Origin of the sequence: Flavobacterium tructae, assembly GCF_002217475.1 — a bacterium.
Taxonomy (GTDB): Bacteria; Bacteroidota; Bacteroidia; order Flavobacteriales; family Flavobacteriaceae; genus Flavobacterium; species Flavobacterium tructae.
In genome coordinates, this window is record NZ_MUHH01000018.1 from 98,024 (window position 1) to 155,694 (window position 57,671).

General features: G+C 35.4%; 35 protein-coding genes and 1 other RNA gene (1 of these 36 cut by a window edge). 18 read left to right on the plus strand and 18 right to left on the minus strand.

Annotation, left to right across the window (positions count from 1 at the left end):
• Positions 1 to 132: 132 nt before the first annotated feature.
• Positions 133 to 426, minus strand: a complete 294-nt coding sequence (locus B0A80_RS08415; RefSeq protein ID WP_026110008.1) for a hypothetical protein — start codon at positions 424 to 426, stop codon at positions 133 to 135.
• A gap of 124 nt (positions 427 to 550) precedes the next feature.
• Between B0A80_RS08415 and rnpB the strand changes: the two genes are divergently transcribed.
• From rnpB to B0A80_RS08435, 4 genes are all read left to right on the plus strand, one after another.
• Positions 551 to 868: RNase P RNA component class A (rnpB, locus tag B0A80_RS08420), an RNA gene on the plus strand.
• A gap of 31 nt (positions 869 to 899) precedes the next feature.
• Complete coding sequence (locus B0A80_RS08425) at positions 900 to 2,150, plus strand: cation:dicarboxylate symporter family transporter (protein WP_089076997.1); 1,251 nt, start codon at positions 900 to 902, stop codon at positions 2,148 to 2,150.
• Between the two features lie 113 nt (positions 2,151 to 2,263).
• Positions 2,264 to 3,181, plus strand: coding sequence for a ketopantoate reductase family protein (locus B0A80_RS08430; RefSeq protein WP_089076998.1), 918 nt, complete (start codon positions 2,264 to 2,266; stop codon positions 3,179 to 3,181).
• Positions 3,182 to 3,317: 136 nt separating this feature from the next.
• The gene (locus B0A80_RS08435; protein ID WP_089077034.1) at positions 3,318 to 3,863 is read left to right on the plus strand and encodes a DUF3575 domain-containing protein; all 546 of its coding nucleotides are present in this window, start codon (positions 3,318 to 3,320) and stop codon (positions 3,861 to 3,863) included.
• 30 nt (positions 3,864 to 3,893) lie between these two features.
• Here the strand turns inward: B0A80_RS08435 and B0A80_RS08440 are convergent, their stop codons facing one another.
• Together B0A80_RS08440 and B0A80_RS08445 are read right to left on the minus strand one after the other, a co-directional pair.
• Entirely contained in the window at positions 3,894 to 4,583 is a 690-nt protein-coding gene (locus B0A80_RS08440) for a response regulator transcription factor (protein ID WP_089076999.1), read from the minus strand.
• Between the two features lie 10 nt (positions 4,584 to 4,593).
• The gene (locus B0A80_RS08445; protein WP_089077000.1) at positions 4,594 to 5,952 is read right to left on the minus strand and encodes a sensor histidine kinase; all 1,359 of its coding nucleotides are present in this window, start codon (positions 5,950 to 5,952) and stop codon (positions 4,594 to 4,596) included.
• A gap of 383 nt (positions 5,953 to 6,335) precedes the next feature.
• Between B0A80_RS08445 and B0A80_RS08450 the strand changes: the two genes are divergently transcribed.
• A complete protein-coding gene (locus B0A80_RS08450) occupies positions 6,336 to 8,450 on the plus strand; it encodes an outer membrane beta-barrel family protein (RefSeq protein WP_089077001.1) in 2,115 nt (704 codons plus the stop codon).
• Positions 8,451 to 8,540: 90 nt separating this feature from the next.
• On the opposite strand, the gene B0A80_RS08455 is transcribed toward B0A80_RS08450, so the two are convergent.
• Positions 8,541 to 9,146 (minus strand): RsmD family RNA methyltransferase, encoded by a 606-nt coding sequence (locus B0A80_RS08455; RefSeq protein WP_017496661.1) that lies wholly within the window; start codon positions 9,144 to 9,146, stop codon positions 8,541 to 8,543.
• Positions 9,143 to 9,964: a DUF3822 family protein gene (locus B0A80_RS08460; RefSeq protein WP_070908846.1), complete on the minus strand. Its 822-nt coding sequence runs from the start codon at positions 9,962 to 9,964 to the stop codon at positions 9,143 to 9,145. Before B0A80_RS08460 ends, B0A80_RS08455 begins: the two co-directional genes overlap by 4 nt.
• Positions 9,965 to 10,208: 244 nt before the next feature.
• Here B0A80_RS08460 and B0A80_RS08465 point away from each other — a divergent pair, with 244 nt between their 5' ends.
• Entirely contained in the window at positions 10,209 to 11,633 is a 1,425-nt protein-coding gene (locus B0A80_RS08465; RefSeq protein ID WP_070908845.1) for an ATP-dependent DNA helicase, read from the plus strand.
• 82 nt (positions 11,634 to 11,715) lie between these two features.
• On the plus strand, positions 11,716 to 12,546 hold the full coding sequence (gene ygiD, locus B0A80_RS08470; RefSeq protein ID WP_089077002.1) for a 4,5-DOPA-extradiol-dioxygenase: 831 nt from the start codon (positions 11,716 to 11,718) through the stop codon (positions 12,544 to 12,546).
• Positions 12,547 to 12,871: 325 nt separating this feature from the next.
• Here ygiD and B0A80_RS08475 read toward each other — a convergent pair whose 3' ends face one another.
• Positions 12,872 to 14,209 carry an outer membrane protein assembly factor BamB family protein gene (locus B0A80_RS08475; RefSeq protein WP_089077035.1) on the minus strand — a complete coding sequence of 446 codons (1,338 nt, stop codon included), beginning with the start codon at positions 14,207 to 14,209 and terminating at the stop codon, positions 12,872 to 12,874.
• Between the two features lie 140 nt (positions 14,210 to 14,349).
• Between B0A80_RS08475 and kdsB the strand changes: the two genes are divergently transcribed.
• Positions 14,350 to 15,084, plus strand: coding sequence for a 3-deoxy-manno-octulosonate cytidylyltransferase (gene kdsB, locus B0A80_RS08480; RefSeq protein WP_089077003.1), 735 nt, complete (start codon positions 14,350 to 14,352; stop codon positions 15,082 to 15,084).
• A gap of 186 nt (positions 15,085 to 15,270) precedes the next feature.
• Here the strand turns inward: kdsB and B0A80_RS08485 are convergent, their stop codons facing one another.
• The 9 genes from B0A80_RS08485 to B0A80_RS08520 all read right to left on the minus strand — a co-directional run bounded on the left by B0A80_RS08485 (position 15,271) and on the right by B0A80_RS08520 (position 30,522).
• Positions 15,271 to 17,682: an alpha-ketoacid dehydrogenase subunit alpha/beta gene (locus B0A80_RS08485; RefSeq protein WP_017496655.1), complete on the minus strand. Its 2,412-nt coding sequence runs from the start codon at positions 17,680 to 17,682 to the stop codon at positions 15,271 to 15,273.
• Between the two features lie 188 nt (positions 17,683 to 17,870).
• Positions 17,871 to 20,621 carry a gluzincin family metallopeptidase gene (locus B0A80_RS08490; protein ID WP_089077004.1) on the minus strand — a complete coding sequence of 917 codons (2,751 nt, stop codon included), beginning with the start codon at positions 20,619 to 20,621 and terminating at the stop codon, positions 17,871 to 17,873.
• Positions 20,622 to 20,921: 300 nt separating this feature from the next.
• Complete coding sequence (locus B0A80_RS08495; protein ID WP_017496653.1) at positions 20,922 to 21,650, minus strand: LOG family protein; 729 nt, start codon at positions 21,648 to 21,650, stop codon at positions 20,922 to 20,924.
• A gap of 455 nt (positions 21,651 to 22,105) precedes the next feature.
• Positions 22,106 to 22,240, minus strand: a complete 135-nt coding sequence (locus B0A80_RS21075; protein ID WP_262487852.1) for a hypothetical protein — start codon at positions 22,238 to 22,240, stop codon at positions 22,106 to 22,108.
• A gap of 146 nt (positions 22,241 to 22,386) precedes the next feature.
• Positions 22,387 to 25,218, minus strand: a complete 2,832-nt coding sequence (gene uvrA / locus B0A80_RS08500) for an excinuclease ABC subunit UvrA (protein ID WP_089077005.1) — start codon at positions 25,216 to 25,218, stop codon at positions 22,387 to 22,389.
• A gap of 100 nt (positions 25,219 to 25,318) precedes the next feature.
• Complete coding sequence (locus B0A80_RS08505) at positions 25,319 to 26,272, minus strand: Fic family protein (RefSeq protein ID WP_070908839.1); 954 nt, start codon at positions 26,270 to 26,272, stop codon at positions 25,319 to 25,321.
• A gap of 63 nt (positions 26,273 to 26,335) precedes the next feature.
• Positions 26,336 to 28,120, minus strand: coding sequence for a chloride channel protein (locus B0A80_RS08510; protein ID WP_089077006.1), 1,785 nt, complete (start codon positions 28,118 to 28,120; stop codon positions 26,336 to 26,338).
• Positions 28,121 to 28,193: 73 nt separating this feature from the next.
• Complete coding sequence (ggt, locus tag B0A80_RS08515; protein ID WP_089077007.1) at positions 28,194 to 29,879, minus strand: gamma-glutamyltransferase; 1,686 nt, start codon at positions 29,877 to 29,879, stop codon at positions 28,194 to 28,196.
• A 55-nt stretch (positions 29,880 to 29,934) separates the two neighbouring features.
• The gene (locus B0A80_RS08520; RefSeq protein ID WP_089077008.1) at positions 29,935 to 30,522 is read right to left on the minus strand and encodes an acyl carrier protein phosphodiesterase; all 588 of its coding nucleotides are present in this window, start codon (positions 30,520 to 30,522) and stop codon (positions 29,935 to 29,937) included.
• 197 nt (positions 30,523 to 30,719) lie between these two features.
• Here B0A80_RS08520 and glmM point away from each other — a divergent pair, with 197 nt between their 5' ends.
• Entirely contained in the window at positions 30,720 to 32,108 is a 1,389-nt protein-coding gene (gene glmM / locus B0A80_RS08525) for a phosphoglucosamine mutase (protein ID WP_070908835.1), read from the plus strand.
• 155 nt (positions 32,109 to 32,263) lie between these two features.
• Here the strand turns inward: glmM and B0A80_RS08530 are convergent, their stop codons facing one another.
• Complete coding sequence (locus B0A80_RS08530; protein ID WP_017496645.1) at positions 32,264 to 33,136, minus strand: lysophospholipid acyltransferase family protein; 873 nt, start codon at positions 33,134 to 33,136, stop codon at positions 32,264 to 32,266.
• Between the two features lie 113 nt (positions 33,137 to 33,249).
• Here B0A80_RS08530 and B0A80_RS08535 point away from each other — a divergent pair, with 113 nt between their 5' ends.
• Positions 33,250 to 33,888: a rhomboid family intramembrane serine protease gene (locus B0A80_RS08535; RefSeq protein WP_017496644.1), complete on the plus strand. Its 639-nt coding sequence runs from the start codon at positions 33,250 to 33,252 to the stop codon at positions 33,886 to 33,888.
• Between the two features lie 53 nt (positions 33,889 to 33,941).
• A complete protein-coding gene (locus B0A80_RS08540) occupies positions 33,942 to 34,634 on the plus strand; it encodes an SIMPL domain-containing protein (RefSeq protein ID WP_017496643.1) in 693 nt (230 codons plus the stop codon).
• A gap of 328 nt (positions 34,635 to 34,962) precedes the next feature.
• Here B0A80_RS08540 and B0A80_RS08545 read toward each other — a convergent pair whose 3' ends face one another.
• On the minus strand, positions 34,963 to 35,379 hold the full coding sequence (locus tag B0A80_RS08545) for an acyl-CoA thioesterase (protein WP_089077009.1): 417 nt from the start codon (positions 35,377 to 35,379) through the stop codon (positions 34,963 to 34,965).
• Positions 35,380 to 35,809: 430 nt separating this feature from the next.
• On the opposite strand from B0A80_RS08545, the gene B0A80_RS20765 reads away from it, so the two are divergent.
• A complete protein-coding gene (locus B0A80_RS20765; RefSeq protein WP_165769235.1) occupies positions 35,810 to 40,318 on the plus strand; it encodes a zinc-dependent metalloprotease in 4,509 nt (1,502 codons plus the stop codon).
• A gap of 97 nt (positions 40,319 to 40,415) precedes the next feature.
• Here B0A80_RS20765 and B0A80_RS08555 read toward each other — a convergent pair whose 3' ends face one another.
• Complete coding sequence (locus B0A80_RS08555; protein ID WP_089077010.1) at positions 40,416 to 41,084, minus strand: response regulator; 669 nt, start codon at positions 41,082 to 41,084, stop codon at positions 40,416 to 40,418.
• Positions 41,085 to 41,302: 218 nt separating this feature from the next.
• Here B0A80_RS08555 and B0A80_RS08560 point away from each other — a divergent pair, with 218 nt between their 5' ends.
• The 6 genes from B0A80_RS08560 to B0A80_RS08585 form a co-directional block, all read left to right on the plus strand.
• On the plus strand, positions 41,303 to 41,536 hold the full coding sequence (locus tag B0A80_RS08560) for a hypothetical protein (RefSeq protein WP_089077011.1): 234 nt from the start codon (positions 41,303 to 41,305) through the stop codon (positions 41,534 to 41,536).
• 104 nt (positions 41,537 to 41,640) lie between these two features.
• Positions 41,641 to 43,665, plus strand: a complete 2,025-nt coding sequence (locus B0A80_RS08565; protein WP_233430730.1) for a tetratricopeptide repeat-containing sensor histidine kinase — start codon at positions 41,641 to 41,643, stop codon at positions 43,663 to 43,665.
• Positions 43,666 to 44,070: 405 nt separating this feature from the next.
• Positions 44,071 to 44,580 carry a UpxY family transcription antiterminator gene (locus tag B0A80_RS08570; protein ID WP_233430731.1) on the plus strand — a complete coding sequence of 170 codons (510 nt, stop codon included), beginning with the start codon at positions 44,071 to 44,073 and terminating at the stop codon, positions 44,578 to 44,580.
• Between the two features lie 247 nt (positions 44,581 to 44,827).
• Positions 44,828 to 51,712 (plus strand): non-ribosomal peptide synthetase, encoded by a 6,885-nt coding sequence (locus B0A80_RS08575; protein ID WP_089077013.1) that lies wholly within the window; start codon positions 44,828 to 44,830, stop codon positions 51,710 to 51,712.
• Between the two features lie 70 nt (positions 51,713 to 51,782).
• Complete coding sequence (locus tag B0A80_RS08580) at positions 51,783 to 57,506, plus strand: non-ribosomal peptide synthetase (protein ID WP_089077014.1); 5,724 nt, start codon at positions 51,783 to 51,785, stop codon at positions 57,504 to 57,506.
• A gap of 54 nt (positions 57,507 to 57,560) precedes the next feature.
• On the plus strand, positions 57,561 to 57,671 hold the 5' portion of the coding sequence (locus B0A80_RS08585) for a non-ribosomal peptide synthetase (protein ID WP_089077015.1). Its footprint extends 6,402 nt past the window's final position; the window shows 111 of its 6,513 coding nt (coding positions 1-111); its start codon is at positions 57,561 to 57,563; its stop codon lies beyond the right edge, outside the window.

Genomic DNA, 57,671 nt, shown 5'->3' on the forward strand with positions numbered 1-57,671 from the left:
TTTTACTCTAAACAAAAAAAGCATAATTGTTGTCTGAGACTAAGTGCCCTAGCCCTGATAGAAGCGGTATCCTTTTTCCTGCTTCTTTAGCAGGGAAAAGATAAAGCGGATAGCAGGATTGGCTCCTTAAAATTACCTTCCCTTAATACTTAAATCAGATAAAAACTTTACCGTTTCCTGATCGGAATCGGCAGAGAAACCTGCGACGTAAACCCCTTTTTTACCTGAGATTGATTTAATTCCGTATACAACTGCCTCATCGCCGGGGTCTGAATTCCCTTCGTATCGATACACATGAACAATTTCAAATTTTTCAGGATTCTTTTTTATCAAGTCTGAGTTTAAGTTAAAATCAAACGTAAATCCTTTTTCATTCAATTGATCTAAAGCTTTTGAAACAGTTGCGTAGTGATACATTCTAGTCATGATAATTGAATTTTAAAATTATGGATTTTAAAGATAACCAATTTAAAATTAAATTGTTATGAAAATGGAGCGAAAATCAAAAATTTAAAATCATTATTCTTAGTAGATAAAGTGTTACTTTTGCCCCGCAGACCGCCTTATCGTCGTTCCGATTCATCGGAAGGGAGGAAAGTCCGGACACCACAGAGAAGCATAGCGGGTAACACCCGTCGGCGTTAGCAATAGCGCAAGGACAAGTGCAACAGAAAGTATGTACAGGTAATGCTGTAGTGAAACCAGGTAAACTCTATGCGGTGAAATACCAAGTATATCAGCATTTAAGGGCTTCTCGTCCGTTGTTGAAGGGTAGGTAGCTTGAGTTCCGCAGTAATGCGGAATCTAGATAAATGATAAGGCCCTGATTTATCGGGGACAGAATCCGGCTTATAGGTCTGCATTTTTTATATATTTGTGAAACTCTCTAATCTACCTTCATGAATATAACTACTCCAAAACCGTCAAATCAACCCAAAAAAAGTACTTTTAGGCTTATAGTTACGAACCTTACTTTTTGGGTCCTTATTGCCATTATTGCCGGAATTTTGCTCGGTCATTTTTCGCCCGCAAATGGTGTGAAAATGGAAATACTGGGGGCTAAGTTTATTGCATTGATCAAACTTTTTATAGGTCCGATTATATTTCTGACAATCGTTCTGGGAATTTCCGGAATGGGAAATCTAAAAAAAGTGGGCCGAATTGGAATTAAAGCCCTAGGTTATTTTGAAGTGGTTTCGACTGTAGCTTTGGCCATTGGTGTGGCTGTGGCCTATTTTTTTAAACCCGGCAAAATCGACAAATCCAGTTTGACTTTAGGTGATGCGAGCCAATATACAACGCATGCTGCGGAGCATTTCTCATGGCTGCAGTTTTTCTTGTCCAATTTTACACTCCAAGTTTTATTGGCCGCTATTGTTTGTGGTATTGCATTGAATTTTTATAAAAAAAGAGAACAGACGATTTTGGTTTTAGAACGTTTTTCTAATGTTGTTTTTCTGGGATTAAAATATGTGATGTATCTCGCTCCTGTTGGTGCTTTTGGCGGTATGGCTTACACAATCGGCAAATTTGGTTTGCAAACACTTATTCCGCTTGGGAAATTGATGTTGTGTGTGTATCTGACGATGGCACTTTTTGTTTTTCTGATTTTGGGAAGTATTCTGAGATATTATAAAATCAGGATTCTCTCTGTTTTGAAATATATTAAGGAAGAGCTTTTACTGGTACTCGGGACCTCCTCTTCTGAGGCAGCTTTACCAAGTATTATGGTGAAACTGGAACAAATGGGATGCAGTAAATCGGTTGTAGGATTGGTGATTCCAACAGGTTATTCTTTTAATTTGGATGGAACTTCAATTTATTTGTCGATGTCGGTGATATTTCTGGCGCAGCTGTATGACGTGCATTTGAGTTTCTTTGAGATTTTAAGTGTTATCGGAATTTTGATGATTACTTCAAAAGGTGCTGCCGGAGTAACCGGAAGCGGATTTATTGTGCTGGCTTCAACTTTAACGGCCTTGCATAAAATTCCGGTTGAAGGTTTAGCTTTTTTACTGGGAGTCGATAAGTTTATGAGTGAAGCGAGAGCGATTACCAATTTGATTGGAAATACGGTGGCAACAATTATTATTTCGAAAACAGAACGCGATTTTACAGAGCTGAACCTGGATCCTGTTGTAGAGGAATAGTATTGTGAGACGTGAAATGTGAAATGTGAGATGTGTAACCTGAAACTTGAAACCTGAAACTTGGAATTTGGGATTTGGAATTTGGAATTTGGGATTTGTTAAATTGAATTTTTATGAAAAGAATTGGAATTTTAGGACTCGGTGGAGTAGGTGGTTATTTCGGCGGACTTTTGGCGAAAGCTTATTATAAATCTGATGAAGTCGAAGTGATTTTTATTGCTCGTGGCGCCACACAAAAAGCTATTGCTGATAGCGGATTGAAAATTGTAACCGATGAATCAGAAATGATTGTGCATCCAAAACTAGTTTCAAATAATCCGGAGGAAATTGGTGAACTGGATTATTTAATTTGTGCTACCAAAACCTATGACATTGAGGAAAGTTTACTTTCGCTTCAAAGCTGTATTGTGGCTAAAACAGTTATTCTTCCATTGTATAATGGAGTCGATGCTCCGGAACGCATTCAGAAAATATTTCCTAAGAACGATATTTTGCAAGGCTGTGTCTATATCATTTCGATGATTACTTTACCCGGAACCATCCGAAAAATGGGTTTTTATGAGAAGCTGTTTTTTGGTTCTAAGACGGTTTCTGCTTCAAAATTAGAAGAATTACAGGGAATTTTTCAGCAGGCCAGAATTGAAAGTTATTGGGTAGAAAATATTGAAGAAACAGTATGGGAGAAGTTTATTTTTATTTCAGCATTGGCCACAACTACTTCCTATTTGAATCAGAATATTGGTGAAATTCGGGACAATCCGGAAGCCATGTCAGTTTATGTAGAACTTGTACAGGAAATTGATGCAGTTGCTAAAGCAAAAGGATTAAAGCTGCCGGATGATATTGTAAATCAGACTGTACTTAAGTTAGAAAAATCACCGCGAGAAGCTACATCATCGATGCACAGAGATTTATTAGCCGGTAAGAGCACAGAAGCACTTTCACTTACTAAGTTTGTGTTGAATGAAGGGGTTAAATATGACGTAAAAACGCCGCTGTACGAAAAAATATCTAACGTATTACTACCATAGACCTTGTTGTTTTATAGTACTGGATTAGTTGTTAATGAGTTAGAAGCTGATTTAATTGTAGGAAAATATGTTCTTTTTATTGTTTTGGTTTTATGGTTTTTATTCTACTTTTGGCAAAATTAATTTAACAGCCAAAATGAAGAAAAATTATTTGCTCTTATTGTTATCCGTTTTTATTGTCAATGTGATTCAGGCACAAGATGAAGTACCGTCAGTAGAAAAAAATCAATTCAAAATAAACATGATCTCTCCCGGATTCGTTTATGAGCACGGTTTTACAGCTAAAAACACCCTTTATTCAGAAATTAGCGTAGGAGTTGGTTACAGTTATAACAGTTTTTATAACGAGTCAAACGTCTATTTTTCCCCGTTAATCAGTGAGCAATTTCGCCATTATTACAATTTAGAAAAGAGAGCTAAAAAAGGAAAAAGAACAGCTCATAACTCGGCTAATTTTTTTGCTCTAAATGCCCAGTATAATTTTCGAAGTATTTCTACCAACGAGCGATATCGAGAATATGTACCATCAACAACCATTGCAGTACTTTGGGGATTGCAACGTACTTACAAACGAAAATTCAATATGGAATTTAATCTGGGGCCTGGAATAAATATTGATAAATACAATACAGAGTTTGTTCCGGTAGCTAATTTTACATTAGGTTGGGTTATTGGAAAATAAGAACAAAAAAATAGAAAAACCTTGGCTTGGTCAAGGTTTTTCTATTTTAAATTCCAATCCAATATTTCGGGTGCTTTCAATGCTGATTTTCGGATCGGAATTAAAGTATTTTCTAAGTCTGCTAATGAAAACATCCATGCTTCGGCCTGAGAAATAATCATCCTTTTTCCAGACCGACATTAAAATTTGGTCCCTCTTTAATAACTGGTTGTGATTCAGATATAAATACTCAATAAGAGAAGCTTCCATTTCTGTAAGCTGCTGGACATGATTTTTGTTATTTAGGGTTAGTCTTTCGTTATCAAAAATATAAGAACCAATTTCGATTATATTGTTTCCATCCAGACTCCTTTTTTGTTCGATTCTTTTTAGAATATTCTGCAAACGCAGAATAAGTTCGTCTACTTCAAAAGGTTTTATAATATAATCGTCTGCACCTAATTTTAATCCGATGATTTTATCTTCTTTTAACTTTCGTGCAGTTAGAAAAATAAATGGAATCTCAGGGTTGATTGTAATTATTTTTTCGGCCAGTGAAAATCCGTCTAATTTTGGCATCATGACATCCAAAATACAAATATCAAAAGTCTGATTTGAAAAATAGTCTAAAGCTATTTCTCCATTTTCTGCCCAGATGACTTCGAATTGATGCAATTCTAAGTATTGTTTTAAAATTGCAGCAAAATCAAAATCGTCCTCGGCTAAAAGTAATTTTTTCAAAATAAGGGAATTAAACTTTTAATAAAATAGTAAACTGAGTTCCTTTTCCAAGATCACTCACCACGCTAACAGTGCCCTGATGCGCTTTTATAATTTGATCAACATAATACAATCCTAAACCTAAGCCTTTTGTATTGTGAAGATTTCCTTGTTCTACGCGATAGAATTTTTCAAAAAGAAGAGATTGTTTGCTCTTTTCAATTCCAATTCCGTCATCTTCAACACTAATCGAAAATTGATTTTGATTCAGTTTTGTTTTTAATGTAATGGAGTTCGAACCATATTTTACCGCATTTTCCAGAACATTCAGAAGAGCAGTAGTCAAATAGAATTTATCCAGAAGCAAGTTTGTTTTCTGTGTCTGAAAATTGGTTTTAATGTCGATTTTAGGATAGGTAATTTTAAAATCATTAACGATGGTCAATAGAAAATTTTCGGTTTCGATATTTTCTTTTTGCAATTCGATGCCGTTTTCTGCCAGCGAATTGGCCATAACCTGATCAATCAAATTCTGTAAACGATTGTTCTGACGTGAAATTGTATTGACGATCGCATTAAAGTTCTCGTCATTATCCCGAATGTCTTTTCGCTCTAATATTTTGGTCGAAATACCTAAAGTCGTCAAAGGAGTTTTAAGTTCGTGAGTAATATTATTGATGAAATCGGTTTTAACATCGTTGGCCTTCTTTTGTTTGATTAATGCTTTTATGGCAATAAAAAAAAGAGTTATTAGAGTTGCTATAGAAAGTAAAGATAAAATGAGAACGAAAGTCATTCGTTTTAAAATGATCATTTCCCAGTCAATTACAGAAACATACATCGAATCCTCAGTCAATAATTTGTAATTCTTATTTTCAAAAGTTCCGTTGGTAGTCCCAACATAATTCCGAACTAAAAAGGCATGATTTAATGAGATCAGATTTCCGTATAGTTTGTTTTGGATAAAAGGTTTTTCAGAGAAAATGGTGTCTGCTTTTGCGTGGTTTTGGTACAGAACAAATTTATTAAGGACAATCGCAAAGTCAATTTTTAAGTCGGGTAAATCTCTTTTAAACTTGCTCTGAATTTTTTGTGTCAAAGCGTCGCTATATTCATTTTCCAAAATATACTTTTTGATCTCAAACTTGTTGTTTTTTCCCTCAATGTAATTTTCGGATAATTGCTGGAAAAGTGCTTCTTTTTTGGCGACTATTACCGAGTCTATGTCGCTATAATCATTAGAGATACCAGCAATTTTATTTTTAATTTCAGTGTGAAACTGCGCCACTTTATAATCGTAGGTTGTTTTTACCAAATAACATTGCACTGTTGATAAAACAATCAGAGCGATAACAGAAAAAGCTATTAGTAAATTGATTCTTTGTTTCATGAGTTGTTTTTATTGCCACACTGATACGACAGATTAAACTGGTTTACACGGGTTTGTTTTGTTAATACATAGAAACATAGTTTTGTTTGCTTAAAAAAATACGTTTCGCTTATTTAAAATACGCATCGTTTATGTGAAAGAAAGATATTTCTTTTTTACCTCCTTTAGGACAACTAAAGGCTATGTATTTATGTGTTTTATAATTTTTTAATGACTGCAATGTGATTTATTAAACGGGTATAAATCTCCGGGCTATTCTTCATTCAAAAATAATCCTTTTGTCAGACAATAATCACATTAACGCCGCATTAACCTTCAATTAACTTTCGCAATTCTTTTTTAGAAGCATTTTTGCAGGACTATAAACTAAAATCAAACTTAAAATGAACATTAACTTGCTGGTTAAACTTTTTTTAATTCTCTTTTTGTTCTTATTTTCTTTAGCGGGATATGCACAAAGCGAGACCCCAAAAGACAGTCTTTCGAATACGCTAAATGAAGTTGTGATTGCTCAGAATAAAAAGACTTTTATCAATACAAACGGAAATGTAAAAGTTGATGTTGCCAATTCTATTTATAACGTTATTTCCAATACAGTCGATTTGCTGGCAAAGTTACCAACTGTTCAAATCAGTTCAGATAGAGAAAGTATCTCTATTGTGGGCAGAGGAAATCCTTTAATTTATATCGACAATCAAAAAGTAGGAATGAGTGATTTGAATGCTTTGGCTGTAGCCGATATTAAAACTATCGAAATTATTCAGAACCCATCTTCTAAATATGAGGCCGAAGGACGTGCTGTAATTTTGATTACAAGGAAATTTAGTAAAAAAGACCGTTTTAAAACGGAGATTTCTGAGGTTGCTTCTTTTAAAAAAAAGTACAATAATTATCTCGGATTTAATACCAGTTTTAAAAAGAACAAGCTGGAATGGAAGGCTAATTTTAATTACAATAAATTACAGCCCTGGGAAAATCACAGTATTAATTACCAAATTCCCAATGCCGAAATTGCTTCTAAATATGATGTGGAGGCCTATTCTAAAAAAAGGCAGTTTATTTTTGGAGTAAGTCTGTTTTATAAGATAAATGAAGAGGATTATTTTTCGTTTAGTGTTAACAGTAAGCTTCAGAAAGATATTTTCCCTATTCATACCATAACTTATAATAAGAATAAAGAGATAGAAAATAACGTGTTAACCTACAGTGATAATGATACCCGAAAGAATTTTGTAAACTCTTTTTTGAATTATAATAAAAAAATAAAAGCTATTGATGCACAGGTTTTTACTGGCTTGCAGTGGTCTAATTTTGATCAGGCATTGTGGAGTAATGTTAAGAATAAGTACAACGAAACTCAATTTGAATGGGCACAGCTTCGCGATCAAAAATTTAAGGTGAATGTCTTTTCGGGTAGAATTGATGCTGAAAAGAAGTTTAAAAATGAGATGAAATTTGAAATTGGAGGATTGTATTCTTCTGCTGGTTCCAAATCAGATTTTGATTTGTTACATTATGAAAATGACGAAAGGGAGTTTAGTCATTATGATTTTAAAGAGCAAAATTTAGCAGGTTACAGTCAATTTTCGGGAAAAATTAAGAAAGTAGAATTCTCCGCTGGAGTAAGGGTTGAAAATACAAATGTGGACGGGAAATTTAAAGCAGATTTGACGCCTCTAATCCGTAAAAATTACACTAATTTTTTTCCTAAAGTGCAGCTTTCATTTGCGATAGACAGCTTAAAGAGTATTAGTGTTAATTATGCCAAAAGTATCTCGAGACCTAATTATTCTTCTTTAAGTCAGGGAACAACCTATATCAATCCGTACTTTTTATATGCCAGAAATATTAATTTAGATCCTACGATTGTCAATGAGATTTCGTCTACATTTCAATATCATGATAAATCGGTGAAGCTAACGTATTATCAAAATACAAACCCTGTTTATAATAGTTTTTTCTTTGATAAGGAACTCAATATCATGACTTTTAAAGATGTGAATTTTGAGAAAGAGTCCGCCTTGATTCTTGATTTTGAATTGCCTTTCACTTATAGATTCTGGACTACTACAAACTCTTTGGTTTTGGTTTCAGAGAAAATTGAAGACTCTTCGGCCGTATTCAGGTCTTCCAAACCTTATTTTTATTATTACTCCAATAACGAATTTAGACTTCCAAAAGATTATGTATTAGTGGTTGGTTTCAGGACAATTGCAAAGCAGTACAAAGGAGTTTTTGAAAGAAATGCAAGAACGGTCGTAGATGTGGCTGTTTCTAAAACGTTCTTTAAAAATTGGAGTTGTGTGTTAAGTTTTAATAATGTGTTTAAAAGTATAACGGAAGCAGAAGTTTTTGCAATTAACAATATCAGTTCGAAATCAAGATATTTGATCGATGAACATGAGATTTCAGTTTCTGTAAAGTATTCTTTTGGAAAAGTAAAGGAATCCGAATTCAAAGGAAAAAGGATGGAGGAGAGCTCAGATCGTATAAGATAAAACAGAGTTGTGAAATTGTCTTTCTGAGCGAAGTTTTAAACTTAAAATGTTCTGACTTCGCTCGATATGACAGTATTGGCAGAGCGAGGTTTACCCTTCGTCTTCTTCTGTTATTTTAGTAGATGAATCGTCCGGCAATTCTTCATCGTCATCAGTGGAGTTCAATTCGAAGAAACTAAAGAAAGATCCTCCGTAACTTTTTTGAAAAGAAAAATTACTCAAATGATCCATTTTGGTGTATTTCGAATGTTCGATAATCATCATACCGTCTTCGTGAAGTAATTCTCTTTCGAAAACCGTTACTACAATTTTTTCGAATGCAGCCTGGTCAAATCCATAAGGCGGATCGGCAAAAACAATGTCGTAGGATGTTTTACAGTTTTCCAGAAATTTGTAAACGTCACTTTTAGTTGCGGCGATGTCAAAATCGTATTCTGACGAAACCTGCTTGATGAATTTTACGCATCCAAAATCACCATCTACTGAGGTAATTGGAGCACTTCCGCGGGAGGCGAATTCAAAACTGATGTTACCGGTCCCTGAAAACAAGTCCAAAACCTTTAAACTGTCAAAACTAAAATGATTGTTCAAAACATTAAACAATGCTTCTTTACTCATGTCGGTTGTTGGTCTTACAGGAAGGTTTTTTGGCGGAAAAATGCGGCGTCCTTTGTATTTCCCTGAAATGATTCTCATGATTGGAATAGGATATAATGTTTTTGATTTTCGGTTGTGGTGAAGCTATTTCTTTGCTGTAAGGTGCTTACATCCAAAAAGGATATATGACGAATGTATTTATATGCAATGGCATAAAACGCATCGTTTTGGTCGATTGTACCTAATAATTCAAGCGGAAAACTTTCAGGATTCAAACTTAATTGTTCGGCAGTAAAAAGCAAATAATAAATAAAATCTTCAGGTGTTTGATATTCAAATGAATTGAATAATAATAGTTTTTGATTCTGGACTACAATCACTTCAAAATGACCGGGGTTGAAATTAACGACCATTTTTTTATCGTCATTGTTTCTTGAAGCGTCCAGAATTTTTTCGACTAAAATACTGTTGGCATGTTTGTAATCAAAAGTGCCAAACTGATCGATGAAAAAATTGTTGATGTTAACATACGGTATATAAACCGCATTCATTTGGTATTTTGAAATCTGATCGTAAGCAAAAAAATCAGTTTCGAAAACTTTTGTATTGTATTGCAGGTAACTTCCAAGGTAGTTTTCATCAAACAAAGCCGTTGGAACAAAAGTAGAAAGATTGTTATTGTGAATCACTAAAACTTCGTCGTAAGTTTCCGTTAGTTCCGGGTGATTTCTAAAAGCATCTCCAAACAATTCTTCAACTTTAGTCGTTTTGTGAAACGTATCGAAATGAATTTCTTTTAAAGAAGTAATCGTATTATTTAAAGTGTCAAAACAACAAAATGACAATCCGGTCAGAGAAACCTGAATAGAAAGCTTTTTGTAATTTTTTGAAGTGATGTTAGTGTTTTGTAATGACATATTGATTTACAATTCGTTACCTGTTTTACAAGAAGGAATTTTAGGCGACCACAAACTTACAAATTAAAAAGGAACAATAATAATTGCAATTTCAAAAAACAATTTCACATTCATTTTAAAAGAAAGTTAAGAAAAGTTTTTTTTGAAAAATAAATTTAGGGTTCTTTATGAATTCTGCCGGGGTTATAATTTTAAATTGGCATTGCCATTTAAAAAGACGAACTTTGGATCTTAAATTGACCCTATGAATTCAGCATTGTTTTACGGCGTTTTGCAAAAAAAATTTCCATTTGCACCAACTTATAAGCAGGATATTTTTTTTCAAAAAATCGCTATTTTTTTAACCGAACCGGCTAACGACACCATTTTTGTTTTGAAAGGATATGCAGGAACGGGAAAAACAACTGTGATTTCGACCATAGTGAACAATTTAGGGGATATTAACAAAAAGTTTGTCTTGCTGGCGCCAACGGGACGTGCAGCAAAGGTAATCGCCAGTTATTCAAATACACCCGCATTTACGATTCATAAAAAAATATATTTTCCGAAAAAATCTTCCGGTGGAGGTGTAGCTTTTACCAAACAGCTCAATAAACATAAAAACACCATTTTTATCGTCGATGAGGCCTCGATGATTTCTGATAATAATTCCGATTCAAAATTGTACGATAACGGATCACTGCTGGATGATTTGATTACCTATGTCTATTCGGGAACCAATTGTAAAATGATTCTTTTAGGAGATACTGCTCAGCTTCCTCCTGTAAATATGGATATTAGCCCGGCTTTGGATACGCATACTTTAGGGATTCACTATGGTAAAGAAGTCGAACATATCGAGCTGGACGAGGTAATGCGTCAGGAAGAAAGTTCGGGAATTTTGTTCAATGCAACAGAACTAAGAGAATTGCTGAAGGAAAGTTTTATTACTGAGTTTAGATTTAATGTTAGAGGATTCAAAGATATTGTTCGATTGACGGACGGGTATGACATTCAGGATGCTATCAATATGGCTTACAGTAATTATAGTATTGAAGATACCGCTTTTATTGTTCGCTCGAATAAAAGAGCCAATCAGTATAACGAGCAAATCCGAACCAGAATTTTATTTAAAGAAAGTGAACTGTCGGCAGGAGATTTCTTGATGGTGGTTAAGAATAATTATTTCTGGCTGAAAGAAACAGATGAGGCAGGATTTATTGCCAATGGAGATATTATCGAAGTTCTGGAGCTTTTTGGAATCAAAGAATTGTACGGATTTAATTTTGCAAAGGTAAAAATCAGAATGGTCGATTATCCGGACCAAAAGCCTTTTGAAACGGTATTGATTTTAGATACCATAAAAAGTGAATCTCCATCTTTAACCTACGAAGAATCCAATCGTTTGTATGAGGAAGTAATGAAAGATTATGAAAGTGAAAGTACCAAATACAAGAAGTTTCAGAAAGTAAAAGAAAACGAATATTTTAACGGTTTACAGGTGAAGTTCTCCTATGCGATTACCTGTCATAAATCGCAGGGTGGACAATGGAATACTGTTTTTATCGAGCAGCCGTATTTACCAAACGGAATTGACCGCGATTACATCAGATGGCTGTATACGGCTATGACACGTGCTAAAAATAAGTTATATTTGATAGGGTTTAAAGACGAGAGTTTCGAGGAATAAAACACGAATTTTACTAACTGTCACGAATTTTTTAGATTTAGTATTGGTAAGATCTGTGAAATTCGTGTTATAACCATTTACTATGACAACACTAAACGACTTACATTCGATTTCATCTTCGTTTTCGAATACTGATAAAATGCCGGTTTTGTTTTTAGGACACGGAAGTCCCATGAATGCGATTGAAGAAAATCAGTTTGTGACCGGTTTTCGAAATCTGGCAAAAACATTGCCGCAGCCTAATGCCATTTTGTGTATTTCGGCTCACTGGTTTACCAATGGTACCAAAGTGACTGCGATGCAAATGCCCAGAACGATTCACGATTTCGGAGGATTTCCTCAAGCTCTTTTTGAGGTGCAGTATCCTGCAAAAGGAAGTCCGGAATTGGCTCAGGAGACAAAAAAAATATTAGAACCTGTTCATGTCGATTTAGATGAGCACTGGGGACTGGATCATGGTGCCTGGAGTGTGATCAAACATCTGTATCCGGAAGCGAATGTTCCCGTAATTCAGTTGAGTATTGATTATACGAAGTCAGGACAATATCATTTTGAGTTGGCACAAAAGCTGCAATCGTTACGCCGCAAAGGAGTTTTGATTATTGGAAGCGGAAACATTGTTCATAATTTGCGATTGGTCGATTTCCGGAACTTTGATAAAGACAATTACGGTTACGATTGGGCAATTGAGGCGCGGGAAACCATCAACAGTTACTTATTGGACGATAATTTTCAGCCTTTGATTGACTTCGAAAAAATGAATAAAGCAACTCAATTGGCAATTCCTACTCCTGAGCATTATCTGCCATTACTATATACTTTGGGATTAAAAGAAAAGTCGGAAGAACTTAGTTTGTTTAATGATAAACTATTGGCTGGTTCTTTGAGTATGACATCGGTAAAAATAATATGATGTGATTTTGTGCATCTCTGCGGGTTATTACGCAGAGATGCACAAAGATGCCACGGAGATTCGCTAAGATTATTTTCTCTTCTTCTAGGTTATAGTGATCGAAATAACTGTCGGCGATTCTCAAGTAATTTGTTGCTAAATATTATATAAAAAGGTTTCTCGCAGATTTTGCAGATTTAGGCAGATTAAATTTGGAAAAATCTATTACGCATTCTATGATGAAAAATCTGCTGGATCTGCAAAATCTGCGTGAGAAAAATTACGCAGCACAAAAAAACTCTGTGAATCTCTGTGGCATCTTTGTGAAGCTCTGTGGTATCCTAATTTATGATTCTTTTTCTAAGTTATACGCATACAGATAACCGTCAGCACTTCCGAAGTAAACCGTATTGTTGCTGATAAATGGCGAAGAAACAATCGATCCCAGTTTGTACAATTCATCCATTGCTTTTTTATTGTTTTCATATATAGAAAGGTCTGTATAGTGCGCAGCGTGACCAGAATCTAATAAATCATTTTTTAAGACAGAAGCAGCAAATTGCTTACGGTTCTCAGTACTTATGGTTTTAGATTTTTTCCCGTTAGAAAGAAGGTCCAGACTAAAGAAATTGCCTGTAAAATCACCAAAATAAATTGTACTTCCGGCTATAGCGGGAGAATCATAGATGTAGCCATTCGTTTTAAATCGATATTTTTCGGCGCCATTTCTGGCATCTAGAGCCAGTAGGGCATAGGTGTCTGAAGTTCCTACATAAACCGTATTATTCTGAATAACTGCAGTACTTAAAACCCAGGAATTTTCGGCATCGTATTTCCAAACCAATTTTCCGGTTTCGGCTTCAAGAGCAAAGAAGAATGGTTCTCTGGCTCCAAAAAAGACTTTTCCATCTGCAACAGCTGCCGACGATTGGATTCCTTTAAAACCTGGTTTTGTTCCTGTTGCAAAGCGCCAGATCTCCTTACCGGTTTCTATGTTTAAGGCGTAGAGAACAGCATCCCAGCCGCCAACGTAAATTTTATTCTGATCGATTACCGGAGTTCCGTGTACGGGGCCATTGGTTTTAAACTTCCATTTTAAACTTCCTGTTTTGGCGTCCAGCGAATAAACATTTCCGTCACTGCTGCCAAATAACACAACGGCTTGTTTTTCTTTTTTGTAAACTACAGGAGACGAAAGATAAAAACTCCATAAATCTTCCATGTATTGGGTTTCCGGCTTCAGTCCAAATATGCCTTTTTCTCCAAACCAATGTTCTCCACCGGTTTTAAATTTCCAGATTAATTTCCCGTTTTGAGTGTTTACCGCGTAATAGTTTCCGTCAAAACTTCCAAAGAAAACAGTATTTTCAAAGATGCCGGGAGTGCTGTGGATAGCTCCGTTAGTTTTGAATTTCCACTTTGTTTTGCCTGAGTTTTCTTCAACAGCGTAAAGAAAACCATCTTCGCTGCCAATATAAACAATACCGTTTTTTGCAACCGGTGAGGAGAAAATTTTACCATCGGTTTTAAATTTCCATTTCAGGCTGGAAGCAGGCTGATATCCCTGTCCGTTGAAAATACGATCTGTAAAGGCATTGTTTATAGTAGGTTTTTTTTGGCAGAAGGCCGAGGGAATAAAAGTTAAGTTTAACAAAAGCAAGAGCAAAATCAGGTGTTTTTTCATAGTGGTTTTTTCTGATAAATATAATGCATTTTTTAAGGGGCTGTTCTTCAGATTTGTAAATTGCGACAAAGAATATTTTTTTTAAACTTATTAGTTTTGAATAGTTACATTTGTTTAGAAGTTTATAAAAGAAAAATAAAATGAAGATTATAGCTGTAATTCCGGCACGATATGCATCAACACGTTTTCCTGCTAAACTAATGCAGGATTTAGGAGGGAAAACCGTGATTTTAAGAACGTATGAGGCAACCGTCGCTACAAAATTATTTGACGATGTATTTGTGGTAACTGATTCCGATTTAATTTATAATGAAATTGTAAATCAGGGCGGGAAAGCTATTATGAGTATTAAAGAACATGAATCGGGAAGTGATCGAATTGCAGAAGCGGTTGCGGGTCTTGATGTTGATATTGTGGTAAATGTACAAGGAGATGAACCTTTTACTGAAGCCGGACCTTTAGAACAGGTTTTGTCTGTGTTTAAAGACGATAGAGAACGCAAAATAGATCTGGCTTCTTTAATGCGTGAGATTACCGATGAAACTGAAATTAACAATCCGAATAATGTAAAAGTGGTGGTCGATCAGTCGCAGTTTGCTTTGTATTTTTCGAGATCAGTAATTCCGTATCCAAGAGATAAAGATGTTGGGGTACGTTATTTTCAACACATTGGAATTTATGCTTTTAGAAAACAGGCTTTATTGGATTTTTACAGTCTGCCGATGAAATCTTTGGAAGCTTCTGAGAAATTAGAACAATTACGTTATTTAGAATTCGGGAAACGTATTAAAATGGTAGAAACCACTCATGTCGGAATCGGAATTGATACTGTTGAGGATTTAGAAAAAGCAAGAGCTATTTTAAAGGATATTTGATTGAAGCAGGTTAAGCAGGAAGCTTGTAAAATGTGAGATGTGGAACCTGAAACTTGAAACTTGAAACATGAAACTTCAAACCTGAAACTTGAAACATGAAACTTCAAACCTGAAACTTGAAACTAAAAAAAACTCCCCAAACGAAATATTTTCTTTTGGGGAGTTTTTGTATAATGAGCTAAATTCTTAGTATAAAGCTGGATATTTAGAAGGGTTAACTTCGTGCATCATGCTGTAGACTTTTTCAAAAATATCTTCTGCAGAAGGTTTTGAGAAATAGTCACCATCAGTTCCGTAAGCCGGTCTGTGCTCTTTTGCAGCAAGCGTTTGCGGTTTACTGTCTAAATGATGGTAAGCATCCTGTTCTTCCATAATTTGCTGTAAAATAAACGCTGAAGCTCCACCAGGAACATCTTCGTCAATTACAAGCAAACGGTTGGTTTTGGCAATACTTTTTACAATATCCTTATTGATGTCAAAAGGAAGAAGAGACTGAATGTCGATAACTTCACAGTCAATGCCTAAATCTAACAATTCAACAGCTGCCTGCTCTACCAATCTTAGAGTCGATCCGTAAGAAACAAGTGTAATATCTGAACCTTCTTTTAACGTTTCAACTACACCAATCGGCGTTTTGAATTCACCAAAGTTTAAAGGTGTTTTTTCTTTTAAACGGTAACCGTTCAGACATTCGATTACTAAAGCCGGTTCATCACATTCTAAAAGGGTGTTGTAGAATCCTGCGGCCTGAGTCATGTTTCTTGGAACCAAAACGTGAATACCACGAATGGCATTAATAATCATTCCCATTGGAGAACCTGAATGCCAGATACCTTCTAAACGGTGTCCACGGGTTCTGATGATTAACGGTGCTTTTTGCTTTCCTACTGTTCTGTATTGTAATGTTGCCAAATCATCGCTCATGATTTGGATGGCATATAGTAAATAATCTAAATATTGAATCTCAGCAATCGGACGCAGACCTCTTAAAGCCATACCAATTCCCTGACCAATGATGGTAGCTTCACGGATTCCGATATCGGCAACACGAAGTTCTCCGTATTTTTCCTGCATACCTTCCAATCCTTGATTTACGTCACCAATGTTTCCAACATCTTCACCAAAAATCAAAGTCTCCGGATATTTGGTAAACAAGGCATCAAAGTTATCACGTAAAATCATTCTTCCGTCCAGGTCCGCTTTCGCGTCTTCGGCGTATTTTGGAAGTACTTTTTCAACTGAAAATACATTTAAATCAGAATCAGAGTATAAGTTACTGCTGAATCTTGGTTGTGTAATTTCAATATAATTTGTAATCCAGTTGGATAATAAAACCTTACTGTTTGGTACTTCGATAAAACGCAATATCTTTCTTGCTATGGCAAGCATTTCCTTTTTTAAAGGTGATTTAATAGCGCTTAATTCCGAAATATATTTTTGTATTCTTTCTTTATGATTGATGCTGGCTTCAGCAATTTGCCCTAATAAAGCCAAAAGATTTTTCTGATCTTCAATAATTGGATTGATGAAAGAATTCCAAGCCTCTTTTTTAGCTTCAAGAACCTCTTTTTTCAAGTCAAAATCAATTTCAGCTAATTCTTCCGGAGATGCAATGTTGATGGCAATCATCCACAAACGCATTTGGCGAATACAGTCAAAATCTTTTTCCCAAGCCAGTCTCTCTGCGTTTTTATAACGTTCGTGTGAACCGGAAGTAGAATGTCCTTGCGGTTGTGTTAATTCGTTTACGTGAATTAAAACCGGAATATGTTCTTCACGTGCAATAGCACCGGCTCTTTCGTAGGTCGAAACCAATTCAGCATAATCCCAGCCTTTAACTCTGAAAATTTCATAACCTTTGGAATCCTCATCACGTTGGTATCCTTTTAAGATCTCAGAAATATTTTCTTTTGTGGTCTGATGTCTGGCGTGAACCGAAATTCCGTATTCATCATCCCAAACACTCATTACCATTGGAACTTGTAGAACTCCCGCAGCGTTTATAGTTTCAAAGAACAAGCCTTCAGATGTACTGGCATTTCCAATAGTTCCCCAGGCAACTTCGTTTCCGTCTACTGTAAATTTATCTTTAATAGTAATTCCGTCAACATTTCTGTAGATTTTGGAAGCCTGAGCCAATCCTAATAACCTTGGCATTTGCCCGGCTGTAGGAGATATATCTGCGCTTGAATTTTTTTGTTTTGTTAAATCTTTCCAGGAGCCGTCTTCGTTTAAACTATGTGTTACAAAGTGTCCTCCCATTTGTCTTCCGGCAGACATTGGATCAAAATCTAAATCGGTATGACCATATAAACCTGCGAAAAACTGTTTTGGAGTCAATTCGCCAATAGCCATCATAAAAGTCTGATCGCGGTAGTATCCGGAACGAAAATCTCCATTTTTGAAGGCTTTCGCCATAGCAAGTTGCGGAACTTCTTTACCGTCTCCAAATATTCCAAATTTGGCTTTCCCAGTCAATACCTCTTTACGTCCTAAAAGACTACATTCACGGCTCGTAACCGCAATTTTATAGTCGTTCATTACTTCAGTTTTGAAATCTTCGAAAGTAAGTGTAGTATTATTTTTTTCTTTAATCATAATCTCAAATGGGTAATGTTTCGGAGCAAAAATAATTAAAAAGTATCAATAATCATAATTCATTAAAGTAAATATAATTTAATTATATGTAATTAAATTGCTAAAACAGGGTGTGTTTTTTAAGTGATATTTAGTTTTTTTGTTTTTTTAGTGCGAATAATTTATGTTTTTATAACTAATTCATTCGATTAAAGCCATTTTCTAGTAAAAAGATTAAGTAATGTTTTTGGTGAAAATGTGACAATAAATCGTATTTTTTCACTGTATTTATTTTGCGAAATCTCCCATCCGTTATTAGAATAAACCGGAAAGTACAATTCAAAATAATCCGGAACTAAATTTAACCGGATACCACTATCATATCTGAAATTTTCGCTTTGATGCTTGCTTCTCATTAAACCTACATCTCCGTAAACCTCAATCCAGTTCCAAATAGCATAGCTCGCATTTAGGGTAGCCATCCATTGATTGGCATATCTTGGTGCTATTTTAGATTTAAAACCACCTTCGGCTATTATATATTGCTGACTGAAAATTCCGGTACTTTCTGATCTGCCGAAAAAATTGTAATCAAACATATAATCAGAAGGTCGGTCTAAACCAAAACTAAAATAATCAGAGTTTGTTCGATTGTATAAAAAGCTTCCGGCGTACAATCTTAAATTTAGTTTGCGATTGTTTTCAAAAAGTCTTCTGTATTCAATTTCTGCAGCTACTTTTCCAAATTTTCCTGAGAACTGAACATCCGTCATAAAATTAAAATGATTTACCAGCTCCATTTTTGTATTAACGTAACGGGCATTAAAAACAGAATAATTTGGAGTGGAATTGTCTTTGATGTAAGTACTTGCTTCACGATTTACAATAACCTGTCTGAACATGATCAGTTGTTTTCGGTTATCTCTGAAATTTTCTTCACGTATTCTAAACTGTACCATCGGATTCAGCCTCAAATAGGTGGCATCAGGAGCGTAGTGGTAATAATTTTGGCTTAGGGAATAGCGTACATTATATAAGGTGCTGTTTCGATAGTATTGATTCCAGGAAAATGAGGAAGAACCGGAAAAAGTTTTCGCATTAATGGAATAAGCCGGTTCGATATCAAACGTAAAAGGTTTGTCTAAAATTGTTTTGTTGTGAAGACGCATACCGGGAGTCAGACCGTCGTAATAGTTATAATTAAGAGTCGGTATGTATAAAATTTGATTGTAATAAGGGTCTTCGAGATCTTTGGCAAAATTAAACTTGATAGGACGATTAGTAATAACCAAGCTTTTTATAGACCTCCAATTGTTTCTTTGATTGTATTCCGGAACCTCATTGTCATAGTTGATGACAATTTTGTCGGCATTTTTTCTTTCAAAAATATAGGTTGAATCGGCAGTTTTTGGTTCGACCCATTCTTTAAAAACAACTTCATTTTTATTAATTCCATATATAGGAATAGGAGCATAGATGCCGGTTCTGTTTTTAATTCGAAAAGCGACAGTGTCTTTCGTTCTAGAAACATGGGTGAACTTATAATCGATGATGTCACGTGATCCTATAATGGTGTTAAAAAACCAGTCAATCTTTTTTGGACTTTTTTTGGTTAGTATTTTTTCTAAATCGTATCGGTTTGTTTGTTCCGTTTTATTTAAATCGTAGAATTCCTGCACACTTTCGGGAACAATATTGTGATTTAAATAATCATCTAAATAGCTAAAAATTAAACCTGCACGATATTTACTCGCGATTTGTTCGTTGAATTTGATTAAAGTATTTTTCGGATCACCCAAAGGCTGATCCAGATTTTTACGAGCCATTAACATATAGTAATAGCTGTATTGCTCGTTGAAAGTCAAATTAGTGATGTTAAAACCAGAAAAGAGTTTCATGTCAGAGAGCCTTCCAAGCATTTTTTGATCCAGATGATTTTCTTCGATGTACTTCATCATCGCATAAATCTGAATCCCGTCATAAACCCAGTTGTCTTTTCTGGGGTCCAGACGCAGACTGTTTTTAAGGTAGTTATTCAGATAGGTTTTCAGGAATGTAATTTCAAAAACAAATTCATCTGAAAACGGACTGATAAACGAAGGCAGCTGGTTCAGTCCGTAGAATGGATTTCGATCGTAATCTACCTGAGAAACAGTGATTCTTTGGTGTGGATACTTTCCAATAAAAGAGTTCGCAAAAGTAACTACTTTATTGATGATAATCGCACTTTGAATTTCGGTTAGTCTTTTGTTTTTAAGATTTGTAAGTACCTCAAGTGATCCGTTATCGTAACTTGTGAAACCATTTTGTTTTTCGATGAACAGACTAAAATCAGTTCTGTTTTTTCCTGAGAACTGGTACGTTTTAAAGGAAGAGTTAGTAGTGTCTTTCGAAACCGGATTCAAATCAGTCGTTATAGCATACTGGTTGGGGATTTTTATTTCAAGTTCGTAATCTGTACTTGCATTGGTAATATCGTCCAAATTGAAATTGTCGTATTTCATAAAACGGTGATTCTCAAAACGGGCAGGAGTTATGAACCAGTCTTTTAAATTCATTCCTCCATTTTGATCAAAACCATAACGAGTAAACTTGTCACTTGGTATTTTGGCAATATAAATTAAGTGCAAGTCAATTTTTTCTCCCGGACGTAATTTTTTATTTAGTTTTACTACGATATAATCGGGATTTTTTTCAGTTCTTTCCCATTCAAGTGCGGAATTGTCTGAATCAGTAAGCCCCAAAACAGTTGTGCTCCCTCTTTCAGAAGTTTTTGCTAAGTGGAAACCTCTGTAAAATTCATCAGAAAATCGTCTGGCTAATGGTGTGTTTTTATCAGAAAAAGCATTGTTCCAATCGTTAAGAACTATTGAAATCAAAGAATCATTTGAAGTGTTGTGATAAGTGATATCCTGTTTGATATTCAGGGTTTTGAGTTCTATGTTAACAGCGACTTCCATCTTAGACTGATGTTGCGCATATTGTTTTATCGAGCTTAATAGAACAAAAAGATAGAATATAATTTTATAAAATGATTTCAAGGATAGAGCAAATGATTAGAATTATAAATAAACTCACAAGTAAATAATGATTCTGGTTTTTTGTAAAAATAGTATAAAAAAAGCTGTTTAAAAAACAGCTTTTAATTTTTGTAGTATTTTATTTAACTGAATCATACACAGTACTATATTTGTCTCAGTTTTTAACGGCTAAGTGCGAAATTTAAATTTTCAAATTCGTTTAAAAGACAGATGTCTCTATTAGAAATTTGGACTCAAATCGTACTTTTTGTAGAATTTATCCAATACGTCAACTACTTCGTCTTCAGTGTCTACAATTTTAAATAAGTTCAAATCTTCAGGGCTAACCGTGTGCATTTTTTCTACCAGTACAGTTTTAACCCATTCGATTAATCCTGACCAGAATTCAACTCCAACTAATATAATAGGGAATTTTCCAATTTTTTTAGTTTGAATCAAAGTGATGGCTTCGAACATTTCGTCAAGAGTTCCAAAACCTCCCGGCATTACCACAAAACCTTGTGAATATTTTACGAACATTACTTTTCTCACAAAGAAATAATCGAAATTAAGGTTTTTATCGTGGTCGATATAAGGATTGAAATGTTGCTCAAAAGGCAATTCGATGTTTAATCCAACCGAAGTTCCACCACCTAAGTGAGCTCCTTTGTTTCCGGCTTCCATGATTCCGGGACCACCTCCTGTGATTACTCCATAACCTGCTTTGCTGATTTTATAAGCAATTTTCTCGGCTAATAAATAGTATTTGTCTTCTGGTTTTGTTCTTGCTGAACCGAAAATCGATACGCATGGACCAATACGCCCCATACTTTCGTAACCGTTTACAAATTCAGCCATGATTTTAAAAATCGCCCAGCTGTCATTCGTTCTGATTTCATTCCACGTTTTTTGTTTTAAACGGTCCTGAATTACTTTATCCTCATCATTATCAAAATCTTCTAATCTCATTTTAGGTATTTTATAATTTATATTTTTTTAAAATTGTTCTCTTTTTAGCATGGACAAAAGAGTGGTGCCTGTTTACATATTTTTGATCGAATTGTTGTTTTTCTATCAAAAAAAGCACTGTCAAAATTTGAGATTTTGACAAAAAGGCTAGCTAAATTAAGCCTTTTTTTGTGAATTGGTGCAAAAAATAAAATTTATTAATTTAAATATAGCATCTAAATAAAAGGGGGTATTGAGTTGTTATTCATTATCAGTAAATTAAGACGGTTTTGTGGTAATTCTTTATCTTGTCTTAAAAGGTTTTGATTTACGGATAAATATATATCGTTCTGATGGAACTCTCTTTTGTGATGGTTTCTTTATTTCAACGGATTAAAATCCGTTGTTACAAATATGTTGTTCCTTCGGAACTTATTTTGTTGTGATTTTTTATTTCAACGGATTGAAATCCGTTGCTATAAATAGGTCGTTCCTTTGGAACTTGTTTTGATGTGATTTTTTATTTCAACGAATTTAAATTCGTTGAAATAAAAATATAATTCCTGCGGAATTTCTTTTTCCACGCAAGTAGAGCCATCGGCTCGATCCATTTTGTAGAGATGGATTTTAATCCGTCATATAAATCAAACGAAATAATAGATAGAACCGTAGGTTCGGTCAATAGTATTTTCTGCAATTATATCAATTGACAAAAGAAAAATCATTGCCAAAGTGACAAACCTTGACAATGATTTTATTATTCTAATTCCTTTTTCAAGAATTTAGCGGTATAACTTTTTTTGCTTTTCGCAACTTCTTCCGGAGTTCCTTTGGCGATCAATTGTCCACCGCCTTTTCCGCCTTCAGGACCAATATCGATAATATAATCGGCAAGTTTAATCACGTCCATATTGTGTTCGATTACCAGGATTGTATTTCCTTTGTCTACCAATTTATTAATCACGTCCATCAAAACACGAATGTCTTCAAAATGCAATCCAGTCGTAGGTTCGTCCAGAATATAAAAGGTGTTTCCGGTATCTTTTTTGGATAACTCACCAGCCAGTTTGATGCGTTGTGCTTCTCCGCCGGATAATGTTGTGCTTTGTTGTCCGAGTGTAATATATCCTAATCCAACATCCTGAATAGTTTTTACTTTTCGATAGATTTTCGGAATGTTTTCGAAAAATGGAACTGCCTCATCAACGGTCATGTTTAAAACATCTGAAATTGATTTTCCTTTGTATCGAATTTCGAGTGTTTCTCTGTTAAAACGCTTGCCCTGACAGGTTTCGCATTCTACGTAGACATCTGGTAAAAAGTTCATTTCGATAGTTCTAACCCCAGATCCTTCGCAGGTTTCGCAGCGTCCGCCTTTTACGTTAAAACTAAAACGCCCTGCTTTATAACCACGAATCATACTTTCGGAAGTCATAGTAAACAGGTTTCTAATCTCTGTAAAAACTTCGGTATAGGTCGCCGGATTCGAACGCGGAGTTCTTCCAATCGGACTCTGGTCGATATCAATTACTTTATCGATATGTTCTAATCCCTCAATTTTTTTATACGGTTGCGGTTTTTTAACACCATTAAAATAGTAAGCGTTTAAAATAGGATAGAGTGTTTCGTTAATTAGAGTTGATTTTCCACTCCCCGAAACACCTGTCACGCAAATCAATTGTCCTAAAGGCAATTCGATCGAAACATTTTTCAGGTTGTTTCCGGTCGCTCCTGTAAGTTTTAGTGATTTACCGTTTCCTTTGCGACGTTCCTTTGGAATCTCCAGTTTCATTTTACCGTTCAGGTATTGAGCGGTAATAGTATTAGATTTTAAGGTTTCTTTTGGAGTTCCAATGCTGATGATTTCACCACCATATTTACCGGCTTTTGGACCAATGTCAATTACATAATCGGCAGTTTCGATCATGTCTTTATCATGTTCAACCACAATAACCGAGTTCCCGATATCACGTAATTGTTCTAGTGATTTAATCAATTTTTCATTATCTCTCTGATGCAAGCCAATACTAGGTTCATCCAGAATGTACAAGACACCAACCAGCTGTGATCCAATTTGAGTAGCCAGACGAATACGCTGCGCTTCGCCTCCTGAAAGTGATTTTGAACTTCGGCTTAAAGCCAGATAATTCAAACCAACATTCATCAGGAAGTTTAAACGATCCTTGATTTCTTTAACGACCTCTGAAGCAATCAGGATTTGTTTGTCAGTCAGATGGGTATGTAAATCCAGGAACCAGGTGGTTAAATCAGAAATATCCATATCACACAAATCAGTGATATTTTTTTCATTAATCTTGAAAAACAGAGCTTCCTTTTTCAGACGGGAACCTTCACAAACGGGACAATTAACTTCGTCCATGAAATCTTTTGCCCAACGTTTAATCGTGGTGGAGGCACTTTCATCATATTGATTTTTGATGAAATGGGAAATTCCTTCAAAATCTATTTTGTAATCGCGGGTTACGCCAAGGTCTTTAGAATTTACGGTGAATTTCTCTTTTCCGCCATGTAGAATTGTATTCATGGCTTCTTCAGAAATTTTCTCAATAGGATCTGTTATTTTAAAACCATACTTTTCACCAATAACTTCTAATTGTTTAAATATCCACGAAGATTTGTATTCGCCAAGGGGAGCAAAACCTCCCGCTTTAATAGATAATTTCGGATTTGGAATAATTTTTTTGACATTGATTTCGTGTACCGTTCCTAAACCGTTGCAATGTGGACAAGCTCCTTTGGGAGAGTTGAAGGAGAATAAATTGGGTTCAGGATTTTGATACGAAATACCCGTCGAAGGGCACATCAGATTTCTACTGAAATAGCGTACTTCATTAGTATCCTGATCCAAAATCATCAAAACGTTTTCTCCATGGTGCATCGCCGTATTGATGCTCTCAGAAAGACGTTTCTGATTGTCTTCGGTATTTTCAATCAGCATTCTGTCGACTACAATTTCAATATCGTGCGTTTTGTAACGGTCGAGTTTCATTCCGGAAACTAAATCCTGAACTTCACCATTGACACGTACTTTTAGAAAACCTTGTTTGGTAATTTGTTGGAATAACTCTGCATAATGACCTTTTCTGGCCTTAATTACAGGAGCTAATATATTGATACGTTTTCCGTTAAAATCCTGTATGATTAAATCTTTGATTTGCTCGTCAGAATAAGAAACCATTTTTTCTCCCGTATTGTAGCTGTACGCGTCGGCACCTCTGGCGTAAAGAAGTCTTAGGAAATCGTAGATTTCTGTAATAGTTCCAACAGTGGAACGCGGACTTTTACTGGTTGTTTTTTGTTCAATTGCAATTACGGGAGAAAGTCCGTCGATTTTATCTACATCGGGACGCTCCAGGCCTCCTAGAAACTGTCTGGCATAAGCCGAAAAAGTTTCTACATAGCGACGCTGTCCTTCGGCATAAATAGTATCAAATGCCAAAGATGATTTTCCTGAGCCCGACAGACCGGTAATAACTACCAGTTTTTCACGCGGAATTGAAATGTCTATATTTTTTAGATTATGAACTCTTGCACCAAGAACTTCAATAGTATTGTCTTTTTCTAACATAAATTTGAGCAAAAGGCAAAGTTACCACTTTGATTTGTTCTTTTTATACTGGATTGTAAAAGTTTATGTTACAAATAGTAACAAAAAACGCTAACCAAAGTTAGCGTTTTCTTTTGCGTGTAAGCATATATTCTTCGATGGCTTCTTTGGTAGTGTACCAGTTTCGGCCTTCTTTATAAGCATCTATTTTACCTGTTCTGGCAAGTAAACTTACATATTCCTGACCGTATGGGGTTTCAGGTTCGCTTACAATATCAGATATTTTTTGATAATCGTAATCGTTGCCCGGCATTGCATTTAGATAGATATTTAAAGTTCGTTCTAAAGCTTGACACATCAAAAGAGTTAATTTCTGATAATTGCCATTGTTTGCCTGATTAAGGGCTTCGTAATATTTCTTTCGGTCATTTTTTAGGATAATAGCCGGAGGAAAGCCACAACGCATTAGCAATAAATTCATACTTAAGCGCACTGTACGGCCATTTCCATCAAAAAAAGGATGAATCCAGACCAACTTATGATGATAAATCGTAGCCAATTCAATATCGTTGAGATCTAATGGATTTGTATTGATAAAATCAATTAATTCATCGAGATAATCTGAAACTTTGTTGGCATTGGGCGGCATAAAATTTGCTCCGGAAATTCGAACTCCGCCATTGCGCAAACGACCGGCAAAATCATCTTCAATAGAACGCAAAACTAATCCGTGAATCGACAAAATATCAATGCTTCGGAGTTTGTAGGTATCGTCTATAATTTCATACAGATAATCAATCGCCTTATCATGATTGTGGGTTTCAAAATGTTCCCGAAGCGATTTTCCTTTGATGGTAATGCCTTCCTGAATGACCATTTGTGTTTCGCGTAAGCTCATAGTGTTACCTTCGATGCTGTTCGAATTGTAGGTCCACTCTAAAGATAAACTTTCTCTGATTTTATGCAAAGCAATGTTGGGCAGTGGTCTGCTGTTTTGCAGATCGAGCCTTTTTTGATACAATCGATCAAAGGTAGATTGAAATTCAGTTCTATATGTTAAGTCGATATCCCACATTACCCAACAAAAGTACTTCTTAATATCGGATAATCCAAAAAATTAACCTATCCGATATTAAGACTACTCAATTGTCATAGAACGCAGTTTGGTTCTATAGGCTTCAAGTGCTATCGATTTGGAAATGAATCCATAATATTTTTCGTTGCGGATAACGGGAAGAAAGGCTGTTTTGGACTGTTCGAATTTACTCATCACAATTTCCATACTGTCAGAAGAAGAAATAGTGACTAACGGTGTTTTCATTACATCTTTAATGGCAGTATATTTAACACGATAAGCATTAAAAATAATTTCACGAATATCATTAAAATGAACAATACCAACGAGTTCCTTCTCATTGTTTACGACAGCGAAGACCACTTGGTTGGAGTGTGAGATAAGATCGACCAATTTGCCTAAATTTTCATCCGGATGCACCGTTAGGTAATCACATTGGATGATCGTATCAATATCTAAGGTAGATAATATATTGGAATCCTTATTACTTGTAAAAGCGTGTCCTTTTTTAGCTAGGCCCTTAACGTCTAAGGAATATTTTTCAAAACGTTTTGAAATGGCGAAACTGATTGAAGATACAATCATTAGCGGAATCATTAAGCTGTAACCACCCGTAATTTCGGCAATTAAGAAAATGGCGGTTAGCGGAGCATGAAACAACCCACTTAAGATTCCGGCCATTCCAACCATTGTAAAATTACTAATAGGAAGTTTTGACAGACCAATTAGACTAATAAACTTAGAGAAAAAGTACCCCAAATAGGACCCCAGAAATAGAGAGGGAGCAAAGTTACCACCATTTCCGCCGCTTCCGAGGGTAAGTGCCGAAGCAAAAACTTTGACCATCATGGTGCATCCTACAAACAACAGTAAAACCCACTGATTGTTTCTGAAATCTTCAAATAAAGTATTGTTTAATATTTTCCCCGGATCAGTTTCAGATAGCGTTTTGATACTCTCGTAACCCTCACCAAATAATGTTGGAAAAATAAAAATAAGTAAGGCCAATAGCGAAGAGCCTATTAAGGCTTTTTTATAGGCTCCTATTTTTAGACTGGCAAAATAATGTTCAATTTTTTGAAAATTTCGGGCATAATAAACAGCCATGAAACCAGTTAGTATCCCTAAAAGAACATAAAACGGAATATTATGATAATTAAAAGCTTCCTGTTTTTTGAAAGATAATAGAATGGTTTCGTCTAAGACGATGGCTGAAACTAAAGCGCCTGTCGCAGCCGAAATCATAATAGGAGTAAAGGCAGATATGCTTACGTCTACTAACAAAACTTCGATGGCAAAAAGAACTCCTGCAATAGGAGCATTAAAAGCCGCGGCAATTCCGGCAGCAACACCACAGCCAATGAGCAAAGTCCTATCCTTATAAGGGAGTCTGTAATTTTGGGCGAAATTCGATCCAAAAGCAGCTCCCGTAATCACAATAGGACTTTCCAAACCAGCAGAACCTCCCAGACCAACCGTTAACGAACTGGTAACGATTTGTGCATACATTTGTTTTCTGGGAATTATACTTGCTTTTTTTGCAACGGCATATAGTATTTGTGAAGTTCCTTTTTCGATACTTCCGTTCAAAACCCTTTTGATCACAAATACAGTAAGTACAATACCGATAATCGGCAGGATACTATTAATAAAGCTTAGTTTTAAAATTCCGTTGATATAAGTGGCAAATGAAAAAACGCTATGGGCAAAAGTTTTTAAAACAATTACCGCCAAAGAGCAGGAAATACCAATTAAAACGCTTGACAGGAAAATAAATTGCTTCGGGGTCATTAACGATTGTCCTAAAGCGATAATGTTTTCTAGTTTTCTAAAATATTTTTTTAGCATGCCGTTTGTAAATGGTTAGGGAAATACAAATTTAGTCTATAATGTTATAAATAAATACAAATAAAGAACTAAATTAAAAACCTACTGCTGTATCGTCTCCACGAAAATCAGCCCCGCCTTCAAGAGAATTGTCCGGAAGAATCAAAATACAATCCAGTTTACCAATTACGGGAGCGTTTTTTTCATTGATCAGATATCCTTTTGCTTTTAGCTTGTCAATTGTAACGTTGCTAAAGGCACCAGGTTCAAATGTAATCAGATCCGGAAGCCACTGATGGTGAAAACGTGGAGCATTAACGGCTTCCTGCATGCTTAAATTATATTCATATACATTCAAAATTGCCTGTAATACCGAGGTGATAATAGTCGATCCGCCCGGAGTACCTACTACCATAAAGAGTTTACCGTTTTTTTCGACAATTGTTGGAGTCATTGAGCTCAGCATTCTTTTTTGAGGTGCAATACTGTTGGCTTCATTTCCTACTAAACCAAACATATTAGGAGATCCCGGTTTTGCACTAAAATCGTCCATTTCATTGTTTAAAAAGAAACCTAATTCATCACAGTAGTATTTTGATCCAAAGGCATCATTTATGGTTGTAGTAGCAGCAACGGCATTTCCTTGTGCATCCACTATTGAATAATGAGTCGTTTCGGTACTCTCATTGTACGTTACTTTTCCTTCTTTAATTTCAGAAGATAAACTCGCTTTTTCAGCATTGAAACTCGACATTCTGTCTTTTAAATAGGCATCAGACAATAAAGCATTCATCGGAATTTTTACAAAATCCGGATCGCCTAAAAACTGACTTCTGTCCGCATAAGCTCTTCGTTCAGCTTCAACGATCACCTGAATGGATTCCGGTGTATTGTGTCCCATTTTGGATAAATAAAAAGGACTAATCATTTTCATAATTTGAGCCAGACAAATTCCGCCGCTGCTTGGTGGCGCCATGGATATTATTTTCAGTTCTTTATAATCAAACTGTAATGGTTTTCTCCATTTGGCTTCGTATTTTTCTAAATCTTTAAGAGTTATGATTCCTCCTTTTTTCTGGATATAATTTACTAATGTTTTAGCAGTTTGACCTTTGTAAAATTCATCTTTTCCGTTCTTTTGAATACGCTTTAAAGTGCTGGCCAGAGCGGGATATTTGATCGTATCATTTTCCTTAAATTTTCCTGCCATAAGCGTATTCGGACCATTTACTTTTACAATAGCGTCATGATAAGCCTCCAGTTGCTTTTGCTGTTTTAGGGTTACGATCACACCTTTTTCGGCAAGGGCAATAACAGGTTTTAAAATTTCGGACATCGGAAGAGATCCTAGTTTCTTATGAACCGCAAAAACTCCGGCAACAGTACCCGGAACCCCAATCGCTAAAGCTGTTTCGGTGCTTTTTCCTTTAATGACATTTCCGTCTTTATCAAGGAACATGTCTTTTGTTGCAGCCAGTGGTGCTTTTTCACGATAATCCAATGATCCAACTTCACCATTGGCTTTTCGGTAAACCATAAAACCGCCACCGCCAATATTTCCTGCATACGGAAAAGCAACAGCCAGTGCCAGTTCGGTACCCACCATTGCGTCAAAGGCATTACCGCCTTTTTTCATGATATCTGCCCCAACTTTAGAAGCTTCTGCACGTGCCGAAACCACCATCGCTTTCGAAACTACGAGTCCGGTTGGCTTTATTGGGTTTTGCTGTGCAGTACAGCTAATATAGATCAGCGTAAATAAGAAAGTTATTTTTTTCATGTTGATGTAAAATTAAAAGGTATTATTTGGTGCTTTTGTTTGGTAAAAAGCAGTATTAAAGAGAAAGTAATTTTTGATTGGCCTGGCTTTTCATATCCTCAAAGAAGAGCGTAAATTCACGTTCAAATTCCGGATAGAATTCCTTTAGTTCAGCAGTGGCAAATTGCATGTTGGATTGGTTTTTTGATCTCCTTCGGTCCATCTGAGTTAAAATCTGATGTATTCCTTCAACAGTCTGATAACTCAAAAGCCAGTTTTGTTTGATCATATACGGCATCATATCTTGTGTTTTTTCAGTCAGGATAGGATAGTTTTCATGCAGCGATTTGTAAAATTGGTTCACAAAACGATCTAGTTTTTCATCAGAATACTTTTCCCAGTTTTTGGCTAAAAAATGGTCGTAGACAATATCAACAATTACGCCTGCATAATGATGGTATTTCTCATGTAAACGTTTGGTGCTTTGTCTGAAAATATCATGAGAATCTGTATAAGTGTCTATAAAACGATGTAAAAGAATTCCTTTTTGAACATCTTCCGGAAAATGTTCAAACTGTTTACCGCGAATTCCATCGGCCATAAAGTTGCCAATTTTAATCAAATCATTTTCACCTGAAAGATAGATATGAGCTAGGAAATTCATGTGTTTTTAAAGTTTGTGAGGTTCTTAGTTGTGAAGACACTGCGTAATTTTAGTAAAAGTATAAAAACTTTTTGACATCGTTTTAATGAATGACAGATAGCTTCATGTTTAAAATCTGAAAACTTAGAATCTTAGCACCTTAGAATCTTAGTAACTTTTCTATATTTGTGATAAAAAAATAACCATAACTCACAAAAATGACTTTAATAAAATCAATTTCAGGAATACGAGGAACAATCGGTGGAAAAGTAGGAGATAACCTGACTCCTGTTGATGCTGTAAAATTTGCATCAGCCTACGGTACTTTTTTGAAAAACAACACATCAAAAGAAAAATTAACGGTGGTGATTGGTCGTGACGCAAGAATTTCAGGACCAATGATTCACAATCTTGTAGTTAATACGCTAATAGGTTTAGGAATTAATGTAATTGATTTAGGACTTTCTACAACACCAACAGTAGAAGTAGCTGTTCCGTTAGAAAAAGCAGACGGAGGGATTATTTTAACGGCTTCTCACAATCCGAAACAATGGAACGCTTTGAAATTGTTGAACGCAAAAGGTGAGTTTTTAAGCGGAGAAGAAGGTGCAAAAATTCTTGAAATTGCAGAAGCAGAGGCTTTTGATTTCTCAGATGTTGACAGCTTGGGTGAGATTACAATAAACGATGCTTATATGGATATTCATATCGACGAGGTTTTGAATTTGCCTTTGGTTGATGTTGAAGCTGTAAAAGCGGCAAAATTCAAAGTAGTTGTTGATGGTGTAAATTCATCAGGAGGAATTATTATTCCAAAATTATTGGAACAAATGGGTGTGGAGGTTGTAAAACTATACTGCGAACCAAACGGACATTTTCCTCACAATCCGGAACCATTAAAAGAACATTTAACGGATATTTCGGAATTAGTAGTGAAAGAGAAAGCGCATTTAGGAGTAGTTGTTGATCCGGACGTTGATCGTCTGGCTTTTATCTCTGAAGATGGGGAAATGTTTGGGGAAGAATATACTTTGGTAGCCTGCGCTGATTATGTGTTGAGTAAAACTCCGGGGAATACAGTTTCGAACATGTCATCATCCCGTGCTTTGCGCGATGTAACTGTTGCTCATGGTGGGAAATACGAAGCAAGTGCTGTAGGTGAAGTAAACGTGGTAGCGTTAATGAAGAAAAACAATGCTATTATTGGAGGTGAAGGTAACGGTGGAATTATTTATCCGGAATCTCATTACGGAAGAGATAGTTTGGTGGGAGTTGCTTTATTTTTAACCCATTTGGCAAATAAAAAGATGTCAGTTTCGGCATTGCGTGCTTCTTACCCGGAATATTATATGAGTAAAAATAAAATTGAATTAACACCACAAATCGATGTTGATGCAATTTTAGAAGCCATGACCGAAAAATACAAAAACGAAGATATCAGTACAATTGATGGTGTGAAAATTGATTTTGCTACAGAATGGGTTCATTTAAGAAAATCAAACACAGAGCCGATCATCAGAATTTATACAGAAGCTCCTTCTCAGGAAAAAGCCGACGTATTGGCACTTCGAATTATTGATGAAATAAAAGCGATCGCAGGAATTTAATGTGCATTCTTATAACAAACAAAAAACACCTTTTTCATATTGAAAAAGGTGTTTTTTTATTTTGAAGACTCAAAAGTGAAAAGCGAAAAAGTATTTTAGGTTTGAACACCAAAAACTCACAAGTCACATTTTACATCTCACATTTCATAAAAAAATTACTCTATCCTGTGTTTCCATCTTTTGTGCGTCCATAAATAGAATTCAGGTGCTTCATAAATTTGTTTTTCCACTTCTCTTAAGTATTTCTCCGTAATGTCAAAATTTTTATAATCATTTGGATTGTCTGCGATTGGTACAAAGGTCGCTTCGTAATACCCTCTGGCTACTTTTTTTACTTTTACAAAAATAACACTCAGATCGTATTTTTTGGCCAGCATTTCGGCACCTGTATGCACTGGAACTTCAATTCCCATAAATTTCATCGAATGGAAAATTCGGTCCAGTTTAGGCGATTGGTCGCTGGCTAAACCGTACATACTTAAAATTCCGTTACGCTGGTTTTGAGCCATTGTTGGAATCGCTTTTCTGGTTTCGACTAGTTCCGTATCGTATTTAGAACGTATTTTTCGAACCAATTTATCAAAGTAGGGGTTGGCCACTTTTTTATAGACTGCTATACCCTGAAAAGCAATTTTAGTGTTCATGGTTAAAAGCCATTCATAACTGGCGTAGTGCGCAGCTACCAGAATGGTACTTTTACCTTTTTTCGCATACTCGTTTACAATCTCAATATTCGTAGTTTTAAACCTTCTTTCCATTTCTTCAGGTGAAATGCTCATCGTTTTGATCATTTCCAGAAACATGTCGCACATGTGACTATAGAATTTCTTTTCGATTTCTTTTCGCTCAGCATCGTTTAAATGCGGTAAAGTAAGTTTTAAGTTTTCACGTACTACTTTTTTGCGATAGCCTACGATTCTGTAAATCAGAAAACAAACAAAATCAGAAAACCAGTAAAATATTCGGAATGGGAGAATAGAGATAAGCCATAGAAAAGGATAGGCTATTATATAAACGAGAAATTGCATGTATTGTTTTTTTTACAAATATAAAGCAAAAATGAATTACGAGCGATATTTTGAATTGATGCTAACATATGTTTAAGAATGATTATATTTACAATTCACATTAAAAGTTTTTTATGAATACCATTTTGATTGGAATTATAGTTGCCAATGTTTTGATTAGTTATCAGGGTTTCAACAATCTTGCTTTTTTTAGAAAATATGAGTTTCATGTAGGAAGTATTCGCTCAGGAGAACAAATAAGAATGCTTTCATCCGGTTTTTTACACGCCGATATGATGCATTTGCTTTTTAATATGCTTACACTTTGGTTTTTTGCTCCGGTGGTACTGCAATGGCTGGGTAATTTTTCTTTTCTGTTAATTTATTTCGGGAGTTTAATTTTCGGGAGTTTATTAACGATGCTGTTTCATAAAAACGATTATAGTTATCGTGCAGTAGGGGCATCTGGTGCGGTGACAGGAGTTTTATATTCCGCCATATTGTTACAGCCGGATATGATGTTGGGAATCTTTTTTGTTATACCAATGCCGGCTTATTTATTTGGAATTTTATATTTATTGTATTCGATATACGGAATGAAGGCGAAAAATGATAATATTGGACATACAGCACATTTTGGAGGTGCAATTGGCGGATATTTCATAACTTTGATTAAAGAACCTTCCTTATTTGTAGATCATAGCTTAATGGTAATATTGTTGGCAATTCCAATTTTGATCCTTTTTGTGATGGCTAAATTGGGGAAATTGTAACAATGGCACAACTTTTGAAAGGTCACTAATCAAATAATTTAAATATAATAAAAATGAAGAAAGTAGTATTATTTTTAACCATCATGTTTATGTCTATGTCTTACGCACAAGAAGTCAAACAAATTCCTCAAATCAATGTAAGTGGTGAAGGAAAAGTAAAAATAGCACCAGATCAGGTTTGTATTTCAGCTACGGTGGAAACAAAAGGGAATAATGCTAAAGATGTCAAAAAACAAAACGACGAAAAAATTGACGCTGTTTTGAAATTTATTAAAAAAATGAATGTTCCTGTTGCTGATTATAAAACGAAACAAGTTTCGCTTAATCCGCAATACGATTACGAAAAAAAGAAAACAAGTTATAATGCTACTCAGACTGTAGAAATTGTATTGAAAGATTTATCTAAGTACGATGAAGTAATGGAAGGTTTGGTACAACAAGGAATCAATCGTATCGATAATGTTTCTTTTGAATCTTCTAAATTAGCACAACACCAATCAGAAGCTCGTAAATTAGCGATTAAAGATGCTAAGGCAAAAGCGGAAGACTACGTTTCAGTTTTAGGACAAAAAGTAGGTAAAGCGATTGCAATTTCAGACAATTCTCAAGTATACAATCCTAGACCGATGTATGCAGCTATGAAATCAATGGCTATGGATACTAACGGTGGTGCTGAACATGAAACGCTTGCAGTTGGAGAAATTGAAATTACAGCAAACGTAAATGTAAGTTTCGTTTTAGACTAGATCTGATAAAAGAATAAATTTCAAATCCCAAATTCCAATTTAAAACTGGAGTTTGGGATTTTTTGTTTTAACTAGCTCTTAGATATCATAGCAAGATATTTTTCTATGCCAGGAGTTTTATAATTTAAAAAAGCTTTGCGGTAAAGGAAGTATTGCATAACCTGTGTAATACCATCTATCGCTCTGAAAGAGCCTTAACTCTAGCATAGTGCGAAGCACTATGAAAGGGATATTGATAATGATTGTTTTAGCCCTGAAAGGGCACAAGCCTAATCCCAAAGAAGAGAAATTGATTTATATTATGTTTTCGGAAGAGATTTTTCTCTACTTATAGCTGTAATGAAGGTGCATCAACAAAATTTGTTTTCAATTCTTCAGGCAAATATGGTCTGCCTCTGGTAGCGGGAATACAGGTTCCTGTAAATACAGCCGTGGCCATTGTTTTTCCATTTTTGATAATCGATTGTTTGAAATGCAAACGCGGTAATCCCTGAGCATCGGTATAAACAGCACAAGTAACATCAAAATTGTCGTCTTTTTTTAGCGAGCGGATAAATTTGATACTGTATTCGGATAAAACCATAAATACGCCATTTTGAGCCTGTTGCACAAAATCAAAACCTAAAACCTCCCGAACAAAGTCATGACGGCATTCTTCCATATAAAAAGGGTAATATAAACCGTCCATAATTCCTTGTATGTCTATGTGTGCATCCGCAGCAGTGTAATTTTTTGAATATTCCATAATGTAATTAAAGTTAGAACTGTTTGAACGTATTTTCTTATTTTATATTGTAGTGTTTGAATCATTTTATCAGATTAGAATCCCGGATTTATAAAAGTGAAAATACAAAGCATTCAAAACCAATTTGTAAACTTCATTTAGGGGCTCTTTTTTAGTGTTCGTGATAAAAAAAACTTCTCAATTTTTAAACTGAACTTTGAAAAATAGAAGATAAGTTGTGTTAAAAAATCGTGTCACCCTGAAAAACAATAATATAATATCATTTCATACTAATATAGCATAAAGATAACATTTGGGTTAAAGTTAGATTTGAAAAGTTAATTCATATAATAAGTGGAGTATTTTAATTCAAATCGTAATAAATTAAGATTTAAATTATGTGTGCTGTAAATAATTAACAAAATAACAAAACTAAACCAAAACAAGTATTATGAAAAAACAACTACTTTTATTAGTATTGTGTTGCCTCTGGAGTATGCAGGGAATTAAAGCACAGGATCTAATCGAGCCTTCACACAGCTGTCGCACAAAAGAGGTCAATGAATTACAATTAAAGAACCACCCCGGTTCATTGAAAGAAAGTAAAGCGTTTAATTTTTTTAGTAAAGAATACGCTAAAAAGCTGAAAACCAATAAAAATTCGGTAAATACTACTTATACCATACCGGTTGTTTTTCACGTGTATGGTACATCGTTTAATGGTAAAACAGTTACTCTTGAAAAAATACAAACAGCTTTAAAACATCTTAATGAGGATTTTCAGGGTCTGAATGATGACTTCAATACTGTAGAGCCCTTTTTTCAGGCAAGAAGGGGAACTTTAAATATTGAGTTTAAACTCGCACAGATAGATCCCAATGGAAAATGTACTACTGGTGTAATTTTTGAAAGAAAAAAAGACGGATATGGTAACGGGAGTGGGTACGATAGCCAAATTCAGGCAGATGCCTGGGACAATTACAAGTACATGAACGTTTACATTCAGAATGATTTGTATGCTGATGGAGCTACCAATAATTCAGGAGTTTGCTGGTACCCGGATTCGTGGATGTCCGATAATAAATTGGCAAGATGCGTTTATAACGGAGCTTATCTGGGAGAAAATACCAATAAAGAATTTGCCTCGGTACTGACTCACGAGTTTGGTCATTTCCTGAATTTGATCCATACTTTTGATGGTGGCTGCACAGGGACTGATGAAGTGGATGATACTCCAAAAGAAGACGGAAAACATTCTTTAGGCTGTGTACCGGGAACGAATTGCGACGGTGACAAAGTAAATATCGAGAATTATATGGGGTACAATGCTGCACAAGGATGCAGTAAGATGTTTACACAAGGACAGGTAGCGAGAATGCTTGCCGCTTTACAACACGCTGCAAGAAAAACATTATGGTCAGCACAAAATTTGATCGATACCGGTGTTAATTCAACCGGAAGCAGTGTAACCACAAATGTTACAAGTTTTAAAGAAGATATTGCTAATAACGGAACGGTTACAGGCAACGCTGTAATTACTTTAAATGGAACCGTCTTTTCGAAATCGTCGGGAGCTTTAACTTCCGGGGTAGATTTTAGTTCTAATCTGCCCGCTGGCTTAAGTGCTGCGATTGTTATAAACAGTAGTAATCAGGCTACCGTTACTATAAGCGGAACGGCAACGAATCATAACGCCAGTAATACTGTCAGCGGTGAAATTACATTGTTAGCCCCTGCATTAAATGGTGGAGTGAGTGGTATGCTTTGTGATGGTTTGAGTTGGAATTTTAAGTTTAGAGATCCTTACGGTATTTTCTATGTGGATATACCCGATATGACAGTTACGTCAACGTCTACCTGGAAATATTTTGCGCTTGAAAAAGGAGATGATGTAAAATATGGTGCCTGGCGATTCGCAGCCAATCATTTAAAAGTTGAAACTTACGGAAAAAGACTGGTAACCAATACAGGAACTAATAATATTACTCCTCTCGGCTTTAATGCCGCAATTAATGCAAGCAGTAATTTTACAGCGCCGGGAGCATATCCGAACCAATTAGATCTTAGAACCTCTTCTTATAAGGCATGGGACGGAAAAACGGATTATTTGGGTTTCGAATACACCATTGATGGAGAAAAATGTTACGGTTGGTTAAAAGCGGTTGTTGCTGCAGACGGTTCAGGATACAGTATTGTAGAATATGCTTATAATACACAACCGGGCGGAACCATTTATACCGGAATCACAGATAAAGTGGCGTTAAGTGTTTCGCCGGCTTCTCTTTCGGAGAGTGCTGTTAATAATGGAAGCATTTCTCAAATTTCTTCTATTAAATTAACGACGAACAATGGAACTTTTGTCAAAAATTCAGGAGTACTAACTCCCGGAGTTGATTATACGATCACAGGTGTTCCGGCTGGTCTGACGGCTAAACTAAATGTAATAAGTACTACCGAAGTTCAATTGGCTTTTACAGGAAATGCTGCGGTGCATTTGAAAGAAAATAGTACTCAGGTAGCAGTAACCTTTTTAAATCCTGCTATTACAGGTGGGGTGGCAGTATTGTCAACTTCTGTTGCAGCTGTTAAAATTAATTTCAGAGATCCTTATGCGATTGTACATGTGAAAGATCTGAATTATACCGTGGATGCTGAAAATACATGGAAATTCTTTAGAATTACAGCGGATGCCGATCAACAGGATTATGGAGTTTTTGTGGATAAGGGTGATCTTAAATTAGAAACCTATACAAAGTCTATTGTTTGTGAGGGTAATTCTTTAAACATGAGTTTGATCGGAGCCAATCAACTTATTGATGGCAACAGTAATTTTATTGAAGGGGGCAGTTATCCTGATCTGCACAATTTAAGAAATGCGGGTTATAAATCATGGGATGGTAAGACGGGCTATATTGGTTTTAAATTTACAATAGCTGATGAACCATGTTATGGTTGGTTTAAGGTGAAAGTAAATGCTAAAGGAACTGCTTACACATTATTAGAATATGCTTACAATACAGAACCTCTGGCAGGCATACTTACGGAGGATATTCCGGCAGATCTTTCTGTTCATTTAGCCACCACACCGGATGAAATCAATGAAAATGCTGTAACTAATGATGGAAGTTTTGAAACAAAAATCACAATTCAGTTAACAACAAACGGTGGGACTTTTACAAAAAGCTCAGGAAATTTAGTTCAGGGAACAGATTTTACCGTTACAGGATTGCCAGCAGGTTTGACTCCTGTAATTACTTTATTGAACAGTACAACAGCTGAGTTGAGTTATACGGGTAAAGCGACGGCCAATGAAGCTTCAAATACAGCCACGGCGACTGTTACTTTTCTGAATCCTGCAATTACTGGAGGAGCTGCGATTCTTGATACGGATTATTTTACAACTAAGTTTATTTTTAAGAACGCTTATAAAATTATTTATGTTGATCTTCCAACTCCTTTAACAGTATCTGTTACAGGTTCCAAATGGAATCCGTTTAATATTACGGCAGATGCAGATCATACCAGCTACGGGTTATTTATTGACGGCAATGACTTAAAGTTAGAAAATTATGATAAGGATTTGGTTTGCGAATCAGGAATTAATAATATCTCGTACTTAGGCTATAACGTTACAATTGGTGCAGCAAGCAATTGGAACGGGATAAGAGTTCCTACTTTAAGAAGCAGTACTTATACAGTTTGGGACGGCAAAACAGGTTTTATAGGTTTTAAATATACGAAGAATGGAGTGCCTTATTATGGTTATTTTGAAACGGTTGTAAGTGCCGATGGCCAGAGTTATACGATCAGTAAATATGCCTATAATACAGCTCCTACAGCTTCAATTACTACGCCTCTCCAGTTGGGTGTGGTTAAGATGAGTAACAATCCGACAACAATCGCTGAAGATAAATTAACAAATAACGGAACTTTTACAACCACAGTAACGGTACAGCTGACAACAAATGGTGGAACTTTTACAAAAAGTTCAGGCAATTTAGTTCAGGGGACGGATTTTACTATAACAGGTTTACCATCGGGTTTAACTGCCAGTGTGAGTGTAGTAAATAACACTACGGTTCAGGTAAGTTATCAGGGCAAAGCCATTGCTAATGAGGCAGCCAATGTAACTACAACCACAATTACCTTTTTAAATCCGGCTATTACCGGGGGATCAGCAGTTTTAGAAAATAAATCGTTTACTACTGATTTTACTTTTACAAATGCTTATGTGGTGGTTAAAGTAGATTTACCGACCCCGATAGTAGTTTCGGCTGCGAGTCCTTCGGGATCCTTCAGAATTACTGCCGAGGTAGATGGAAACGATACCGAATTTAAGCTGCAGTATGGCGAAGAGGGCGTGAAATTTTTGACCAATAACGGTTTAGTAAGTGAAACAGGAACAAGTTCAATTAGTTTTATTGGAACCAATCAGACAATTGGAGGAAGCAACAACTGGAATTCGTCAGGAGATGCAATGATTAGCAGTCCTGCTTATAATAACTGGAATGGAAAAACGGGATTCATTGGATTTACATTTGTTAAAAACGGCATTCCTTATTATGGTTATTTTGAAGCAGCCGTAAGTACAGACGGAAAAAGTTTTGCAGTAATACGATATGCCTACAGTGCAGGACCGCAAGCTTTAATTACAACGCCCGCTACAGTTAATCCTTTTACTTTTCCTACTTTGGGCAGTGTTGATTTTGAAAACAAAGTAGCTTTTAAAGCTTATCCAAATCCGTTTAATGATGTCATAAACATTAGTTCTGATTCATTTTCAGGGAAAAAAGTAGAGGTGTTAATTTATAACAGTTTAGGACAGAAGATGTTTGTTAAATCATACGATGCCAATGATGACACTATAACTGTAGATGGCAGTAATCTTACCAACGGTTTCTACTTTTTGAAGGTGAAAGTAGACGGTGTGGCACAGCCTGATAAAAAGATAATAAAATAGTAGATTTTAAATAGAAATTGATTGAAGGGAAGGCTGTCTGAAAGGACAGCCTCCTTTGTTTTGTGTCTTTAAATAAAAAAGGAGAATACTGATCTTGTTATAATAATCCCAGCGTTTTAGCCTTTTCAATTAGATCTTTGTCGCTCCCTTTTCCTTTTAATAACTGATCTTTTATGTTGGCTTTCCTTTTTTCTATAGCGCTCATTGAAAGAGGGATATATTCCGGAAGATTTACTGTTTTTACGCCTTCAGAGATTAGAATTAAAATTTGATTGTCGTGATTGTCCCAATTTATATTTTTCTTAAACAGTTCTCTTTGAGATTCAACAATGGTATCACTTCTGAATATTTCGCCCTTAATAATGTTTTTACAAATTACAGGAAACTGTTCAAAATTGATGTCACTTTTGGAAATAAAACCCTCAGGCCGAATTCCTTTTATTATTTTGTCGACAGTCAAAGGTTCACTGCGCATAGTAAGGAGTACTATTTTGCAATTCGGAAATTTTTCCTTGATTAAATAGGCCAGATCTATACCGTCATTAATATTAGATGGTTTGTAGGGCGGCAGATTAATATCAAGTAAAGCAAAATCGATATTAATATTTTGCTTGTGATGAAGAATGATTTTATTGTAAGCATCTTCACAATTATGACTTTTAATAAAATTTGGTAAATTTTGCTGAAACTCACCATCAGATAAGAGATTGATATAGCTGTCCACCGTCATTGGATGGTCGTCGACGATCAAAATATTAAGATTCATAATTTGTTTAATTCTATTGGAAACAAATGTAAGAAAAACTACGGTTTTTCCGTAATGGAATTTTGATTGTTTTACAACTTAAGAGATTAGTCGAATGGTTGATAATTAGTGTAAGTCCCAATTTTAACATGAATTAAATGAAATATTACGGATTTACCGTACATTTTAATCCGGAGTTTAGTGTTTTTTTGTTTTAATAATCAATTAAAGTTATTTTTATGAAAACGAAGTTATTTATTCCGGGATTGCTAATTGCTGTTGCATTGTTAACTTTTTCATGTACAAATGATGATTACGAAACGCCGAAAACTCAGAGTAGTCAATCAAAAAAATTGCATGAAAAATTAGATCCAAAAACAAATAGTATGGTAAATGGAACGACTAATTCGGATATTGACTTGTTAAATACTGAGGGTGATCCCGAAATTACAAGACCAACCAGAAAAGACTAAATGTTTTTGTGTTTATAAAAAAGACTATTTGATTTATTTTTAAATCTTATAGTCTTTTTATTTCAAAACCCTATATTTGAAATTGTAAAATAATACTTAAACTTTTGACGACACCTTTTAAAATAGTTTGCTTATTACTTGTGCTGACTTTTTTTTCCTGCAGGAAAAATGAATTCGCGAATGCTAATGATAAAATCACTATTTCCTTTGATGGCAAGCATTTAAATGGTAAGGAGAAAGAAAAATATTTAGATTCCATATTTAATTTATTAAAGGATCAGAATAATGATTCTGTTACCAGAAATCTTCATTTTAAGCTGTCCACAGAATATTACTACAATAAAAAACCAAAGAAATCTTTAGCGGCCAGTTTAGAGGTTTTGAGATTGTCTAAAGAGGTTGACGACAAAGAAGGAATCGCAAAAGCATTTTATTATATTGGCGACAGCTATGGAAATGTAAAAAAGGACAGCGCTTATTTTTATTATTTGCAAGCCGAAAAAGTATATTCTACATTGTCGGATTACGATAATACGGGACGGATGTTATTTAACAAAGCTTATGTTTTGTTTTATGATGGAAATTATATTGAATGTGAGGTTGAAATCTCCAAAGCTTTGCAGTATTTAAAAGAATCTAAAGATCAACAGTTGCTCTATTGCTGTAATGCCCTAATGGGGAATTGCCTGGAAAAGCTGGTCAATTATGATAAAGCATTGTGGTACCATCGTATGGCTTTGAATAATCTGGAAAAGATAAAGCTGAATCATATTGACAAAGATGAAATAACCAATTACAATGTTACCGCTACGATTAATATTTGTAATCTATATGATTTAAAAGGGGAATATTTAAAGTCTATAGCAAAGCTGCAAGGTTTACTTTCAAGTGATTTAGAGAAAAATTGGCCTCGTCTGTATGCTAATGTTCTGAGTAATCTGGCCTATTCTAAAATGAAAATCGGGGAATACGACAATGTTTATGAAATGTTCTCCAAATCATTAGAGATTTTGAAAAATAAAGGAGATGAAGCAGATATTTTATATAAAAAGATCCGCATTGGAGAGTATTTTCTAACACAAAAAGATACTGCTAAAGCAATAGAAGTTTTGAAAGAAGCCAATTTGTTAGCTACGCGAATTAAGAACAGTAATGAAATTTTAACGTCATTAAAACTGCTTTCTACTCTGGATAAGAAAAATAGCCTCTATTATGCAAATGAGTACATTAATTTGAGTGATAGCATCAATATTGTTCAAAAAAATGCACATAATAAATATGCAAGAATTGAGTATGAAACTTCCAGAATTGAAGACGAAAATAAGATTCTGACGAAGAAAAATTTCTATATTTTAATCCTCTCATTTGCGTCAATTTTTGTATTGCTGATTGTTGTTATTTTAAGATATTCCAAGTATAAAAATAAAGAATTTCAGTTCCTTAAAAAGCAAAAGTCTGCAAACGAGGAAATCTACTTATTGCTGATGGAACAGCATGAAAAAATAAACAATGCAAGAGATAATGAAAAATCTAAAATTGCAAAAGAACTTCATGACGGAATTATGAATAGAATTTATGGCGTCCGAATGAATCTGGGCTTTTTTAATTCTAAGGTAGAGAAGGAGATAATTGAAAAAAGGAAGGAATATATTTTTGAACTGCAAAATATAGAAAATGAGGTTAGAATGGTATCACATGATCTGAGCCACAGTTCTTTTTTAGATGGTAATGACTTCAATGTTTTACTGTTAAGTTTAGTCGAAGGTCAAAAGGGTATTAGTGATACTGAATTTAGCTATACAACCGACGAAAATTTTGAATGGTCGGCTATTCAAAACATTTATAAGATTAATTTATACCGCATTATCCAGGAAGCGATTTTAAATATCAACAAGTATGCGAATGCCACAAAATGTGAAATTAAAATTCAGTTTGAGGCTAATAGTGTCCTAAGAATGTCAATTACTGACAATGGTCAGGGATTTGATACTTCAACTAAAAAAGAGGGCATTGGTTTGAGCAATATGAAAGAAAGAACCAGTTCGCTAAAAGGTAAATTTAGTATTGAATCACAAATTGGAGAAGGAACCAAAATTGAAGTCCAGTTTAATATTCGGGAGCTGACTTGACGCTGAAAAACGACTAATTTTTGACTTATATCGTGAAATATAAACCCGACAGGTTTTCAAAACTTGTCGGGTTTGTTTTTTTTAAAATAAAATACTTCTCCGTCCCCCGATTTTTTTTAAACCAAAATATTTAAATCGACTTTTTTCTTAGTGGTTGGTTTTTAGAGGGTTATAATCGTTTTCGCTTTCCACACAGAAACAGTGAGTATTTGATTTATTATCAGTGTTTGATGCTTTTTAATATGAAAGCCCGTAGTTTTTATTTAAAAAGTCCGTAATTTTTATATATAGACTACTACTATTTTAGCCGTAAATAAAATGTGTTTTAATTTTTCAAATCCGCATTAAGAAGAGTATCCTCGTAACCGAGGACAGCGAAGCTATTAAAAAAATGGAGTGTTATTTATGAAGTCAATTCACAATGGTTGGTACGTTTTATATGTTAAATGTCATCATGAAAGAAAAGTATTTGATATGCTTGGATATCTGTCTATTAAAGCTTTTTTACCAACCATTCAGGTACAGAGTGCACGTACGGACAGAAAAAAAAGTATTCAGAAATTGCTTTTCCCTTCTTATGTTTTTGTAAAGATAAATTCTTCATTAGATTTTTATAAAACGCTTTCCGTTAATGGGGCCTGCATGTACATCCGTTTTGGAATGGAGTATGCCAAAGTCAGTGATGAAGAAATGCGAAAAATTGAACTTTTGCTTTTAAATAATGACGTTACTGAGGTCGAAACGCATGTTAAAGAATTTAGTGTTGGAGATTTTAAAACGATCTCTTACGGTTCTTTAAAAGGATTAGAATGTGAAGTACTAAATACAAACAACACCAATAAAATTGTGGTTAGAATTGATTCGCTGCAGAAAAATATCACCGCTACAATTCCATCCTATTATTTGCAAAATTAACATTATGGAGCGTAAAAAGCCCGGCTTTCGATTATGATAGAGTTAAACTCTGAATAAGAACGAGCTTTTTCCTGCAGAAGAGTAATAGTTTAAATATCTATAGCATCCATATAATTAATGGAATTATAGCCGATAATGATTTAGATCTTTTTTATTAAAAGACAATTTTTATAACTAAACAGAATTCTTATACTTTTTTCATCACATCTTGAAGAAGTAAATGTCCATCAAATTATTAGAGTTTTAAATGACAACCATCGAACAAAAAAGTATTTCGAACTATTGGGTAACAAAAGTTAAGAATAAATCCCTGATTAATAGTGTTAAGCCCCAAAATGGGAATAGTACGAACATACAAATTGATACCGACAATCTTTCGTTTTTAAAAAAAATTACAGGTGAGAATGCAATAGCAGAACTAACCGTTTTAATTGCGGTTTACACTGCTTTACTGCAACGCTATTTTGAAGTGGAGAGTTTCATTTTTACGTCGAAACCTACTGATGCTGAAACTGCATTATTGTTTAAAAGTATTTCCGCATCTGGTCAATCATTTAAAGATTATTTGGGAGAGGTTAAAAATGAACTACAGGAAGTTTATAAACATTCGGATTACGACGATACGTTACAGGGAAAATATCCTTTTGTTGAATATGCGCTTTTTGGCTTTTTCTACAATTCAAAATCGGCGCGCACAAAAAATAACTTTCCGTTTTCATTATCAGTAAACAAAAACGATACAGAATTCGAGTTGTCTCTTTCCTACGATGTTTCGTTTGTGGAGGATTATGTGGCAGCTCATTTTTTAAGGACTTATGCAAACTGGCTGTTGCAACTTGAGCATTTTATGAATGATTCGGTTGATCAAATACCGGTTGTTACTCCGTTGGAAAAAGAAGAATTGTTAAACTCTTTTAATCCTTCTGCAAAAAAATATCCGACTAAAACGCTGGTTGAGTTATTTGAGGAGCAGGCAGCAAAAACACCAATTCATACAGCCGTTATTTTTAAGGACAGGGAATTAACTTATAACGATCTGAATCAGCATGCGAATCAGTTGGCCCATTATCTCAGACAAGAGTATGATATTCAGCCTAACGATTTAGTTGGAATAAAGCTTGAACGAAACGAATCTATAGCAGTTGTTATATTAGGGATTCTTAAATCCGGTGCGGCTTATGTGCCTGTCGATGTTAATTATCCTGAGGAGCGAATCAAATATATTGAAGAGGACAGTCAGTGTAAAGTGCTTATAGATGAAAATGAATTTCGAAATTTTCTTAGTCGTAAAGACAATTATAAAACAGGCAATCCTGAAAGACTAAATCAGTCTGCGGACTTAGCGTATATCATTTATACTTCGGGAACCACCGGAAACCCGAAAGGGGTTATGATTACGCATCATAATGCAGTTGTTTTACTTTATTGGTCTCAGGAGGAGTTTAACGCTGCCGTTTTTGATGTGGTTTATGCGGCAACTTCTTATTGCTTTGATCTTTCGGTATACGAATTGTTTTATCCTTTATCTATTGGAAAAAAAATAAGAATTCTGGACAATGCACTCGAAATTGGAGAAGCGCTTCAGAACGATAAAAAGGTATTGATCAATACCGTGCCGTCGAGCATTCGTAATACTATAGAAAGTGGATACCGTTTAGAAAATGCTGCGATAATAAATTTGGCAGGTGAGCCTTTTCCGGTTGATATTGCTAAGAAATTATTACAGACTAATGCCGAGATACGAAATTTATACGGCCCATCGGAAGATACAACGTACAGTACAGTTTATAGATTATCAGCGGGAAAAGAGTACACTGCTTCAGTTTCGATAGGCAAACCACTAGCGAATACTCAGGTTTACCTACTGGATAAAAATTTAGAATTAGTTCCTGTTGGTGTAGCAGGAAAATTGTACATCTCGGGTGATGGATTGTCAAAAGGATATTTGAATCGTCCTGAACTAACTGCTGAAAAATTCATACCGAATCCGTTTAAAGAGAAATCTTTAATGTACGATACCGGAGACATGGCCAAATGGCTTCCGGATGGCACTATTGATTTTCTGGGAAGAAAAGATTATCAGGTAAAATTAAGAGGATATCGCATCGAATTAGGAGAAATTGAAAACGCAGTGCTCTCTTTTTCAGAAAATATTACACAAGCCGTTGCTCTGGTATTGTCGAAAAATGAGGTGCAGAATTTAGTGGTGTATTTCACTAAAACTAAAGTGACAGATCACGAAATTTTAAAAAATTACCTTAAGGAAAAGCTTCCGGCTTTTATGATACCGCATTATTTGATTGGCGTGGATAAAATTCCGTTGACACCAAACGGAAAAATTGATCGTAAGGTTCTTGAAAATTTGCCGTTGAATCAGGTATCAAATGCAAATTATGCAGCTCCGAAAAGTGAAACAGAAAAAACACTGACTACTATTTGGCAGGAAATTTTAGGGATCGAAAAAGTAGGTATCGAAGACAACTTTTTCGATTTGGGAGGACACAGTTTAATGATCGGTCAGGTGATCAATCTTATTTACAAACAGTTGGAGGGATCTATTTCTTATAAAGAGTTTTTCTTAACGCCTACTATTGCACAGATAAGTCAAAAAATACAAAAAGGAGGTTATAAGGTAATTCCCAAAGCGAAAGCGCAGGAATATTACCCGTTAACCTCTTCACAACATAAAATTTGGGTGCTGAGTCAGTTCGAAGGCGGTAATAGTGCGTACAACATGCACGGAGCCTTAAAATTTAGAGGAGATTTGGAAGTTTCAAAACTCGAAAAAGCTTTTCGTCTTTTAATCGCTAAATATGAAATTTTAAGAACGTATTTTAAAGCGGGCTATGATGGCGAAATAAGTCAGTACATTTTAGAAGAAGGCGAATGGAATTTTGCTCTTACTCATGAAAATTATCTGAATAAGAGCACAGAAGAGATTTCTCAATATTTAAAGGAACAACAAGCGGCTATTTTTGATTTAACGAAAGCACCATTATTAAAAGCAGCACTATTAAAAACAGAAGAAAACGAACATATTCTGTCATTGGTGGTACAGCATACCATAAGTGATGGCTGGTCGTTAGAGCTTATGTTTGCTGAGATTGTAGCTGCTTACAATAATCTGATTCAGGAAAAACCGGTTGATTTTTCACCTGCGGCAATTCAGTTTAAAGATTATGCGATATGGTTACAGTCACAGGAAAACGAAGAAGCAGTTTTAGATTCAGAAAATTATTGGCTGTCTCTATTTAAAGAAGATATTCCTGTTTTGGAATTGCCAAGTTACAGAAGTCGTCCGGTCAGACAAACTTATAAAGGCAATACACTTTCGCATCAATTTTCGGAGGCCTTTTTATCAAAATTAAAACATTTTTCCAAGACGAATACTGTTACCCCGTTCATGACCTTAATGGCCGGAATCAACGCTTTGTTGTACCGCTATACAAATCAGAATACGATCGTTCTGGGCACTCCGATAGCCGGAAGGGAGCACCCGGATCTGGAAAACCAGCTGGGATTATTTTTAAATACGTTAGCGATTAAAACCGAAATAAACGGAACGAATAGTTTTTCGACCTTACTAGAGCTGCAAAGAAAGATCTTAATCGAGGCTTATGAACATCAAAATTATTCCTTCAGTACTTTAGTCAACAAACTTAATTTAAAAAGAGACGCTTCAAGATCGGCCTTGTTTGATGTGTTGGTCGTACTGCAAAATCAGGCACAATTAAACACCCTATCGACCAATGTTCCAATGCTGGGAGTTGAGATAGAGCCTTATGAAGTGAAACGAAATACTGCTCAGTTTGATCTTAGTTTTATTTTTACGGAGCAGGAGGAAAGGTTGTTATTAAGTCTGGAATACAATACCGATTTATACGATGCCTTTTGGATTAATGCGATCTTCAAACATCTCGAGAATTTGTTGACAACTGTATTCAATGATGCAAACGTTACGATTGATGCTATTGAATATTTAGAAGAAACAGAAAAAGAATTGTTACTTAAAACATTCAATGCTACTGAAATATACTTTCCGAAAGAAGCTACTATTGTTGATCTGCTGGAGTCTCAGGCAGCCAAAACACCAAATGATTGTGCCCTTATCTTTAATGATGTACAGTTGACTTATAAGGAACTCCACGAGCAATCCAATCAATTGGGCGATTATCTGAGAGAAAATTATGGGATCAGACCTAACGATTTAGTTGGTGTTCGTTTAAAAAGAGATGAGCGCTTGCTCCTAACCATTTTAGGAGTGCTTAAATCAGGAGCAGCTTATGTTCCGATGGATGTTAATTATCCTGAGGATCGCATAAAATATATTGTAGAAGATAGTAATTGCAAAGTTGTAATTGACGAAAACGAATGGAGTAAATTTCAGGTAAAGAAACACCACTATAGTACCGAAAATCTTCTAAAAATAAACAAAGCCGAAGATTTGGCTTATGTTATTTATACTTCGGGAACAACAGGTAAACCAAAAGGAGTTCTGATTACCAATAAAAATGTTACAGCACTCTTGTACTGGGCTAAAAAAGAATTCAATACAGAACGTTTTGATTTGGTCTATGCCGTAACCTCACATTGTTTTGATCTTTCGGCCTATGAAATGTTTTTTACATTATCTGTTGGAAAGACTATAAAACTGCTTAGCAATGCTTTGGAGATAAGTAAAGAACTAAAAACCGATAAAAAAGTTTTACTGAATACAGTTCCTTCCAGTATACGAAGTCTGATGGAGGAAGATTTTTCTTCATTAGAAAATGCCAGTATCATCAATTTAGCGGGTGAACCATTTCCGGTAGATATCGCCAGAGAATTGCTGCACACTACAGCAGAAATCAGAAACCTGTACGGACCTTCTGAGGATACAACTTATAGTACGTATTACCAGTTAGAAAAAGACAAGATTTATAAAACAATTCCGGTTGGAAAACCTATTTCCAATACACAGGCTTATGTATTAGACAAAAATCTACAGCTTGCGCCACTGGGTATTGTTGGAAAACTTTATCTAGCCGGAGAAGGAGTAGCTCTGGGATATTTGAATAAAGAAGAACTTACGGCAGCTAAATTTATTAAAAACCCATTTGTTGAAGGAAGTATTTTATACGATACAGGCGATATGGTTAAATGGTTTCCGGACGGGAATATTGAATTCCTGGGCAGAAAAGACCATCAGGTAAAACTAAGAGGTTATCGAATAGAGCTGGACGAAATAGAAAATGCTCTCTTGCAATTTTCAGCGGAGGTAAAACAAGTTGTGGTGGCGGTAAAACCGTTTAAAGGCGCTGATACTTTAGTGGCATACTACACAGTTGCTAATGCTATTTCTAAAGACGATTTAAAAGCCTATCTGCAAAGCAAACTGCCTGCTTATATGGTACCGCAATACTATGTTGAGGTTCCTTTTATTCCTTTATCTCCAAATGGAAAAACAGACAAAGAAGCACTTCCGAATATCGATGAAACTAACGAGACGAATAGTGGTTATGTGGAACCAAAAGGAAGGATTGAAAAAATAGTAGCACTTATCTGGAAAGATATTTTAGCAGTAGAGACCATCAGTGCGATCGATGATTTTTTTAATCTCGGAGGGCACAGTCTCAAGCTGGGGCAGTTGATTAATAAAATAAACGAACAGTTACAGGTTACCGTTCCTTTTGAAAAGCTGTTTGAACATTCCGTTTTAAGAGATCAGGCCGAACTCATAAAGAGATCATTCTCCAAGAATTTTGAACCTCTTGCAGCAGTTTCTGCGGCGGCTTCATACGAGATGTCGTATGCACAAAAAAGTCTTTGGATGGTAAGTCAGTTTAAAGGGAATGAAGTGGCTTATAATATTCCGGCCGTATATCATTTTCACGGAACGCTTGACATTATTGCGTTTAAAGAAGCTTTCTATCGGGTTATCAAAAAGCATGAAATCCTGAGAACTGTTTTTAAAGAAGATGACGAAAAAAGTATCAGACAGTTCATTACGCCATCAGAAGAATTTAAACTTTCGATTGGATGCGAAGATTTTAGCGACTTTAATGACAAAGAGCTGTTACTACATCAGGAAATTAAGCAAATAAGCAATTTTGAATTTGATTTGTTCAAAGGGCCTTTATTCAAAGCAAAATTAGTTCGCATCGATTCCCAACATCATGTTTTGTTATTTGTAATTCATCATATCATATCCGATGCCTGGTCATTGCAGCTTCTGATAGAAGAGATCAGTAGTAATTACAATTCAATATTGAAAAAAGAGGCGGTTCTGCCTTCTTCTAAATTAGACATTCAGTACAAAGAATACAGTCATTGGCTGAAAACTCAGATTGAAACAAACGCTATAACCAATGCTTATTGGATGAAGGAGCTGCAGGGGCATTTAAAACCGCTACAGTATAAATATGAGTATATGCTTCCGGATGATATTGAAGATCAGGATAATAAAATTAATTTTTTCCTGAATGCCGAGGTCAATTCAGCCATAAAGAAAATCGCTAAAAAACTTAATGTCACTGAATTTTCGTTTCACTTAGCCGCATTTTTCAGTTTTCTGCATCTACAAACGGAGCAATCGGATATCGTATTAGGAGTTCCGTTTGCCGGAAGGGCTCATGCCCATCTCGAAGATCAGCTGGGGTACTATGTTAACCTGCTGCCCATACGAGTTAAACTTCATCAGAATGAAACTTTTGAAACCATAATCAGAGGGGTTCAGCACAAATTGTCAAAAGCTTTTGAGCACCAAATGTACCCAATCGATTTAATTCTGAGAGATTTAGAATTTGAAAGAGGAGACAGAGGAAGCAATTTTATCAATACCGGTTTTACCTGGAATGAGCTTACTCACGATGAATTTACGATCAATGAAAATCTTAAGGCAAAAGCACAAAGTGTAGCTACAGAACAGGTTAAATATGACTTGTGGGTAATTTCAAACGGTTCCAATTTCACCCTTGAATACAGAAAAGAGGTTTTTAGCAAAGATACCATAGACCTTTTTGCCGAACGTTATCTGGTATTTCTGGAAGAACTGTCAAAAGGCATAGAACATGAAATAGGAGCCTACAGTTTTAAAACCGAACGTGAAAAACAACTGGAAGCTTCCAGAATCAATATCGAAATCAATTTTTAGTGATCCTGTAAAATCAATACAACATTCAAATAAACCTTTTGTAATCCCTACAATATAATCAGACTACAGCATGAAAGATAAAAAAATCATACAAGATTATTGGTTGAACAAAATAAAGCAATACAGTAACGACAGCAGTTATTTACTGAGCAGATATGAGCAAGTTCCTTCCGGTCAGTATAGCCTTTTATTAAAAAAGAACAGTCTGGATAAGATTGCTAAATTATCAGGTGGGAATGCCATTGCTGCGGCGACTATTTATTTGTCTGTTTTTAATACACTATTAAAAAGATATACTAATAACGAAAGTATCTGGGTAGCTTCGTCCCCTTTCGTTTTGGAGGGAGTACAGCCAGAAAAAGATACCTTACTGTTTTATAATACTTCTATATCCAATATCTCTTCATTGAGAGATGCGATAAACGCAACCAAACAGGAGATTGAAGATACTCTGCTTTATGATACTATCGATTTTGAATTAATTGAAAAAGAATTTCTAAATATTGAACTGACTTCTGAAGATTATCTTCAATATGCTTTTGTATATCAGAAATTAAATCGCAGAAATAATCTATTGGCTCAGGCCAAACTTTGTCTGGAAATAGAAGACACCACTGCGGGTAAGGAATCAATTACCATACATTTTGATACTGCGAAATACGATGCACTTTTCATTCAAAATATGGTGGAGCATTTTACGTATATACTTGAAAATAGTAGTGAGCTGATTGATACTAAGGTTGATGATATTGAATTCATTACGGCTTCTGAAAAACAGCAGTTACAGGAGTTTTCAGGTGAATCTGAAAAGAAGATCGATGCAAGTGTTATCGGGATTTTTGAACAGCAGGTAAAAGCAACACCTGAGACCATTGCTTTAGTTTATAAAGAAAAAAAATACACCTACACAGCCGTAAACCGAAAAGTGAATCATCTGGCGAGTTTATTGCAAAAAGAGTACGGAATTACATCCGGGGATATTATCGGGATCATGACTGATTATTCGGATAATACCATTTTCTCTTTTGCTGCGGCATTAAAACTGGGGGCTACTTATTTGCCTCTGGATTATAATCTTACAACAGAAAGACTTGATTATATCTTGTCGGACACACAGCCCAAAGCGATCATCACTCAAATCGAGTATCTGAACGACCTGCTTCATTACGATATTCCGTTATTTAGTATAGATGTAATGCTTAATGAAGAAAATATTTCCGATGTAAACTGGGAAAACAATAGTAAAGGAGATATCGCTTACATCATGTACACTTCAGGATCAACCGGAGTGCCTAAAGGTGTTGTGGTAAAAGACAAAAGTATCGTACGCTTGGTGAAAGAAACCAATTATATCGAAATTGATCCTCAGGACCGTATTCTGGCCATCTCAAATTCTTCGTTCGACGGTTCTACTTTTGATATTTGGGGAGCATTATTAAACGGAGCGACTTTACACATTCCGGAGAAAGATTTAGTACTCAATTTTGAACTGTTGTTTCAGGCTATTACCGCAAATGAAATTTCGGTTGTTTTTATGACAACGGCTTTGTTCAACTCCATGGTGGATACAGACATTGACAGTCTTAAAAAATTGAGAAAAATTCTTTTTGGCGGAGAAATGGTTTCCGTTTCTCATGTGCGAAAGTTTGTCAGTCATTTCGGAAGCGGAAGACTGGTACACGTTTATGGCCCAACCGAGAATACCACTTTTTCGACCTTTTACCCTGTTGAAGAAGTTTCAGAAGAAGCGCCAAGCATCCCGATAGGAAAACCAATTTCCTATACCCAATGTTACATTCTTAACGAGAGTATGAAATTACAGCCTGTTGGTATTGCGGGAGAATTGTATGTTTCCGGCGAAGGCGTTGCAGCGGGCTACTTAAACCAAGAAGAACTGACCTCAAAAAGTTTTGTTGAAAATCCTTATCAGGAAAACGCTCTGTTGTATAAAACCGGAGACATCTGTAAATGGCTGCCTGACGGTACAATAGAAATTTTAGGAAGAAGAGACAGTCAGGTGAAAATTCGTGGTTTCAGAATAGAATTAGGTGAAATCGAACGAAAGATAACGAGTTACAATGGTATTACCGAAGCTGTAATTCTAGTAAACAAAGACAGTCATGATGTGAAATTTTTAGCAGCGTTTTTTGTTGCCGATACTACTATTAATACTGAAGAGCTTCGTTCTTTCCTGACACAAAAACTGCCTAATTATATGGTTCCGGCTCATATTACTCAGGTGCCACAAATTCCATTAAACAGAAACGGGAAAGTTGATCAGAAAGAATTAAACAAACTGGCAAAATCAAATACGGAAACGACCAGAGAGCTTGTTTTACCAACAACCGAAATCCAAATAGCCCTGCACAACATCTGGAAAGAACTGTTTGATAAAGAAGATATCAGTATAACCGATGACTTTTTCGACATTGGCGGGCACAGTATTAAGGCAATGAATCTGGTGTCGACCATTCATAAAAACTTAAATATAAAAATAGATATCGGAAACGTTTTTGAAGACCGAAACATTAAAGCGCTCTCAGAAACGATACTGCAGGCTCAGGAGAATGTATTTCAGGAAATAGAAGCCCTGACAGAGCAGTCAAATTATGCAGTGTCATCATCGCAACAGCGCTTTTGGGCATTGAGTCAGTTTCAGGAAGCCAACAAAGCCTACACAATTCCAAGCATTTACACCTTAACGGGAGATCTGGATCAAACGGCCTTAGCTTTTGCTTTTCAAACCATAACCAAACGACATGAAAGTTTCAGAACCACTTTTAAAGAAGATGAAAATCAGGAACTAAGACAATTTATTTTGCCTGAAGCGGAAAGTAATTTTGAGATTGATTTCGTTGATTTTTACAATCGTTCAGAAAAGGAATTAGAAGAGACCATTAACAACCTCATTCAGGTAGTATTTAATTTATCGGAAGGACCGCTTTTAAAAGTAAGTGTATTGCAGGTAGAAGAGTCCAAAGCAATACTGGTAGCAGTGATGCATCATATTATTAGTGACGGACTGTCTATGGAGGTCTTTATTGAAGAGCTGCTGTATTTGTACAAAGCCCGTAAAAATAAACTTGCTGTAGATTTTAAACCGCTCAGAATACAATACAAAGATTTTGCCGCCTGGCAGAATGAACAACTGGAGAATGAATCGTTGCAGGTTCATAAAGCCTACTGGACGGAGAAATTCTCAGGAGAGCTTCCGGTGCTCAACCTTCAAAAAAGTAAAATTCGTCCTAAAATTAAATCCTATAATGGCGAAACAATTACCATAAATATTGATAGCAGAACATTAAAGCATTTTAAAAATATACTGGATCAGGAAAATCTGACTTTGTTCATGGGGTTGCTAACCGTGGCAAATGTCCTGATTTATAAATATACCAATCAGGAAGATATTATACTGGGAACTACAATTAGCGGTAGAAATCATCTTGATTTAGAGGGGCAAATTGGCTGTTTTATTAACGTATTGCCATTGCGCAGTCAGTTTTCACACAAAGATTCCATAATTGATTTATTCCGAAAGGTAAAAAAAGTAACTCAGGAAGCTTACGAACATCAGATTTATCCTTTTGAACAATTAATTGGTGATTTGAATCTGACACATGATATCAGCAGAAATCCTTTATTTGATGCTACAGTCGTTTTACAAAATGCCGATTTAGATCAAAAATTAGAAGTTCTCAATACTGAAGGCCTTGAAATAGCCCTCTATGAAAAAATAAAAGCGACGGTAAGCCGATTTGACATTTCATTCAATTTTGTAGAAACGGTAAAGGGACTGGAATTTAGCTTAGTCTACAATACGGACATTTTTGATACCATTTTTATTCGTCAAATTCAGAAACATTTTCACAACCTGCTGAATGCCGTAATTGCAAATCCGCATAATTCTATTGCTTCCCTGCCTTATTTATCGGTAGGCGAGATACAGCTTTTTACGTCAGATTTTAGTGCCGGAACCTTTAATTCTCAGGTGTGTTTGGACATTGTCGAAGCCTTTCAGTATCAGGTTAGAAAAACGCCTGCACAAATAGCCGTTGTATATAAAAACCAACAATTGACTTACGAGGAATTAGATCGTAATGCAAACAAAATTGCGCATTTGCTAACCACAGAGTATGGAGTAACTAATGGAGAAAAAGTAGGAATCATTTTAGATAAATCAGAATTTTTGATCAGTACCATACTCGGGATTTTAAAAGCCGGTGGAGTATATGTTCCAATCGATGTGGAAAGTCCTAAGATCAGAAAAGAATTTATTGTCAATGATATTGGCGCAAAAGTCATCATTACCCAGATGGATTATATGTTTGATCTTGACTTTTTTGAAGGAAGTATTATCGCCATAGACGTTCAGTTAGACGCTTTAGAAAATCATTCTCCAGCCCCGCAAATAACGAACAGTCCTGATGCTCCGGCATACATCATGTACACTTCCGGCTCTACCGGAAATCCAAAGGGAGTTTTAGTACCGCATAAAGGGGTTACCAGACTGGTTAAAAACACCAATTACATCGATTTTGATAGGGTACACGCCATCTTGGCTACAGGTTCTGTTTCTTTTGATGCTTCGACGTTTGAGTTTTGGGGAGCATTGCTTAATGGTGGAAAATTGGTTTTATGCGACAAAGAAGATTTGTTAAACACAACCAAACTTGCTTCGCTAATAAAAACAGAAAAAGTAGATACCATGTGGTTTACATCGGGATTGCTAAACCAGTTTATCGATCAGGACGTATCCCTTTTTGAAGGATTAATCAATGTACTGGCCGGAGGTGAAAAATTATCAGCTAAACACATCCGTAAATTGCTGGAAGCCTATCCGGAACTGAACCTTATTAACGGTTACGGACCTACTGAAAACACTACGTTTTCGGCAACCTATAAAATTACAGCACCGGTAGAAGAGGATATTCCGATTGGTAAACCGATCAACAATTCGAAGGCTTACATCTTAGATCAAAATTTAGAACTATGTCCGCTGGGAGTTGTTGGAGAAATATATCTGGCAGGTGACGGACTTTCATTAGGCTACTTAAATGCAGAAGAATTAAATGCCGAAAAGTTTCTGAATCCGAGGAGTTTGAATAGAGAAAGAGTTTATAAAACCGGTGATTTAGGATTGTGGCTGCCGAATGGAAATATCAAATTTTTTGGAAGAAAAGACAGTCAGATCAAACTTCGCGGTTACCGAATTGAACTCAACGATATTGAAAAAACTTTAGATGCACACCCGGATATCAATGGTGCAGTAGTGGTATTGAAACAATTATCAGAAGCATCAGACGAAAAATTTATTGTGGCTTATGTTAAGTCCAATCAGGTTATGAATCAAAAGGAGTTAAAGGCTTATCTGGCAGAAAGACTTCCTTTTTATATGATTCCAACTTATTTTATCGAAGTGGAAGATTTCATTTTGAATAAAAATGGAAAGATTGACAAAGAACTTCTTCCTGAGATTGATTTGTCGCAATTAGAAAGAGAATACATATCCTACCGAAATGAAACGGAGAAAACCCTCTCTGAGATTTGGAGCGAAATATTGTTGATCGAAAAGATCAGTGTAACCGATGATTTTTTTGAAATAGGAGGACACAGTTTGAGAGCCGTAAAATTAGCCAATATGATTCAGGAAAGCTTTGGCGTTGAGGTGAGTATCGGACATGTATTTCAATTCAGAACTATCGAAACGATGGCCGAACAGCTCAGGTTTATTCAGAAACAAGAAGAGCTGACAGCAAACAAAAAAGACCTTCAGGAAATCGATATCGACTTATAATACAACTGCTTTACTTTAATAATTGAAATATCCTCTGAAAATTAAAATAAACCAATGAAAGACTTAATTGATAAACTACAGGGAGAAGGAATTTTACTTGAACTCATAGATAATAAACTGAAGGTTTTTGCTGAAAAATCTACTATTGCTCCCGGTTTAATTGAA

What these genes read in the sequence shown, in the direction of transcription:
- B0A80_RS08505 (WP_070908839.1), bottom strand. Translation starts at nt 26,272, where the DNA reads ATGTGGGATATCGACTTAACATATAGAACTGAATTTCAATCTACCTTT.
- B0A80_RS08445 (WP_089077000.1), bottom strand. Translation starts at nt 5,952, where the DNA reads ATGAAACAAAGAATCAATTTACTAATAGCTTTTTCTGTTATCGCTCTG.
- B0A80_RS08530 (WP_017496645.1), bottom strand. Translation starts at nt 33,136, where the DNA reads ATGCAATTTCTCGTTTATATAATAGCCTATCCTTTTCTATGGCTTATC.
- B0A80_RS08450 (WP_089077001.1), top strand. Translation starts at nt 6,336, where the DNA reads ATGAACATTAACTTGCTGGTTAAACTTTTTTTAATTCTCTTTTTGTTC.
- ygiD (WP_089077002.1), top strand. Translation starts at nt 11,716, where the DNA reads ATGACAACACTAAACGACTTACATTCGATTTCATCTTCGTTTTCGAAT.
- kdsB (WP_089077003.1), top strand. Translation starts at nt 14,350, where the DNA reads ATGAAGATTATAGCTGTAATTCCGGCACGATATGCATCAACACGTTTT.
- B0A80_RS08495 (WP_017496653.1), bottom strand. Translation starts at nt 21,650, where the DNA reads ATGAGATTAGAAGATTTTGATAATGATGAGGATAAAGTAATTCAGGAC.
- B0A80_RS08520 (WP_089077008.1), bottom strand. Translation starts at nt 30,522, where the DNA reads ATGAATTTCCTAGCTCATATCTATCTTTCAGGTGAAAATGATTTGATT.
- B0A80_RS08485 (WP_017496655.1), bottom strand. Translation starts at nt 17,682, where the DNA reads ATGATTAAAGAAAAAAATAATACTACACTTACTTTCGAAGATTTCAAA.
- B0A80_RS08490 (WP_089077004.1), bottom strand. Translation starts at nt 20,621, where the DNA reads ATGGAAGTCGCTGTTAACATAGAACTCAAAACCCTGAATATCAAACAG.
- B0A80_RS08465 (WP_070908845.1), top strand. Translation starts at nt 10,209, where the DNA reads ATGAATTCAGCATTGTTTTACGGCGTTTTGCAAAAAAAATTTCCATTT.
- B0A80_RS08475 (WP_089077035.1), bottom strand. Translation starts at nt 14,209, where the DNA reads ATGAAAAAACACCTGATTTTGCTCTTGCTTTTGTTAAACTTAACTTTT.
- B0A80_RS08575 (WP_089077013.1), top strand. Translation starts at nt 44,828, where the DNA reads ATGACAACCATCGAACAAAAAAGTATTTCGAACTATTGGGTAACAAAA.
- B0A80_RS08560 (WP_089077011.1), top strand. Translation starts at nt 41,303, where the DNA reads ATGAAAACGAAGTTATTTATTCCGGGATTGCTAATTGCTGTTGCATTG.
- B0A80_RS08455 (WP_017496661.1), bottom strand. Translation starts at nt 9,146, where the DNA reads ATGAGAATCATTTCAGGGAAATACAAAGGACGCCGCATTTTTCCGCCA.
- B0A80_RS08430 (WP_089076998.1), top strand. Translation starts at nt 2,264, where the DNA reads ATGAAAAGAATTGGAATTTTAGGACTCGGTGGAGTAGGTGGTTATTTC.
- B0A80_RS08460 (WP_070908846.1), bottom strand. Translation starts at nt 9,964, where the DNA reads ATGTCATTACAAAACACTAACATCACTTCAAAAAATTACAAAAAGCTT.
- glmM (WP_070908835.1), top strand. Translation starts at nt 30,720, where the DNA reads ATGACTTTAATAAAATCAATTTCAGGAATACGAGGAACAATCGGTGGA.
- B0A80_RS08425 (WP_089076997.1), top strand. Translation starts at nt 900, where the DNA reads ATGAATATAACTACTCCAAAACCGTCAAATCAACCCAAAAAAAGTACT.
- B0A80_RS08580 (WP_089077014.1), top strand. Translation starts at nt 51,783, where the DNA reads ATGAAAGATAAAAAAATCATACAAGATTATTGGTTGAACAAAATAAAG.
- B0A80_RS08415 (WP_026110008.1), bottom strand. Translation starts at nt 426, where the DNA reads ATGACTAGAATGTATCACTACGCAACTGTTTCAAAAGCTTTAGATCAA.
- B0A80_RS21075 (WP_262487852.1), bottom strand. Translation starts at nt 22,240, where the DNA reads ATGGATCGAGCCGATGGCTCTACTTGCGTGGAAAAAGAAATTCCGCAG.
- B0A80_RS08545 (WP_089077009.1), bottom strand. Translation starts at nt 35,379, where the DNA reads ATGGAATATTCAAAAAATTACACTGCTGCGGATGCACACATAGACATA.
- B0A80_RS20765 (WP_165769235.1), top strand. Translation starts at nt 35,810, where the DNA reads ATGAAAAAACAACTACTTTTATTAGTATTGTGTTGCCTCTGGAGTATG.
- B0A80_RS08570 (WP_233430731.1), top strand. Translation starts at nt 44,071, where the DNA reads ATGAAGTCAATTCACAATGGTTGGTACGTTTTATATGTTAAATGTCAT.
- B0A80_RS08510 (WP_089077006.1), bottom strand. Translation starts at nt 28,120, where the DNA reads ATGCTAAAAAAATATTTTAGAAAACTAGAAAACATTATCGCTTTAGGA.
- B0A80_RS08435 (WP_089077034.1), top strand. Translation starts at nt 3,318, where the DNA reads ATGAAGAAAAATTATTTGCTCTTATTGTTATCCGTTTTTATTGTCAAT.
- uvrA (WP_089077005.1), bottom strand. Translation starts at nt 25,218, where the DNA reads ATGTTAGAAAAAGACAATACTATTGAAGTTCTTGGTGCAAGAGTTCAT.
- B0A80_RS08555 (WP_089077010.1), bottom strand. Translation starts at nt 41,084, where the DNA reads ATGAATCTTAATATTTTGATCGTCGACGACCATCCAATGACGGTGGAC.
- B0A80_RS08540 (WP_017496643.1), top strand. Translation starts at nt 33,942, where the DNA reads ATGAAGAAAGTAGTATTATTTTTAACCATCATGTTTATGTCTATGTCT.
- B0A80_RS08535 (WP_017496644.1), top strand. Translation starts at nt 33,250, where the DNA reads ATGAATACCATTTTGATTGGAATTATAGTTGCCAATGTTTTGATTAGT.
- ggt (WP_089077007.1), bottom strand. Translation starts at nt 29,879, where the DNA reads ATGAAAAAAATAACTTTCTTATTTACGCTGATCTATATTAGCTGTACT.